At 70.8% G+C, this 44,088-nt stretch carries 35 protein-coding genes and 2 pseudogenes; 18 read left to right on the top strand and 19 right to left on the bottom strand.

The annotated features are described in order from the left end of the window. The first annotated feature begins 160 nt into the window (after window positions 1-160). Complete coding sequence (locus ACFWPS_RS44580) at window positions 161-1,195, top strand: FecCD family ABC transporter permease (RefSeq protein WP_383717360.1); 1,035 nt, start codon at window positions 161-163, stop codon at window positions 1,193-1,195. A gap of 1 nt (window position 1,196) precedes the next feature. Here the strand turns inward: ACFWPS_RS44580 and ACFWPS_RS44575 are convergent, their stop codons facing one another. Then, entirely contained in the window at window positions 1,197-2,240 is a 1,044-nt protein-coding gene (locus tag ACFWPS_RS44575) for an NAD(P)-dependent alcohol dehydrogenase (RefSeq protein WP_383717348.1), read from the bottom strand. 174 nt (window positions 2,241-2,414) lie between these two features. Between ACFWPS_RS44575 and ACFWPS_RS44570 the strand changes: the two genes are divergently transcribed. Continuing rightward, window positions 2,415-3,311 carry a helix-turn-helix domain-containing protein gene (locus tag ACFWPS_RS44570; protein ID WP_383717346.1) on the top strand — a complete coding sequence of 299 codons (897 nt, stop codon included), beginning with the start codon at window positions 2,415-2,417 and terminating at the stop codon, window positions 3,309-3,311. Between the two features lie 80 nt (window positions 3,312-3,391). Here the strand turns inward: ACFWPS_RS44570 and ACFWPS_RS44565 are convergent, their stop codons facing one another. The 4 genes from ACFWPS_RS44565 to ACFWPS_RS44550 all read right to left on the bottom strand — a co-directional run bounded on the left by ACFWPS_RS44565 (window position 3,392) and on the right by ACFWPS_RS44550 (window position 9,888). Beyond that, window positions 3,392-6,640, bottom strand: a complete 3,249-nt coding sequence (locus ACFWPS_RS44565; protein ID WP_383717357.1) for a S8 family serine peptidase — start codon at window positions 6,638-6,640, stop codon at window positions 3,392-3,394. 290 nt (window positions 6,641-6,930) lie between these two features. Beyond that, window positions 6,931-7,614: an ABC transporter ATP-binding protein gene (locus ACFWPS_RS44560; protein ID WP_383717344.1), complete on the bottom strand. Its 684-nt coding sequence runs from the start codon at window positions 7,612-7,614 to the stop codon at window positions 6,931-6,933. A gap of 255 nt (window positions 7,615-7,869) precedes the next feature. Next, window positions 7,870-8,862, bottom strand: coding sequence for a FecCD family ABC transporter permease (locus ACFWPS_RS44555; protein WP_383717341.1), 993 nt, complete (start codon window positions 8,860-8,862; stop codon window positions 7,870-7,872). Beyond that, on the bottom strand, window positions 8,863-9,888 hold the full coding sequence (locus ACFWPS_RS44550) for an ABC transporter substrate-binding protein (protein ID WP_383717338.1): 1,026 nt from the start codon (window positions 9,886-9,888) through the stop codon (window positions 8,863-8,865). Window positions 9,889-10,003: 115 nt separating this feature from the next. On the opposite strand from ACFWPS_RS44550, the gene ACFWPS_RS44545 reads away from it, so the two are divergent. After that, a complete protein-coding gene (locus ACFWPS_RS44545) occupies window positions 10,004-10,384 on the top strand; it encodes a VOC family protein (protein WP_383717337.1) in 381 nt (126 codons plus the stop codon). Here ACFWPS_RS44545 and ACFWPS_RS44540 read toward each other — a convergent pair. The 3 genes from ACFWPS_RS44540 to ACFWPS_RS44530 all read right to left on the bottom strand — a co-directional run bounded on the left by ACFWPS_RS44540 (window position 10,369) and on the right by ACFWPS_RS44530 (window position 13,120). Next, window positions 10,369-11,127, bottom strand: coding sequence for a hypothetical protein (locus ACFWPS_RS44540; RefSeq protein ID WP_383717334.1), 759 nt, complete (start codon window positions 11,125-11,127; stop codon window positions 10,369-10,371). The genes ACFWPS_RS44545 and ACFWPS_RS44540 overlap by 16 nt on opposite strands. 30 nt (window positions 11,128-11,157) lie before the next feature. Beyond that, window positions 11,158-12,273, bottom strand: coding sequence for a serine hydrolase domain-containing protein (locus ACFWPS_RS44535; protein ID WP_383717331.1), 1,116 nt, complete (start codon window positions 12,271-12,273; stop codon window positions 11,158-11,160). Window positions 12,274-12,361: 88 nt separating this feature from the next. Then, entirely contained in the window at window positions 12,362-13,120 is a 759-nt protein-coding gene (locus ACFWPS_RS44530) for a FadR/GntR family transcriptional regulator (protein WP_383717328.1), read from the bottom strand. A gap of 79 nt (window positions 13,121-13,199) precedes the next feature. On the opposite strand from ACFWPS_RS44530, the gene ACFWPS_RS44525 reads away from it, so the two are divergent. From ACFWPS_RS44525 to ACFWPS_RS44510, 4 genes are all read left to right on the top strand, one after another. Then, a complete protein-coding gene (locus ACFWPS_RS44525) occupies window positions 13,200-14,072 on the top strand; it encodes a carbon-nitrogen hydrolase family protein (RefSeq protein ID WP_383717325.1) in 873 nt (290 codons plus the stop codon). A 62-nt stretch (window positions 14,073-14,134) separates the two neighbouring features. Further along, entirely contained in the window at window positions 14,135-15,511 is a 1,377-nt protein-coding gene (locus tag ACFWPS_RS44520; protein WP_383717322.1) for an APC family permease, read from the top strand. A gap of 237 nt (window positions 15,512-15,748) precedes the next feature. Then, entirely contained in the window at window positions 15,749-16,261 is a 513-nt protein-coding gene (gene msrA / locus ACFWPS_RS44515; RefSeq protein WP_383717320.1) for a peptide-methionine (S)-S-oxide reductase MsrA, read from the top strand. A 190-nt stretch (window positions 16,262-16,451) separates the two neighbouring features. Next, complete coding sequence (locus ACFWPS_RS44510; protein ID WP_383717317.1) at window positions 16,452-16,949, top strand: hypothetical protein; 498 nt, start codon at window positions 16,452-16,454, stop codon at window positions 16,947-16,949. Between the two features lie 103 nt (window positions 16,950-17,052). Here the strand turns inward: ACFWPS_RS44510 and ACFWPS_RS44505 are convergent, their stop codons facing one another. The 5 genes from ACFWPS_RS44505 to ACFWPS_RS44485 form a co-directional block, all read right to left on the bottom strand. Then, entirely contained in the window at window positions 17,053-18,033 is a 981-nt protein-coding gene (locus ACFWPS_RS44505; protein WP_383717314.1) for a threonine/serine dehydratase, read from the bottom strand. A 138-nt stretch (window positions 18,034-18,171) separates the two neighbouring features. Beyond that, the gene (locus ACFWPS_RS44500) at window positions 18,172-18,765 is read right to left on the bottom strand and encodes a DUF4291 domain-containing protein (protein WP_383717311.1); all 594 of its coding nucleotides are present in this window, start codon (window positions 18,763-18,765) and stop codon (window positions 18,172-18,174) included. A 90-nt stretch (window positions 18,766-18,855) separates the two neighbouring features. Then, the gene (locus ACFWPS_RS44495; protein WP_383717308.1) at window positions 18,856-21,291 is read right to left on the bottom strand and encodes a SpoIIE family protein phosphatase; all 2,436 of its coding nucleotides are present in this window, start codon (window positions 21,289-21,291) and stop codon (window positions 18,856-18,858) included. A 156-nt stretch (window positions 21,292-21,447) separates the two neighbouring features. Beyond that, entirely contained in the window at window positions 21,448-23,082 is a 1,635-nt protein-coding gene (locus tag ACFWPS_RS44490; protein WP_383717305.1) for a M48 family metalloprotease, read from the bottom strand. 139 nt (window positions 23,083-23,221) lie between these two features. Next, on the bottom strand, window positions 23,222-24,340 hold the full coding sequence (locus ACFWPS_RS44485) for a hypothetical protein (RefSeq protein ID WP_383717302.1): 1,119 nt from the start codon (window positions 24,338-24,340) through the stop codon (window positions 23,222-23,224). A gap of 119 nt (window positions 24,341-24,459) precedes the next feature. On the opposite strand from ACFWPS_RS44485, the gene ACFWPS_RS44480 reads away from it, so the two are divergent. Next, window positions 24,460-25,617: a cystathionine gamma-synthase gene (locus ACFWPS_RS44480; RefSeq protein ID WP_383717298.1), complete on the top strand. Its 1,158-nt coding sequence runs from the start codon at window positions 24,460-24,462 to the stop codon at window positions 25,615-25,617. Window positions 25,618-25,639: 22 nt separating this feature from the next. On the opposite strand, the gene ACFWPS_RS44475 is transcribed toward ACFWPS_RS44480, so the two are convergent. From ACFWPS_RS44475 to ACFWPS_RS44465, 3 genes are all read right to left on the bottom strand, one after another. After that, a complete protein-coding gene (locus ACFWPS_RS44475) occupies window positions 25,640-25,888 on the bottom strand; it encodes a hypothetical protein (protein WP_383717295.1) in 249 nt (82 codons plus the stop codon). After that, window positions 25,885-26,391, bottom strand: coding sequence for a sigma factor-like helix-turn-helix DNA-binding protein (locus tag ACFWPS_RS44470; protein ID WP_383717292.1), 507 nt, complete (start codon window positions 26,389-26,391; stop codon window positions 25,885-25,887). The genes ACFWPS_RS44475 and ACFWPS_RS44470 overlap by 4 nt, the downstream gene beginning before the upstream one ends. 143 nt (window positions 26,392-26,534) lie before the next feature. Further along, complete coding sequence (locus tag ACFWPS_RS44465) at window positions 26,535-27,029, bottom strand: MarR family winged helix-turn-helix transcriptional regulator (protein WP_383717354.1); 495 nt, start codon at window positions 27,027-27,029, stop codon at window positions 26,535-26,537. Window positions 27,030-27,198: 169 nt separating this feature from the next. Here ACFWPS_RS44465 and ilvA point away from each other — a divergent pair, with 169 nt between their 5' ends. From ilvA to ACFWPS_RS44450, 3 genes are all read left to right on the top strand, one after another. Next, window positions 27,199-28,428, top strand: a complete 1,230-nt coding sequence (ilvA, locus tag ACFWPS_RS44460; RefSeq protein ID WP_383717289.1) for a threonine ammonia-lyase — start codon at window positions 27,199-27,201, stop codon at window positions 28,426-28,428. Window positions 28,429-28,701: 273 nt separating this feature from the next. Then, window positions 28,702-29,718 carry an ATP-binding cassette domain-containing protein gene (locus tag ACFWPS_RS44455; protein ID WP_383717286.1) on the top strand — a complete coding sequence of 339 codons (1,017 nt, stop codon included), beginning with the start codon at window positions 28,702-28,704 and terminating at the stop codon, window positions 29,716-29,718. A 17-nt stretch (window positions 29,719-29,735) separates the two neighbouring features. Then, complete coding sequence (locus ACFWPS_RS44450; RefSeq protein WP_383717351.1) at window positions 29,736-30,515, top strand: ABC transporter permease; 780 nt, start codon at window positions 29,736-29,738, stop codon at window positions 30,513-30,515. Between the two features lie 762 nt (window positions 30,516-31,277). On the opposite strand, the gene ACFWPS_RS44445 is transcribed toward ACFWPS_RS44450, so the two are convergent. Continuing rightward, entirely contained in the window at window positions 31,278-32,798 is a 1,521-nt protein-coding gene (locus tag ACFWPS_RS44445; RefSeq protein WP_383717283.1) for a lysyl oxidase family protein, read from the bottom strand. A gap of 1,543 nt (window positions 32,799-34,341) precedes the next feature. Here ACFWPS_RS44445 and ltrA point away from each other — a divergent pair. From ltrA to ACFWPS_RS44420, 5 genes and pseudogenes are all read left to right on the top strand, one after another. Then, entirely contained in the window at window positions 34,342-36,138 is a 1,797-nt protein-coding gene (ltrA, locus tag ACFWPS_RS44440) for a group II intron reverse transcriptase/maturase (protein ID WP_383717280.1), read from the top strand. A 54-nt stretch (window positions 36,139-36,192) separates the two neighbouring features. Next, a pseudogene (locus ACFWPS_RS44435) lies at window positions 36,193-36,611 on the top strand (transposase); the annotation flags it as partial. Window positions 36,612-36,616: 5 nt separating this feature from the next. Beyond that, window positions 36,617-36,772 (top strand): annotated as a pseudogene (locus ACFWPS_RS44430) (ABC transporter permease); the annotation flags it as partial. Window positions 36,773-37,106: 334 nt separating this feature from the next. Then, window positions 37,107-37,442 carry a CU044_2847 family protein gene (locus ACFWPS_RS44425; RefSeq protein ID WP_383717277.1) on the top strand — a complete coding sequence of 112 codons (336 nt, stop codon included), beginning with the start codon at window positions 37,107-37,109 and terminating at the stop codon, window positions 37,440-37,442. Between the two features lie 13 nt (window positions 37,443-37,455). Further along, window positions 37,456-41,616: a trypsin-like peptidase domain-containing protein gene (locus ACFWPS_RS44420; protein ID WP_383717274.1), complete on the top strand. Its 4,161-nt coding sequence runs from the start codon at window positions 37,456-37,458 to the stop codon at window positions 41,614-41,616. A gap of 73 nt (window positions 41,617-41,689) precedes the next feature. Here ACFWPS_RS44420 and greA read toward each other — a convergent pair whose 3' ends face one another. Both greA and ACFWPS_RS44410 read right to left on the bottom strand, forming a co-directional pair. After that, a complete protein-coding gene (greA, locus tag ACFWPS_RS44415; protein WP_383717271.1) occupies window positions 41,690-42,190 on the bottom strand; it encodes a transcription elongation factor GreA in 501 nt (166 codons plus the stop codon). 168 nt (window positions 42,191-42,358) lie between these two features. Beyond that, window positions 42,359-42,757, bottom strand: coding sequence for a DUF4307 domain-containing protein (locus ACFWPS_RS44410; RefSeq protein WP_383717268.1), 399 nt, complete (start codon window positions 42,755-42,757; stop codon window positions 42,359-42,361). Between the two features lie 105 nt (window positions 42,758-42,862). On the opposite strand from ACFWPS_RS44410, the gene mca reads away from it, so the two are divergent. Together mca and ACFWPS_RS44400 are read left to right on the top strand one after the other, a co-directional pair. Further along, a complete protein-coding gene (gene mca / locus ACFWPS_RS44405; RefSeq protein WP_383717265.1) occupies window positions 42,863-43,744 on the top strand; it encodes a mycothiol conjugate amidase Mca in 882 nt (293 codons plus the stop codon). Next, window positions 43,737-43,967, top strand: coding sequence for a hypothetical protein (locus ACFWPS_RS44400; protein WP_383717262.1), 231 nt, complete (start codon window positions 43,737-43,739; stop codon window positions 43,965-43,967). Before mca ends, ACFWPS_RS44400 begins: the two co-directional genes overlap by 8 nt. Window positions 43,968-44,088: the final 121 nt, after the last annotated feature.

Genomic DNA, 44,088 nt, shown 5'->3' with positions numbered 1-44,088 from the left:
CTTCGGCCGGGGGGACCCCCAGCGCCCACCCGTGCCGCCCTGCGGCACGCCTGCCCGCAGCTGGGTGGCTGAAGAGGGGGCGGCTGGACAGCACCCCGTGCCCGCGGCTGAAAAGACGCAGCGGGCGAAGCGCCCCTTCAGGGGCGCGGGGAACTGCGCGATCAGCCCCCACCGGCCCGCAGTCGTGGTACTACGGCCCCACCCCCGCTTCTCCCTCGTCCTCCACAAGCGTTCGATCCTCGTCGCCCTCGCGCTGCTCGCCCTCCTCGCCCTCGCCATGACCGCCTCCGCCTGCCTCGGCCAGACCTACATCTCCCCCGCCGACGTCTGGCATACCCTCCGCGGCGAGCAGACCCCTTACGACCTGGTCGTCAACGAGCTGCGCGTCCCCCGGATCGTCCTCGGCGCGCTGGTCGGCGTCTCGCTCGGGCTCGCCGGAGCGCTGGTGCAGACCGTCACCCGGAATCCGCTGGCCAGTCCTGACGTCATCGGCGTCGGGCACGGCGCCGCCGCCGCGACCGTGCTCGCGCTGGCCACCGGCGCCGTCGCCTCGCCCTCCGCGATGCCCGCCGTGTCCGTGGCCGGCGGCCTCGGCGCCGCCGCCCTCGTGTACCTGCTCGCCTGGCGGCACGGCATGCAGCCCAGCCGCTTCGTGCTCACCGGCGTCGGTATCGGCGTCGCCCTGTCCGCCGTCGTCCAGCTGTATCTCACCGACAGCGAGCTGGACGCGGCCGAGCAGGTCAAGCTGTGGCTGACCGGGAGTCTGAACGGGCGGGGGTGGGAGCAGGCCGGGCCGCTCGCCGTCGTCCTGGTGCTCGCCCTGCCGGGGCTGGTGTGGGCGGCCCGGGCGGCGCGGCCGCTCGGGCTCGATCCCGACACCGCCGCCGCCCTCGGCCTCCGGGTCGACCGGGCCCGGCTCGGTCTCACCGCCCTCGGCGTCGTGCTCGCCGCCGCCGCGACCGGTGCCGCCGGGCCGATCGGGTTCGTCGCGCTGACCGCGCCGCAGCTGGCCAGGCGGCTCACCCGCACCCCGCAGCTGCCGCTGGTCTGCTCGGCGCTGACGGGCGCACTCGTGCTGGTGACCGCCGACCTGGCGGCCCGCACCCTGGTCCCTCCGCTGGAGATCCCGGTCGGCGCGCTGACCTCCCTGGTCGGCGGCCCCTATCTGCTCTGTCTGCTCGGCAGACGGAAGTGACTCAGATCGTCGCCGTGTCGATCACGAAGCGGTAGCGGACGTCGCTGTTCACGACCCGCTCGTACGCCTCGTTGATCTGGTCGGCGCTGATGAGCTCGATCTCGGCGCCCAGCTGGTGCTCGGCGCAGAAGTCGAGCATCTCCTGGGTCTCCGGGATGCCGCCGATGCCGGAGCTGCTCAGGCTGCGACGGTTGCCGAAGACCGAGGAGAGCAGGATGTGGACCGGCTCCTCCGGGATGCCCACGTTGACCATGGCGCCGTCGGTCTTCAGGAGCGACAGGTAGGCGTCGAAGTCGAGCGGGGCGGACACCGTGTTGAGGATGATGTCGAAGGTGCCCTTGAGATCGGCGAAGGTCTGCGGGTCGCTGGTCGCGCGGTAGTGCGTGGCGCCCAGCTTCAGGCCGTCGTCCTTCTTGCGCAGGGACTGGGAGAGGACGGTGACCTCCGCGCCCAGGGCGGCGGCGATCTTCACGCCCATGTGGCCCAGGCCGCCGAGGCCGACGACCGCGACCTTCTTGCCGGGACCGGCGTTCCAGTGCTTGAGCGGGGAGTACGTGGTGATGCCGGCGCAGAGCAGGGGGGCCGCCACGTCGAGGGAGAGGCCGTCGGGGATGCGGACGACGTAGTTCTCGTCGACGACGACCTTCTGCGCGTAGCCGCCGTAGGTGGGCTGCCCGTCCTTGCCGACGGCGTTGTAGGTCCAGGTCGGGCCGCCGCCGGTGCAGTACTGCTGGAGTCCGGCCTTGCAGTTGTCGCACTCGCGGCAGGAGTCGACCATGCAGCCGACGCCCACCCGGTCCCCCACCGCGTACTTGGTGACACCCGTGCCGACCTCGGAGACGACGCCCGCGATCTCGTGACCGGGCACCATCGGGAAGATCGCCGTACCCCAGCCCTCGCGGGCCTGGTGGATGTCGGAGTGACAGATACCGGCGAACTCGATGTCGATGAGGACGTCGAACTCGCCGACCGCGCGCCGCTCGATCGTGGTCCGCTCCAGCGGGGCCTTCGCGGCAGGCGCGGCGTAAGCAGCAACAGTGGTCATGAGGGGGGTTCTCCTAGAGGTGTCTTCGCACCCGGTCGCCTTCTTCCGTCCCGGGCACGTTTCCAGGCTCCTCCACGCTACGTCCGCCACCCAGCCCCCGCCTCTGCGTACGTCTGCCGTGCCTACCACCGGCGGGGTCAGGTTCCTGTGCGTACGACCGTGAATACTGGATGTATGGAAGACCAGCCCCTGTCCCCCTCCTCCGCGTCCCTGGACCGGCGTGCCGAGCTCAGCGAGTTCCTGCGCACCCGGCGGGCCCGGCTGCGCCCCTTGGACGTGGGGCTGCCGGACTTCGGGCGGCACCGCAGGGTGCCGGGGCTCAGGCGCGAGGAGCTGGCGCAGCTGGCCGGGGTGTCGGTGGCGTACTACACGCGCCTGGAACAGGGCAACGGGCGGAACGTGTCGGCGGAGGTGCTGGACTCGATCGCCCGCGCGCTGCGGCTCAACGACGCCGAGCACGCGCATCTCACGCATCTCGCCAAGGGCAAGCAGCACAAGAAGAAGGCGTCGGCGCGGCCGCAGCAGGTGCGCCCGCCGCTGGGCCAGCTGCTGGCGGCGATGGAGGGCGTACCGGCGTACATCGGGGGGCGCCGCTCGGACATCCTGGCGTGGAACGGGATGGCGGCCGCGGTCTTCGGTGACTGGTCGGAGCTGCCGGTCACGGAGCGCAACTGGGCGCGGCTGGTGTTCCTGCGGCCCGAGTACCGCGATCTCTTCGTCGAGTGGGAGCAGAAGGCGATCGACATCGTCTGTCTGCTGCGCATGGACGCGGGCTGCTATCCCGACGACACCCGGCTGTCGGCGCTGGTGGGCGAGCTCTCGGTGAAGAGCGAGGAGTTCCGCCGGCTGTGGGCGACGCACGACGTCAAGGAGAAGAGCCACGGGGTGAAGCGGCTGCACCACCCGCTGGTGGGCGAGCTGTCCCTCAGCTACGAGTCGTTCCGGATGCCGGACGACCCGGACCAGTCCCTGGTCACGTACCACGCGGAACCGGGCTCGGCATCGGCCCAGGCGCTGCGCCTGCTGGCCAGCTGGGGCACGGACGCGACCCGGGTCGCCCCGGCCCCCTGATCGACGACATGGAGAACGGCCCGCCGGAAGCCGCGCTTCCGACGGGCCGCTCGCTGGGTTCTACTCGGCGGCCGACGCGCTCACTTGGCGTAGTACGCGTTGTAGATGGAGATCGTCGACTTGTTGCCCTTCTTGTCGGCGATCTTGGCGTGGAACGAGATGGCCTTGCCCTTGGCCGGGTTCTTGACGGTGATCTTGCCGTGGCTGACGGTCAGCTTCTTCCAGGTCTGGCCGTAGTCGTACGACACCCAGACCGCGAGGGACTTCAGGTTGCGGCCGGCGGCCGCGCCCTCGACGGTGACCGGGAAGGTGACCTTCTTGCCCGCCTCGACGCGGCTGTCCAGGCCGGTCTTGGCGCCGAAGTGGACGGTGGAGGCCGGGAGCTGGGCCAGCACGGTGTTGCTGCCCGGCTTCTTCGAGTGGAAGGTCCAGCTCGCGTCGATCCGGGTGGAGGCGGCGGCGACCTTGACCGAGCGGATGACCGAGGTGGTCAGCTTGTACTCGGCGTCACCGGACGGCACGTTGAAGACGCCGTCGCCGAACAGCGGGTCCTGGTTGGAGCCCACCTTGGTGCCGTTGCGGTAGAGGGTGGTGTTCACCGACAGGAAGTCGGAGGACCCGGCGTGCTTGGCGCCGTCGGAGAACAGCGGGACGATGCCGAAGATCTGGTTGCCGTCGCGGTACAGGCCGTACTCGGACGTCAGGTGCGGGCCGAAGACCGCCGTGTTGAAGGTGTTCCGGTAGGACTTGCCCGCCTTGTACGTCTTCGGGTCGCCCAGCGTGTAGAAGGCGTCGGCGATCGGCAGGCCCTGGGCGTCGTGGCCGGAGTACTGCGTGGCGTCGAAGGCCCACTGGGCGTTGTCCACGGTGGAGACGTGGAAGGTGCGGGTGCCGGGCAGCTTCTGCTCGACCGCGTCGCCCATGACGAGGTCCTCGCCGACCACGCCCCACGGCGCGACCGAGCCGGTCTTGTTCGGGGCGGAGGCGCCGACGGCGTTCTTGACCGTGGCGAGCTCACCGGTCTTGAAGTGCCGGACCTTGTCGCCCTGGAGCTTCTTGACCTGGGCGCTGGTGGCGACGTCGTACTCCTCGTCGGCGCCCTTGGTGAACTGGCCGCTCCAGGTCTGGGTCAGACCGCTCGCGACCTCGCCGCCCAGCGGTGCGATCCGGATGTTGGCGAAGGTGTCGAAGCCGACCCCGAACCCGATGCCGGCCGGGTCGTACATGTAGTCGACCGTCGCCGAGTGCGGGGTTGCCTGGGCGTCCGGCACGGTGATGTCGGCGGCCTTGGTGGTGCGGGCGTCGATGGTGAGCGTGAGGTCCTTGGTGACGCTCAGCTTCGGGTTGACCAGCCAGTCGAGACCGCCGTCGAAGGTGGTGAAGTCCTTGGCGATCCAGGCGTCGAGCAGGTACGTGCCCTTCGGCACCCGGAAGCTGGCGGTACCGGAGTCGGAGACCGGCACGACGTAGTCGCGGCCGTTGCCGAGGCCCGAGTAGCCCGCGAGGTCGGTGCTGTAGACACCGGTCGGGTTGCCGTCGCGCCCGATGTGCTTGACGGTGACGGTGTACGACTGCACCTCACGCGTGACCGCGGCCGCCGTGCGGATGCTCTGCCCGCCGCCGGTCGCCGTGACGTATGCCGAGTAGGCGCCGTCGAGGGTGCCGCCCAGCTTGGTGTTGACGGTGACGCCGACGGCGGCCGTGCCGCCCGCCGGGACGGTCACCTTGGTCGCGCCGAGCTTGAAGAAGCCGGCCGGGGCCGCCGCGCCCTTGGGGTCGGTGCCGGTCGCGGCGAGGCTGAGGGTGACGTCCTTGGTGCCGGTGTTGCGGTAGGTCAGCTGCTTGGTGACCGGGGTGTCGTCGGTGTGCGGCCACTGCTGCACACCGAAGTTCACCGACACCGGGTCGGCGAGCACGGTCTGCTTGATGGCCTTGTCGACGGCGATCCGGCCCGAGCCCTGCTCGAACGGCGTGTACTTGCCGCCCTTCGCGGAGCCGGTCAGGGCCGCCTTCAGCTCCTGGTAGCCCCAGTCGGGGTGCTCCTGCTTCAGGATCGCGGCGGCGCCCGCGACATGCGGGGTCGCCATCGACGTACCGGAGATGGTCAGGTAGCCGGGCGGGTTCTCGCCGACCTCCTGGTCGATGACGCTGCCCTTGGCCGCGGCCGCGGTGATGTCGACGCCGGGCGCGGTGACGTCCGGCTTGATGGAGCCGTCGGCGGCGGGGCCGGTGGAGGAGAAGTCGGCCAGCTTGTCGTTGCCGTCGACGGCGCCGACGGTGAGCGCGGCGGCCGCGCTGCCGGGCGAACCGATCGACTCGGGGCCCTCGTTGCCCGCGGCGATCGCGAACAGGATGCCCTTCTCGGTGGAGAGCTTGTTGACCTCGGCTTCGAGCGGGTCGATCTCCGGGGTGTCGTAGCCGCCGAGGCTGAGGTTGACGATGTCGGCGCCCTCGGCCGCCGCCCACTCCATGCCGGCGAGGATGCCGGAGTCGTCACCGGAGCCGGTGTCGTCCAGGACCTTGCCGTTGAGGATCTTCGCGCCGGGCGCGACACCCGTGTACTTGCCGTGCGACTTGGCGCCGGTGCCCGCCGCGATGGACGCGACGTGCGTGCCGTGGCCGAAGTGGTCGGTGGCGTCGGCGGCCGCGCTGAAGTTCTTGGACTCGATCACCTGGTCCTTGAGGTCCGGGTGGGTCGTGTCGACACCGGTGTCGAGAACGGCGATCTTGACGCCCTTGCCGGTGTAGCCGGCCTTCCAGGCCGTGGGCGCGCCGATCTGCGGCACGGACTTGTCCAGGCTGGCCTTGCGGACGCCGTCGAGCCAGACGTGCGCGATGCCGGAGGCGGCCTTGTTCCCGTTGGTGACCGCGTCCCAGAGCTCCGGCGTGTCCTTGACCGGGGTCTGCACGGCGTCGGCGTTGAGCGTCTTGAGGCTGTGCCGCAGGGTGCCCGCGTCCCGCACGTCGGCCTTGGTGGCCGAGGCGGCGCCGCTGTACCCGACGATGACCTTGAGGCCGTTCTTCTGCGCCTTGCGGGTCGCCGCCTTGTTCAACTCGGTGACGTCGAAGAGCCGTTGGTCCAGCTTGCCGGAGGCCACCAGCTGGACGGCGTCACCGGGGACGACGAGGGTGTGCCCGTCGACCTTGCTGATCCGGAAGGGTATGTGCTGGCGCCCCTTGGCCCGCTCCAGGCCGACGACGCGGCCCTTGGCGTCCAGGGCGACCCGGTCGCCGGTGATCAGGGTGACGTGGTGCTTGGCGGTGAGCGAAGAGGCAGCGGCGGCCGAGGCGGTGCGCTGTTCCGGCTTCGCGGACGCCGGGCTGGTCATGCCCGCGGCGAGCGCGACGGCTGCCGCTGTGGCCACGGTGGCCGCGGCAGCTCTTTTCACTTGTCTGCGCAAGACTCCCCCAGGAGACGGTGTGCCGGGCGAATTCCCCGTTCACCCGGCCGGGGGCAGTCCCGTACGCACATACGTCAACCCCCCGGAATACGGAGTATGCCGGGGGGTGATCAGCGGGCTCAATAGATGAGGGGCTGGTAAGAAGAGTGCGGGACAACTGTTACGCGCCGGGGTGAACACCGTTACACAACCGCGTGGTTCTACGCGGCGCGCCGGTGTTACGCGCCGGCGTTCTCCTTGACGGTGATCTTGCCCTTGCGGATGGTCGCGAGGCGCGGGGCCTTCTTCGCGATCGCGGAGTCGTGGGTGACCATGATGAAGGTCAGCCCGTGCTCCTTCCACATGCGCTCCAGTACGTCCATGATCTCGTCGCGCATGCCCTCGTCGAGGTTGCCGGTGGGCTCGTCGGCGAGCAGCACCTTGGGGTGCTTGACCAGGGCCCGGGCGATGGCGACGCGCTGCTGCTGGCCGCCGGACAGTTCGCCGGGGAGGTGGCCGAGGCGCTCGCCGAGACCGACCGACGACAGCGCCTCGGCGGCGCGTTCGCGCCGTTCCTTGGTCTTGACGCCGAGCGGGACGAGGGCGGTCTCGACGTTCTCCTGGGCGGTGAGCGTCGGGATCAGGTTGAAGGACTGGAAGACGAAACCGATGTTCTCGCTGCGGACCCGGGTCAGCTTGGCCTCGGAGAGCTTGGCCAGGTCGGTGCCGTCCAGGACGACTTCACCGGACGTCGGCCGGTCCAGGCCGCCCAGCATCTGCAGGAGGGTGGACTTGCCGCCGCCGGTGGGGCCCTGGATGACCAGGCGGTCGCCGTCGGCGATGGTGAGGTCGATGCCGTCGAGGGCGCGGACGGTGTCCTTGCCGCGTGTGTAGAGCTTGGTGACGTTTCTGAGTTCGTACATGGTGACTCCTGGAGGGTTTCGGGGTGGGGCGGCTTGATCGTCGGCTGCGGGTGGGTGGGGGCTGGTCGCGCAGTTCCCCGCGCCCCTTACGGGGCGCTCCGGCGCGGGTGCCTTGTCAGCTGACCCAGCTGCGGGCAGGCGTGCCGCAGGGCGGCACGGGTGGGCGCTGGGGGTCCCCCCGGCCGAAGGCTGGGGGAGGCACCCGGCCAGCGCCGGTAAGCGTCCCCACCCCCCGGCTCCAGCCCCGGGTACGGCTCACGTCACGGCACCTTTCCTCCGTACCAGGGCCACCAGCACCGGTACCCCCACCAACGCCGTCATCACCCCGGCCGGCACCTCCGCAGGAGCCCGCACCACCCGGCCCACCACATCGGCCCCGACCAGCAATCCCGCTCCCAGCAGCGCCGACAGCGGCAGCACCCGCCCGTACCCCCCGCCCCTGACCGACCGCCGCGCCAGATGCGGCACCACCAGCCCCACGAACGCGATCGGCCCGGCCGCCGCCACCGCGGACGCGGTCAGCAGGGTCGCCCCCAGTGCCGCGCACCCCCGTACGACATGCACCCGGTGCCCCAGCGCACGCGCCGTCTCGTCGCCGAGGGCCAGCGCGTCCAGCCCCCGGGCACAGGACAGCACCAGCACGGCGCCCACCGCCAGGAACGGCAGCATCCGTACGACCGTCCCCGCGTCCCGGCCGCTGAGCGCCCCCACCTGCCAGAACCGGAACTGGTCGAGGGTGGCGGAGCTGGAGGTGAGGACGACCGTCGTGGCGCCCGCGGTCATCGCGGACAGGGCGGTGCCGGCCAGCGCCAGCTTCACCGGGGACGCCCCGCCCCACCCCCGCGCCGCGATGCCGTACACCAGGCACGCGGCGACGACGGCGCCGGTGAAGGCGTACCAGACGTAGGCCCCGAAGCCGTACCCGGAGCCGCCGAGGACGATGGCGAGCACGACCCCGGCCGCCGCCCCCTGGCTCAGGCCGAGGATGCCGGGGTCGGCGAGCGGGTTGCGGGTGACCGCCTGGAGCGTGGCACCGGCGAGCCCGAGCGCGGCGCCCGCGGTGAGGCCGACCTCGGTGCGGGGCAGGCGGAGGGAGCGGACGACGAGCGCGTCGGGGGAGGACCCGCCGTGCAGCAGGGCATCCAGGACGGTCGTCGGCGGTACGGCACGGGTGCCGACCGCGAGGCTGAGCACGGCGACGACGGCCACCACGAGGGCGGCCGTCGGCCAGACGAGGGCGCGGCGCACTTACCGGAGGTGCTCGGCGAGCTGACGTACCACCAGACGCGCGGCCGTGGGACCGGCGTTGAGGTACCAGGGGTCGTCGTCGACCTGCACGGCGTGCCCGGCCCCGACCGCCTTCATGGACTTCCACAGCGGCCCGGCGAGCACGGTCGCCGCGTCCGTCTTCGCCGCGTCGCCCTGCACGGAGTAGAAGATCCAGTCACCGTCGGCGGTGTCGACCTTCTCCGCGCTGATGTCCTGCGAAATGGCGTTGAACTGCTGCGACTTGGGGCGGGAGAGGCCCATGTCGACGGCTATCGAGCCGGTGAAGGAGGACACGCCGAACATCCGGGTGCGGTCGGGCGTGAAGCGGACCATGGAGACGGTGGCAGAGCCGTTCAGGGCGGATCCGCCGGCCTTCGCGTTGTCGACGATGTCGGTGAGCAGGTTCTGCGCCTTCTGCCCTTCGCCGACCGCGTCCCCGACCAGCAGCAGGTCGCGCTTCCAGTTGATGCCCTGGCCGGCGGTGACCACGGTGGGCGCGATCTTCGACAGCTGGGGGTAGAGGTCGCCGAGCGAGTCGTTGACCAGGATCAGGTCGGGCTTCGCGGCGGCCAGCGACTCCAGGTTGGGGGACTGGCGGGTGCCCACGTCGGTCATCGCGGCGAGCTTCTTCTTGTCCCGCGGGAAGGCGTCGGCGAGGTAGTCGGGGACCAGTCCGGCGTTCTCGGCGCGGGTGCCGGCGGTCGGGACGATGCCGAGGGTGAGCAGGTCGTCGAGCTGCCCGGTGCTGAGCACCGCGATCCGCTTCGGCTCGGCTTTGATGGTGGTCTCGCCCTCGAAGTGGGTGACCGTGCGCGGGAAGACGCCGTCGGTGTCGGTGTCGGAGCCCATCCCGTCGGCGAGGGCGCTCGGCGCGGCGGAGGGGCCCTCGGAGGCGCCGGCGACCTTGTTCACGGTCCCGTCGCCGTGGGCGGTACCGGCATCGCCGTCACCGCCGGACGACGAGCAGCCGGCCAGCAGACCGCCGGCCACGGACACGGCGGACACGGCCAGGACGGTCCTCAACCTCAACGCACGCACGACTACCTCTCCCGATCAATGACTAAGGCGAGCCTTACCTTAGCTGGTACCGGGAGTACGTTGGACAGGAGGAGGTCCCACGATGACCGTGAACCTGAACCACACCATCGTCGCCGCACACGACAAGCACGCGTCGGCCCGGTTCCTCGCCGACATCCTCGGACTGCAAGTCAGCCCGGACTACGGCCCGTTCGTACCGGTCGCACTGCCGAACGGCGTCACCCTCGACTTCATGGACACCCCCGGGGACATCCCGCCGCAGCACTACGCCTTCCTGGTCTCCGAGGACGACTTCGACGAGATCTTCACCCGCGTCCGGGCGGCCGGCGTCAGCTACTGGGCCGACCCCTCCCACAGCCGTCCCGGCGAGATCAACACCAACGACGGCGGCCGCGGCACCTACTTCGACGACCCCGACGGCCACCGCCTGGAGATCCTCACCCGCCCCTACGGCGGCGGCTGACCCAGCCGGACGGACTCGCCGGGCGCGTACGACCGTACGACCGCACCCGCCGCGGCGCCCGAGGGCCGTACGACATGGACGCGCCCGCGCCCGCCGACCCGGCCCGTCGCTCCGGTCACCTCCAGCACGGTGTTCTCGTCGATCGCCACGCCGTACGGCACCGACCCCCGCGACACGGCCGCGACCAGCCGCCCCAGCGTGCCCCACTGGGCCGAGTGCACCTCCACCGCGAAGGGCACGAGACCGAGCCCCGGCCGTACCTCGACCTCTTCGAGATCCTCGGCGGTGTCCGGCGGGCAGACCGGAACACCGTCCGCCAGCCAGCCGCCGACCACGGCCCGCCGGGCGGCGAGCACGGCACCGGCGGAGAACCCGGCGTAGGGGATGCCGCGTTCGGCGAGCAGCCCGGCCAGCCGCCCGGCACACTCCGCGAACGCGTCCTGGTACGCGGGCGTGAGCCCACCGCACACCAGCAGCCCGCCCAGACCGTCCTTCAGCAGGCCGTCCTTCAGCAGGGAGTCCGGCTCGAACCGCTCCCCGAGCGGCACCAGCAGCGGCACCGCCGCCCCGGCCCCCGCGCCCGCGCTCCGCAACGCCTCCGCGTACCGCGCGAACTGCGCCTCGCCGTCCCCCTCGTCGACGATCACACACCCGATACGGCCGCCCCCCGAGGCCCGCAGCAACGGCCCGTACACCTCGGGCGCCTCCCAGCCGCCGCCGATCAGAGAAGTCCCGTCACCCACGAAGAGGTCCCTCCCGCGCTCCGGGCCCGTTCAGGCCCGCAGTCCCCTGATGCCGTCCTGGGCGGCCATGATCAGCTCGATGCCCCGGTTGTCGGCGGCGGGATCGCGCATCTGGTTCGTCACGTACGCGATCGCCAGCCGCTCGTCGGGGTCCGCCCAGACGAGCGCGCCGCCCCAGCCGCCCCAGCCGAGGGCGCTGCCGAAGAGGCCGTAGCCGAGGCCGTACCGGGTCGGCATGCCGAGCACGCGGTCCTCACCTTCGAACTGCGGCTGCCGCGCCCGCTCGCACCCCTCGGGGGACAGCACCCGCACCCCGCCGACGGTTCCGCCGCAGGCGAGCACCGACTGGACGAGGGCGACCGAGCGGGCGTTGCCGTAGCCGCTCGCCGCGGGGATCTGCGCGCGGCGCCAGGCGAGGCTGTTGCCGTCCCGGACGCGGACGGGGGTTGCGGCGGTGGGTGCGGCGGGGGCCGCGTCGCGGCCCGGTGCGCCGGCCGTGTAGTCCTCGTCCTCGCCCGGCGGCGGGACGGTCGGCGTCACCCGCGGGTCGTGCTCGGGGCCGAGGCCGATGTGGAAGTCCGCGCCCAGTGGCCCGGCCACCTCCGCCGCGAAGAACTCGCCCACGCTCCGCCCGGTGATCCGGCGCATCACCTCGCCCACCAGGAACCCCTGGGTGAGCGAGTGGTACCCGGCCGCGGTCCCCGGCTCCCACTGCGGGGCCTGCCCGGCGAGCCGGGCCGTGGCGGCCGTCCAGTCGTACAGCTCCTCGACCGGCCCCTCCCAGTCGGGCAGCCCGGCGGTGTGCGACAGCAGATGCCGCACCAGCACGTTCTCCTTGCCGGCCGCGGCGAACTCCGGCCAGTACCGGGCGACCGGCGCGTCCGGATCCAGCTCGCCCCGGTCGATCAGGACGAGCGCGCACAGCGCGGTCATCGTCTTGGTCACGGAGAACACGCTGACGATCGTGTCCCGCTCCCACGCCCGGGTCCGGCCGGCATCGGCGAAACCGGCCCACACGTCCACCACGGGCTCCCCGTCCACGAAGACGGCCACGGCACCTCCCGTGTCGCCGTCGTCGATCAGTCCGGCGAGTGTGGTGGGCACGGCGGTGAACAGCTCGTCGTACGAGCCTTGGATGTCGGCCATGTACGCCATTGAGCCCGCGGGAGCGCCGCCCGGCAACCGAATATCGGTGCCACGCCCCGCGACGCCGGCATGATCCAAACGACAGGCCCTAGCCCATCAGGCCGACGAACATCGTCCGGTGCAGGGTCTCCACGTGGCGGCGTGCGATGTCGGCCGCCCGGGCCGCGTCGCCCGCGCGGAGCGCCGCCACCAGGGCCCGGTGTTCGTCGTTGGACTCGCGCAGGGCGGCGAGGGGGTAGGGGAGGTAGTACGCGTAGAGCCGGCGCAGCACGGTCCCGTAGGTCTGCACGCTCGCGTCGAGGCCGGTGGCGTGGGCCACGGCGAGGTGGAACCGCTCGTCGCAGGAGTGGAACTCCGCCCAGCTCTCCGCCCGGTCCATGGCCGCGACCAGCAGGTCGAGCTCGTCGAGGGCCGCGGCGGACGCGGCGTGGGTCGCGAGATGGGCGATCCCGCACTCCAGGACGACCCGCTCGTCGATCAGGCGGTGCACCTCCGCGGTCTGCCCGTGGTACGCCTCGGCCGCGTCGACGACCCCCCGGGTCGGCTGCTCGGCGACGAGGGTGCCGCCGTTGCGGCCGCGCCTTCGCTCCAGCACGCCGTCCGTGCACAGAGTGCTCAGCGCACGGCGCACGGTGATCTCTCCGACGCCGAGCGCCTCGGCTATGGCGTCGGTCTGGGGCAGCCGCTCGCCGGGGGAGAGCAGCCCGAGGTCGACCGCCATGGCGATCCGGGCGCGCACCGTGTCCAGCGCGGTGAGCCGGCGGATCCCGTTCAGCTTGGGCGAGTTGAGGGCGAGGACGGGCCCCTCGGGGTGCGCGGGTGCGGTTCCGTTCGGGGTGCCGGTCATGCCCTCAATGTAGCGGCCAGTAAAACTGCTCATAATGAGACCATTGTATAAGGGCTCATATTGAGTTAATTTCCTGGCCATGTCCCGACCCCTCCCCGTCGCCCTGGTCCAGGCCCCTCCCCGCCTGGCCACGGACCCGCTGTCCGGCTTCGCCGAAGACGTCGGGGGAGTGCTGGCGCGCTTCCCGCAGACCCGCCTCGTCGCCTACCCGGAGCTGCATCTGTGCGGCACCGACGGCCCGCCCGCCGAGTCGGAGAGCCGGCTGCAGGACGCGGCGGAGCCCCTCGACGGCCCCCGCGTGCGACAGCTCGCCGAACTCGCGGGCGACCTGGGCGTATGGCTGTTCCCGGGCACCGTCTGCGAGCGCGGTCCGGCCGGCGAGCTCTTCAACACCGCCCTCGCCTTCTCCCCCGAGGGGCGGCTCGCCGCCCACTACCGCAAGGTCTTCCCGTGGCGGCCCTTCGAGCCGTACGTCCCCGGCGACCGCTTCGTCGTCCTGGACCTCCCGGACACCGGCCGCGTCGGCTTCGCCATCTGCTACGACGCGTGGTTCCCGGAGGTGGCCAGGCACCTGGCCTGGATGGGCGCCGAGGTCATCGTCAACCCGGTCATGACCACCTCCGCGGACCGCGCCCAGGAACTGGTCCTCGCCCGGGCCAACGCCATCGTCAACCAGGTCTACGTGGTCAGCGTGAACACCGCGGGCCCCGACGGCACCGGGCGCAGCCTGGTCGTCGACCCCGAGGGACGCGTCCGCGTCGAGGCCCCCGACTCCGCGCCCACCGTGCTGACCGACGTCCTCGACCTGGACGACGTGACCCGCGTACGGACCTTCGGCACCGCGGGCCTCAACCGCATGTGGAACCAGTTCACCGAGGCCGACGCCCCCGTCGACCTCCCGCTCTACGACGGCCGCCTGGACCCCCGCCGCTGGCGGATCGCCGACAACTGAACCGCCGCCTGCCCGTTCTCCCTCCCTCCCTCCCTCCCCGTCCCCTCGGCACAAGGAACGCCATGTCCGCTCCCGTCTCCCCGCCCACCCTCACCCGCAGCCTGACCCTCAGATCCGTCGTGCTCTTCGGGCTCGCCTACATGGCCCCGATCATCGTGCTGGGCACCTACGGCGTCGTCGCCGACAGCACCCACGGCTCCGTCCCGACGGCCTACCTGCTGGCCCTCGGCGCCATGCTCTTCACGGCGCACAGCTACGGGAAGATGGCCGCGGCCCACCCCGTCGCCGGGTCCGCCTACACCTACGTGCGGCGCTCCATAGACTCCCGGATCGGCTTCCTCGTCGGCTGGGCCACCCTGCTGGACTACTTCTTCCTGCCCATGGTCATCTGGCTCATCGGCGGGGCCTATCTCCAGGCCGAGTACCCCTCGGTGCCGTTCTGGGTGTGGATCATCGCGTTCATCGTCGTCACCACCGTGCTCAACATCCGGGGCATCAAGACCGCGGAGCGGGTGAACGACCTGCTGATGGTCTTCCAGGTGCTGGTCGTCGCGATCTTCGCGCTGCTCTGTCTGCGGCACGTCTTCCAGCACCAGGGAGCGGCGGGGCTCGTCAGCGGCACGCCGTTCGCGAACCACGCCACCAGCCTCGCGGGCATCTCCGCGGGCGCCGCCATCGCCGCCTACTCCTTCCTCGGGTTCGACGCCGTCACCACGCTGACCGAGGAGACCGTCGAGCCGCAGCGCACCATCCCCCGCGCCATCATGCTGACCGCGCTGCTCGGCGGCGGCATCTTCGTCGTCGTCGCCTACGCCACCCAGCTGGCACACCCCGGGTTCGCGTTCACCGACTCCAGCTCCGCCGCGTTCGAGATCGCCAAGGCGATCGGCGGCGACGTGTTCTCCTCCGTGTTCCTGGCCGGCCTGATCGTCGCCCAGTTCGCCTCCGGGATCGCGGCGCAGGCCAGCACGGCACGGCTGCTCTACGCGATGGGCCGCGACTCGGTACTGCCCAAGAAGGTCTTCGGCAGCATCCACCCCAAGTACCACACCCCCGCCCTGAACATCCTGCTCGCCGGAGCGGTCGGCCTGATCGCGCTGCGCCTGAACGTCGCCACGTCCACGTCCTTCATCAACTTCGGCGCCTTCACCGCCTTCACCTTCGTCAACCTCTCCGTCATCGCGACCTACGTCCGGGAACGCCGTGCGGGCCGCCGTCCCGCCGTGTGGTCGTACGTCCTGCTCCCGGCGATCGGGGCCGTCGTCGACGTGTGGCTGCTGTTCCACCTCGACAACAAGGCCCGCACCCTCGGTCTGATCTGGCTGGCCATCGGCGTCTGCTACCTCGCCTACCTCACCAGGGGCTTCCGCAAGGCCCCACCGGAGATGACCTTCGACGAGGAACCGGCCCCGGCGACCGATCCGCAGCCGGCCCACTGACCCCGGCCGCGAGCTCTGCGGCGACCGCGAGCCCTGCGCGGACGCACCGGGCGCTGCCGACCGGATTCCTCCCGGCCGGCGGCGCCTGCGTTCCTGGCGGTGCCCGAACGGGTACAGGGCACGGGGCACGGAATCGACGGGAACCCTCACGCGTTGAGGAGGGTGGGCATCGGACGCCGGTGGTGTGCGAGCCGGTAAGCCCGAGTGACCAGGCCGACGAGTATTGGAGGGGCCGCGATGACTGTGCAGACGCAGAGGGCCGTACTGGCGGGCGGATGTTTCTGGGGGATGCAGGACCTGATCCGCAAGCAGCCGGGCGTGACGGCGACCCGGGTCGGCTACACCGGGGGTGACGTGCCGAACGCGACGTACCGCAACCACGGCACGCACGCGGAGGCCATCGAGATCCTCTTCGACCCCACGAAGACCGACTACCGGGCGCTCCTGGAGTTCTTCTTCCAGGTCCACGACCCGAGCACCAGGAACCGCCAGGGCAACGACATCGGCCTCAGCTACCGCTCGGCGATCTACTACGTGGACGACGAGCAGAAGCGGATCGCCGAGGACACGATCGCCGACGTGGACGCCTCCGGCCTGTGGCCGGGCAAGGTGGTCACCGAGGTGGAGCCGGTCGGCCCGTTCTGGGAGGCCGAGCCCGAGCACCAGGACTACCTGGAGCGCTACCCGGACGGCTACACCTGCCACTTCCCCCGCCCCGGCTGGAAGTTGCCCGCCCGCGCACAGGGCTGACCGCGAGGCGGCCGGCGAAGGCGAAGTCCGGCGAAGGCGGAGCCCGGCAGGGCAGTCGAGGCTCCGCGACCGGGCCGCGCCGGCCGCGGCCCCGTTCGAACCCTCGTGGGGTCCTTGACCGGCGGCCGCCGTCCCGGCCGGCGGTCCACCCCGCGCGGGTACCGGCGGTACCCGCTGGGACACTGCCGTCATGGACACCGCACCCGAGCAGATAAGCGCCCGGACGGCGGCCGCGTGGACCGTCGCACTCTCGATCCTCGGAGGATTCACCGGCTACGCATGGGACGGACCGTTCCTCGCCGTCACCTGTGCCCTTTCCCTGGCGGGCGGCGGCGCTCTCGGCACGATCCTGTCCCGCCGCCGGATCATGGCCGCCATCGAGGAGGGCCGGCGCAAGGCCGCCGCGCTCGGATACGCCGACGGGATCGCGGACATGGTGGTGCTCGGGATATCGGCATACGGGGCAGCCGTCTTCCCGCTCTCCGGCCCCGACGCGGTGGACGCCGCCGAGCGCGTGGCGCGCCGTAGGGCTGCCTACCGTCTCACGGCCGCCGACGGGCTTCCCCACCAGATCCGTGAGGCCGCGGCCGCCGCTCTGGAGGCGATCGACGACGGAGGCGACCGCGCGACCCAGTCCGCCATGGAGGGCCTCATGAAGGCCGTCCGGGAGCAGCACCTCAGGGCGTGACGGCTGCCGGTCTGCCCCGAGGCGCGAGACGCCCCCGGTTCGTCCCGAACGGGTGTCAGGACTTCAGGACTTCAGGACTTCAGGACTTCAGGACTTCAGGACTTCAGGACTTGTGGACGGGAGCCGCACCCACCCAGCGGTGATAGGCGGCCACGTCGACGTTGCCGCCGCACACGACGGTGACCACGTGCCGGCCGGCGAAGCGGTCGCGGTCCTCGAGGACCGCCGCGATGCCCAGCGCGGCCGACGGCTCGACGACGAGGCCGGCGTGGTCGAGGAGCATCCGCATACCGGCGACGATCGACGCCTCCTGGACCAGGACGGCATCGTCGGCGACCAGGAGGAGGTCGTCCAGGACGGCCGGGATGGGATACCGGCCGGCGACGCCGTCGGCGATGGTGTCGGCCGAGTCGGTGGTGACGACGCGCCGCCGGCGCCACGAGTACGTCATCGCCGGTGCGCCCAGCGGCTGGACACAGATCACCTCGACCCCGGGTGCCAGCGCCTTGAGCACATGACCCACGCCGGTGGCCAGTGCCCCGCCGCCGAGAGCGATCAGGACGGTGTCGAACGACGGTGCGGCGGCGGCCAGTTCCAGGCCGATGGTCGCCGCGCCCTCGCAGGTCTCGACGTCCAGGCTGTCCTCGACCAACCGGATGCCGTCGTCCTGTGCGAGGGCCACCGCCCGCTCACGGGCCATCTCGTGGTCGCCGTCCACCAGCTCCAGCCTGGCGCCCAACGCGCGGATGCGATCGAGTTTGGCCGCAGTCGCGAAGCGGGAGGCCACGACGGTCACGTCGAGCCCCCGGCGGCGACCGGACCAGGCGAGGGCCTGTCCCAGGTTGCCCGAGCTGGCGCACACCACGGCCGGCGCCCCGTGCCCGGCGAGCAGGCTCGTGACCACCTCGGTGCCACGGGCCTTGAAGCTGCGCACCGGGTTGGCCGTTTCGAGCTTGATGCTCACCGCGCACCCGAGGCCGGGTTCCAGGGCCTCGCAGCGGTACAGCGGAGTGTCGAGGAAAACCGGGTCGATCACCCGGCGAGCCGCCCGGATCCGAGCAGTGTCGAGGCGCGTCTCCCGCATGGCACGGCAGCCTACCGCCGTCGCCACGGATTCCCTTGGGGCCCGACTTCACCTGCCGGACAGGAGACACCGATGCCGGCGAGCCCGTACAGCCATGTGAGCCATCGGCCGTCGTTCACCGTTCGGTGGTCCGGCCCGTCACCCCAGGAGGTGGGCAAGGGATTCGTCTTCAGCGGGATAAGGGCGTTCCGGTGGCAGCAGCCGGGTCGCGGAGACCAGGTCACCACCGCTGACGAGGGCGTGGATCTGGTGGGCGAGCGGGGTCACGTCGCGGATGGCGACCGTCCACTCGTCCGCGTAGCGTCGTACGGCCTCTCCGGAGAGACCCAGTTGCAAGGACCGGTACGGCAGCGGCTGGAGGCGCAGGTCCCGCTCGGGGTCCCACTGCACGCGAGCAGGCGCACTCTTCAACTGGCGCTGCCAGGCGGCTCGGTCGGGGTGCAGCCCGCGGACGTAACTCGACAGACAGGCGTGGCGCAGCGCCCACTCGAAGCCGGCACGGCTGATCTCGACGGCGAGGACGGTTTCCTGCCCCGCTTTCGCGCCCCAGCCGCAGCGGTACATCATCCACAGGAACGACGGCTTGATCCATGTCATCCTGTCGCGCTTCCACGCGCCGGGGAAGCGGCCCTCGCGGACGGCGGGCAGGCCGATCTCCGGCGAGTACGCCTGGTAGACGGTGATCGTGGACTCGGCGTAGGCCGCACGGATCCCGTGTAGCGGTTGTTCCATGGCGTACAGCGTGGGGTCGGCGTGGTCGGGCGGCCACTGATTTTCGGCAGACGTCCGACGTGGTGGAAGGCATCCGCCGTAGCACTCCGGTCATGCGGGCGACAGCGGCTGCTCCGTCCAGACGGTCTTGCCGTCGTGGGTGTAGCGCGTGCCCCACCGCTCCGTGAGCTGCGCGACCAGGAAGAGTCCGCGTCCGCCCTCGTCCGTGCTGAGGGCCCGCCGGAGGTGCGGGGAGGTGTGGCTGGTGTCGGACACCTCGCAGATCAGGCAGTGCGTACGGATGAGACGCAGGGTGGCGGGGCCGGTCGCGTACCGGTAGGCGTTGGTGACGAGCTCGCTGGCGACCAGCTCGGTGGTGAAGGCCAGTTCGGGCAGCCCCCATTCGGTCAGCTTCGCCGTGGTCAGCTCCCTGGCACGGGCAGCGGCGGTCGCCTCCAGGGGCAGCTGCCACGAGGCGACGCGCTGCGGCCGCAGCACCCGGGTACGGGCGATGAGCAGCGCGATGTCGTCGGTGGGGCGGTGGTCCTTGGGCAGCAGCGCTTCGACCACGCTGTGGCAGGTGTGGTCCAGCGGGTCGGTGGTGTAGGTGAGACACGAGTGCAGGTCCATCAGCGCGGCGTCGATGTCGCCGTTGCGCGCCTCCAGCAGGCCGTTGGTGTAGAGCGTGAGCAGGCTGCCCTCGGGGAGGACGAGATCGAACGTCTCGAACGGCAGCCCGCCCAGGCCCAGCGGCGGCCCCGCGGGCAGGTCGAGCACCGTCACCTCGCCGTCCGGGGTGGACACCAACGGCGCCGGATGGCCGGCGCGGGCCAGGGAGCAGTGCCGGGAGACCGGGTCGTAGACCGCGTAGAGGCAGGTGGCCCCGAGCACCTGCTCGATCGCCGAGTGGTTGCCTCCGGCGTTCGCCTCCAGCTCGGTGGCCAGCAGGCTGACCAGATCGTCCAGCCGCGCCACCACCTCGTCCGGTTCCAGGTCGAGGCTGGCCAGGGTGCGCGCGGAGGCCCGCAGACGGCCCATCGAGGCCGCCGCGTGGATCCCGTGCCCGACCACGTCTCCCACCACGAGGGCGACCCGCGCCCCTGACAACGGGATCACGTCGAACCAGTCGCCGCCGATGCCCGGTTCACCGCTGGCGGGAAGGTACCGGCAGGCCACCTCCACGGCCGGCAGGTCGGACGCCACGCTCGGCAGCAGACTGCGCCGAAGAGTCAGAGCGGCGCTCTGCTGCTGCGTGAAGCGGCGCGCGTTGTCGATGCAGACGGCCGCACGCGAGGAGAGCTCCTGGGCCACCGCGGCATCGTCGTCCTCGAAAGGCTCCGAATTGCGCGACCGCCACAGGCTCACCACGCCCAGCACCAGACCGCGCGCGACCAGGGGCACCGCGATCAGCGAATGAACGCCGAGACCCGAGGCGATCTCGATCCGCCGCCGGTCCATGGCGTACCACTCGGGGCGCAGGGACAGCAGCCCTTCGAGGATCGGACGGCGCTCGGCCAGGCACCGTGCCTGCGGGGATTCCGGAAGCAGCGGGACCACATCGCCCTCCTGGAACGGGACCCGGTGCTCCGGTGGCGCGAGGGCGGCCCGGAGCAGCGGACCTGCCGTACCGGAAACCGGCTCGTCACCGAGCGTCACCGGTTTGAGGAGGTCCACCGAGCAGTAGTCGGCGAGGCCCTGGACGGCCACCCCGGCCAGTTCCCGGGCGGTCTGCGTCACGTCCAGCGAGGTCCCGATCTGGGCGCTCGCCTCGTTCAGCAGGGCGAGCCTGCGTTGCGCCCGGTGCCGGTCGGTCACGTCCTCGATCGTCTCCGCCACGCCGAGAACCCGGCCCGAGGGGTCTTCCATCCGGAACGCCGAGACGGACACGATCCGTTCCCGGCCCGGATCGTGGCGTGCCCGGGCGGACTGCTCGGTGAAGATCAACGGCTCGCCGGTCTCCAGCACGTGCCGTACCCGCTCGTCGGCCGGACCGGCGTCCTCGTCGACCATGAACTCGCGGGGGCGGTGGCCCACCGGCGCCTCGGCCGGGACACCGCTCGCCTTCTCGACCGCACGGTTGACCCGGATCACCGTCCGGTCCGGGCCGTACGTGACCAGACCGATCGGGGAGCGGCGGTACAGGCCGTCCAGCAGCGCACGGTCCCGCTGCCAGGCGATGACCTCCGCGGCCGGGGCACCGACCAGGAGCCACTCCCGACCGCCTCCCTCCCGGGCGATCGCACGGGCCCGGAAACCCATCTCCACACGGCGTCCGTCACGGTGCCGGACAGGCAGGACACCGAACCAGCCCCCCGCCTTCACGGCGGCCACGACGACGGATCGGACGACAGGCAGGTCACCGGCGTCCACCAGGAGGTCCTGCCACGCCCGGCCGAGCACCTTCCCGGCCGGATAGCCCAGCAACTCCTGCGCACGTGCGCTCCAGCCGACCACGGTGCCGCGATCGTCCAGCACGGCCGAGGCCCCACGCCCGAGGGCGAACGGATCCTCGGGACTCTCGCTGAAATGCGTCGACGGCGTCCCCATAGCCACCACCTTGCCTCCGTGCCTTCCAGGTTCCTCCCCGCGCTCTCCGTCCGCGACTCTCCCGTTCCTCCGGGCTCTCCCGTTCCTCCGGCCTCTTCCGTTCCTCCCGGCTCTCCCGTTCCGCCGGCCCGGAGCCTCGGCGCGCCGGCGGCCGGGTCAGGCCGGCTGCGGGGCCGGCGGCAGCAGTGCCCGCAGCGGGCCGGTGTCGGGGCGGTCGGCCAGCGCGGCCGCCACCGCGGCGTGGAACGCGGCCTCCGTGCCCGCCTCGCCGTCGAGGTCGGAGGCGGAGCCGGGCAGCCGTACCGCCGCCGGCCGCGACCAGGAGAACTCCCAGTGCAGCAGGGACCGCGCGCTGAACTCGGCCAGCACCATGCTCTGCAGCGCGTCCCGCAGCACCGGCCGTACGGCCTCCCGGAACTCCCGGTCCCGCCCGGCCGTCTCCTGGTCCGACAGCGGCAGGTGCCGGGCCAGCTGCCACAGCCGGCCCTCGTCGATCACCGTGAGCAGCGCGGGCAGTGTCGGCCGGCCCTCCGTGTGGAGGGCGAGCGCCCGGTGCAGCGGGGTGTCGAGCGAGGCCAGCCCCACGGCCATCGACGAACCCAGCAACTGCCCCCACTCCCCGGCGCGCTCGAACTGCCGCACCTCGTCGGTCAGTACCGCGTCCTCCAGCGCGGCCAGCGTCCGAGCCGGGTCGGCGAGCAGCGCGAGGGCCGGGCCGCCGTCCTCCGCGCCGCGCCCGTCGGCGGGCAGCGCCTCGATCCGCCGCACCCGGTCGGCGATCGGCGGATGCGAGTCGTACGGCGATCTCGGCTCCGAAGGAAGTTCCTCCCGCAGTCCCGCCAACTCCGTCCCGCGCGCCGTGAGCATCCGGCCGAAGCCGCCGAAGAACTGCCCACGCGGCGGCAGTTGCCGGGCCCGCAGGCCGAGCGTCGCGTACGAGTCGAGGTAGAAGTCGTGGGCGGCGGACAGCACGGGGATCTCGCGGAGCGCCGACGCCGTCGCGTCCCGGCCGGCGATCCGCGCGGCGGCCAGGTCGGCGGCGTACTCCTGCGCGCGGGCCGTCGACAGCGTGGCCCGCATGTAGAGCCTCGCGTACGCCGTGTAGACCGCCGCCATCAGCCGGTACGTGATCCCGGCCCCGGCGGTGTCGATCGCCCTGGCCTGCCTGCCCTTCGCGGTCCGCCTGGCGGCGGCCTTCTCCTGCCGGGTCCGCTCGGCCGCCTCCTTGCCGTCGGCCCGTGCGTGGAAGTGCCCGACCGTCCGCCCGATCTGCACCCGGCCGCGCACGGCGAGCGCCGACAACCGGGTGTCACCGCCGGTGAAGTGGCCGTACTCATGGGCGAGTACGGCCTTCAGCCGGGCCTCGGTCAGTCCGGTCAGCAGCGGCACGCCCAGGTGGAGACGGCGGGGTCCGGGACGCAGGCCGAGCAGCCGGGGCTCCTCGCCGACCGCCGCGTTGACGTCACCGGTGAGCACGACGGCGTCCGGCGCGCGCGTGCCGGTGGCCGCCGCGAGCTCCCGCACCAGCGCCCACAGCCGGGGCTCGTCGGCCTCCGTGACCGGAAGGCCGGGCGGGTCCTCGCCCCTGGGCGTCCGGAGCATGGCCATGCCCCTCACGACCGGGATCGCCAGCAGCAGGGAGACGATCACGATCTTCCCGGCGAAGGCGTCGGGCGCCCACGTCACCGCCGCCACGTCGACGACGGCCGCCACCGCCAGCAGGACGAGGCTCAGCAGATAGAAACCACAGAGCAGAACAAGGGCGCGCAGCGCCCGCAGAGTTGCGCCCATCGGGCAGATCCCCCCACAGGACCCCAAGAATTGGGGAAAACGAACGGAACTCAGGTGCCCCGTAAGGGGCGCGGGGAACTGCGCGACCAGCCCCCACTCACCCGCAGCCGACACACGACGTGTCTTTTTGTCGGCCCCCTCAGCTGTGCAGCGTCGCCGGGCTCCCGCCGTTCGCCTCGTACCCCGCCACCGCCAGCGCACGGTAGAGGGCGAACTCGGCGGCCGGGTTCGCGGACAGCGTCCACGGCAGGGCCCCCACATGCCCGTCGACGCGTATCAGCTCGCCCATGGCCTCCGCCCAGCGCTCCGAACGCACCAGGAAGAAGACCAGCAGATGACGGACGTGCGCGAGCATCGGATCGTCCTGGCGCGCCGAGTGCACCGCGTGCAGGGCGCCGTGGACGGCCTTGGTGACGACCTCGCTCTGGTAGAAGCTCACCACCAGGTTCACCTCGGGCAGGTGCTCGAAGACCGCGAACAGCGGCATCGCGGCCAGCAGCGAGCCCTGCGGGGCGCGGGCGGCGGCGGCCTCGGCGAAGGAGTACGCCAGCTCGCGCGAGCCGTGCCACTTCTCGCACCAGTAGTGCAGCGCCGCCAGATGCGCCCCCATGTGCGCGGGCGCGCGGTCCAGGATCCTCAGCCACAGCTGCTCGAACTCGGACTGCGAGTAGTTCAGCCCCCGCGCCACCGACAGCTCGATCACGTACGGCACCGGGTCCCCGGGGGAGAGCAGCGCCGCCTGCCCGCAGGCGTCCCTGGCCTCCTCCATGATGATCCGGAAGTCGTCGGTGCCCGGCGTCGACGTCCGCCACGCCTGCTGGACCAGGAACTCCGCGTGTACGGCCGCGCCGCCGGCGTCCTTGGGCTGCTCGGCCCGCCAGACCCGCAGCCACTGCCCGCCCGGCGTCTCACTGACCCCGCCCGGCCGCTCCCTGAGCTCCAGCGCCGCCGCGCCGGCGAAGGCCTGCACGCGCTGCCAGCGCAGCTCGCCCGCGATCTCCGTGCCCGCGAGCAGCTGCGAGGCCGCCCGGTAGTCCTGGGTGTGCTGCACGACGTCGAGGACGTCCAGCAGGTCCTGGTCGGGGCCCGGCATGCGGATGTCCAGGTCCTCCTCGCGCACGAAGCCGTAGTCCGCCGGGTCGGCGGCGTCCGGGTGGCCCGGGTGCACCTGCTCGATCATGCCGCGCCGCCGCCGCAGGACGGGGAGCAGCGCGAAGCTCAGCAGGAGCGCCGCCATCAGGGCCCAGAGAATCGCCATGCGTCAAGCGAACCAGACTGCGCCGACAATTGGCCAACCGGTGCCCTGACCTGTGGACAACCGCTGCCCCGGCCTGTGGACGACGCACGGGGGCCATCGGAGCACTAGGCTCGTCAACCATGAGCGAAAGGCACCACATCAGTCAGCACTTCGAGACGCTCGCCATCCACGCGGGCAACACGGCGGACCCCCTCACCGGTGCGGTCGTACCGCCGATCTACCAGGTCTCGACCTACAAGCAGGACGGCGTCGGCGGCCTGCGCGGCGGCTACGAGTACAGCCGTAGCGCCAACCCCACCAGGACCGCCCTAGAGGAGAACCTCGCCGCCCTGGAAGGCGGCCGGCGCGGCCTCGCGTTCGCGTCCGGGCTGGCGGCCGAGGACGCCCTGCTGCGCACGCTGCTCAGCCCCGGTGACCACGTGGTCATCCCGAACGACGCCTACGGCGGCACGTTCCGGCTGTTCGCGAAGGTCGTCTCCCGGTGGGGCGTGGAGTGGTCCGTGGCCGACACCAGCGACCCGTCCGCCGTGCGTGCCGCGATCACCCCGAAGACCAAGGCGGTCTGGGTGGAGACCCCCTCCAACCCGCTGCTCGGCATCACCGACATCGCCGCCGTCGCCCAGGTCGCCCACGACGCGGGTGCCCGGCTGGTCGTCGACAACACCTTCGCCACGCCCTACCTCCAGCAGCCGCTCTCACTCGGCGCGGACGTCGTCGTGCACTCGCTGACGAAGTACATGGGCGGTCACTCGGACGTGGTCGGCGGCGCGCTGATCGTGTCGGACCAGACGCTCGGCGAGGAGCTGGCCTACCACCAGAACGCGATGGGCGCGGTCGCCGGACCGTTCGACTCGTGGCTGGTACTGCGCGGCACCAAGACGCTCGCGGTGCGCATGGACCGGCACAGCGAGAACGCCACGAAGATCGCCGACATGCTGAGCCGGCACGCGCGCGTGACGCGGGTCCTGTACCCGGGCCTGCCCGAGCACCCGGGGCACGAGACCGCCGCCAAGCAGATGAAGGCGTTCGGCGGCATGGTGTCCTTCCAGGTGACGGGCGGCGAGGAAGCGGCCGTCGAGGTCTGCAACCGCGCGAAGGTGTTCACTCTCGGCGAGTCCCTGGGCGGCGTCGAGTCCCTGATCGAGCACCCGGGGCGGATGACGCACGCCTCGGCGGCCGGTTCCGCCCTGGAGGTGCCCGCCGACCTGGTGCGCCTGTCCGTGGGCATCGAGAACGTCGACGACCTGCTGGAAGACCTCCAGCAGGCGCTCGGCTAGTCCGGTCGGTCTACCCGCCGGCTCACCAGCCGACGATGGGCGGAGTCGTCGTGGACGGCGGCTCCACCCACGGATGCACCGTCGCCGCCCAGACCGTGAACGCCACCGCAGCCGCGCACAGCAGCAGCCACAGCAGGCGGCGGGCCCTGCGCCGGCGCCGCAGCATCCGGCCGCCCCGGCGCAGGACCTCGCCGTAGAGGTCGGGCGGTACCCGGGGCGGCGCCTGCTCCATGAGCCGCCGGGCCGCGGCCTCGCGTTCGACGCGGTTCACGACGGTGCCACCTTCGCCCCCAGCACCGCTGGTGCCGCCTTGCGCGGCGGATGCAGCAGGGTGGCCGTCGCCCGGTCGCAGAGGGCGTGCACGCGTTCCGTCGGCAGACCGAGCAGCGCCGCCGTCTGCTCCTCGGCGACCCCCTCGTACAGCCGTAGCACCAGGACCAGGCGTTCACGGGGCGTGAGCACGGCGAGGGCGCTGCGGGGGTGCGGGCGGGTGCGGCTGAGCGGGCCGCCGTACTGGTGCCACGCGGAGTTCGCGAAGCGCATAGCGAGGTACTGACGGGCCCGGTCGTACGGATCCTCGCCGCGCAGCCGGTCCCAGCACGCGTACGTGTGCGCGAGCGCGAGGGTCAGCAGGCGTCGCGCGCGGGGGTTGGCGTCCGGCGCCTCGGCGGTCAGCAGGGTGGCGGCATGCAGCAGCCGTCCTGCCGCGCCCGCGACGAACGCCTCGAACTCCCGGGCCCGGCGGGCGTCCTGCAACACCTGCCGATCGCGCACCGTGCCTCCCCGACCCTGGGGCCCCGGACACGGGTACGACGGGGCCCGGTCTCATATGAGGCCAGGGGCGGGCCCACGGTCAAGAGCCGCGCGGCACACGCGCGTGGCGGATGCGGACGGTCAGGAGGCCGACATGCGGACGGTCAGGAGGCCGACGGGGCGTCCGTGCCCGGCGGCACGGCCATCCGCGCGGACAGCGCGGTGTTGAAGCGGGTGAGCAGCGCGCAGAACGTCTCGCGCTCCTCCGGCTCCCAGTCCTGCGTCAACTCCGCCATCAACTGGCGCCGGGACGAACGTACTTCCTCCAGCCGCGACAGCCCGCGCGGGGACAGCTGGAGCACCACGGCCCGGCCGTCCTCGGGGTGCGAGGTGCGCTTGACGAGCCCGGTGTCGACCAGCGGAGCCACCTGCCGGGTGACCGTGGACGAGTCGATCCCCATGCTCGCGGCGAGTGCCTTGACCCCCATGGGGCCTTCCTTGTCCAGGCGGTTGAGCAGCAGATACGCGGCGCGGTCCATGGAGTTGCGTACCTGCCCGACGCCGCCCAGCCGGGTCTGTTCGGCACGGCGGGCGAACACCGCCACCTCGTGCTGCAGCGTGTCGAGGAGACCGCTGTCACCGACGGTCGTCATGTCCATCGACATTTCAGGTGTTGTGGGCATGGCGGGGAGCTCACTTCATGAAAGGAGTGCTGATGTGGGGGACAGAGTACGCGGACAGGGGGCGAGCCGTACCGGCGCTGCGCAAACCGGTCTCGGAGCTTGGTCACACCCGCGCCTTCGGCCTGTGAACTGCGAGACTTGAGTCATGAGCTACAGCACGGCTGACTCCTTGCGCCCCGTCACCCTCGACGACGTACGCGGCGCCCAGAAGATGCTCACGGGCGTGGCGCGGGCGACCGCGATGGAGAGCAGCAGGCACCTGTCCCAGCTGGTCGGCTCGCCGGTGCACCTCAAGTGCGAGAACCTCCAGCGGACCGGTTCCTTCAAGCTGCGCGGCGCCTACGTCCGGATCGCCGGGCTGCTGCCCGAGGAACGCGCCGCCGGAGTCGTGGCCGCGAGCGCCGGGAATCACGCGCAGGGCGTGGCGCTGGCCTCGGCGCTGCTCGGTGTGCACGCGACGGTGTACATGCCCAAGGGCGCCCCGCTGCCCAAGATCAGCGCCACCCGGGACTACGGCGCGGAGGTGCGGCTGCACGGTCAGGTGGTCGACGAGACGCTGGCCGCCGCCCAGGAGTACGCGACCGAGACGGGTGCGGTGTTCATCCACCCCTTCGACCACCCGGACATCATCGCCGGTCAGGGCACGGTCGGGCTGGAGATCCTGGACCAGTGCCCCGAGGTGGGCACGATCGTCGTCGGTGTCGGCGGCGGCGGTCTCGCGGCCGGGATCGCGGTCGCCGTCAAGGCGGTCAGGCCGGACGTGCGGATCGTCGGCGTCCAGGCGGAGGGTGCGGCCGCGTATCCGCCCTCGCTGGCTGCCGGGCGCCCGGTCACGGTGGCGAACCCGGCGACGATGGCCGACGGCATCAAGGTCGGACGGCCGGGTGACGTGCCGTTCGCGATCATCGAGGAACTGGTCGACGAGGTCCGCACGGTCAGCGAGGACCAGCTGTCCGCCGCGCTGCTGCTGTGCCTGGAGCGGGCCAAGATGGTGGTGGAACCGGCCGGGGCCAGCCCGGTCGCGGCGCTGCTGGGCGAGCCCGGCGCCTTCCCCGGACCCGTCGTCGCCGTGCTGTCCGGCGGCAACGTCGACCCGGTGCTGCTGCAGCGGGTGCTGCGGCACGGCATGGCCGCGCAGGGCCGTTACCTGGCCGTACGGTTGCGGCTGACCGACCGTCCCGGTGCCCTCGCCACGCTCCTCGGGGTGTTGTCGGTGGCGGACGCCAACGTCCTCGACGTGGGCCATGTCAGGACCGACCCCCGGCTCGGACTCACCGAGGCGGAGGTGGAGCTGCTCCTGGAGACCAAGGGCCCGGAGCACTGCGTCGAGGTCCAGCAGGCTCTGCGCGAGGCCGGTTACACGGTCATCGACTGAGCGGCGGCGGGGGCAGCCGTACCGCCGACGGTGCTCTGGGCTCCGGCTCCAGCCCCCGGCTCCCGCTCGCGGCGGTGAACGTCCAGGTCAGCCACCGTTCATTCACTCGTTCGGGAAAATCCGTCGACGGACGCGATACATCGCGTTATGGTGTGTCGCGTGGTCACGGCTGCCCCTGCCCCGTCCGCCGTCGCACCGGCGGAAAACCATAGGCGCGCCGAGGGCCGCATATCTACTCTTTCTCGCAGAATCCTCGACGACGTGGAGACCCATATGCCAGGCGCCATCTATGCCGAAGGCCTGGTCAAGACCTTCGGTGACGTAAGGGCTTTGGACGGCGTCGACCTCGACGTCCCCGAAGGCACGGTCCTCGGACTGCTCGGTCCGAACGGCGCGGGCAAGACGACGGCCGTCCGCTGCCTGACGACCCTGCTCCGCCCCGACAGCGGCAGGGCCGTCGTCGCCGGGATAGACGTGCTCAAGCAGCCGGACGCCGTACGCCGCTCCATCGGCCTGTCCGGACAGTTCGCGGCGGTCGACGAGTACCTCACCGGCCGCGAGAACCTGCAGATGGTCGGCCAGCTCTACCAGATGCGGGCCAAGCAGGCGAAGGCCCGCGCGGTCGAACTGCTGGAGCAGTTCAACCTCACCGACGCCGCCGACCGCCCCACCAAGACCTACTCCGGCGGCATGCGCCGCCGCCTCGACCTCGCCGCCGCCCTCGTCGTCTCCCCGCCGGTCATGTTCATGGACGAGCCGACCACCGGCCTCGACCCCCGCAACCGCCAGCAGCTGTGGGAGGTCATCCAGCAACTGGTCTCCGGCGGCACGACCCTGCTGCTCACCACCCAGTACCTGGAAGAGGCGGACCACCTTGCCCACGACATCGCGGTCGTCGACCACGGCAAGGTCATCGCCCAGGGCACCTCCGACGAGCTAAAGGCCCGCACCGGCGGCGAGCGCGTCGAGGTCGTGGTGCACGAGCGCGAGCACATCCGGACCGCTGCCGAGGTGCTGCGCGGCTTCGGCAAGGGCGACACCACCGTCGAGGATCACACCCGCAGGCTCACCGTGCCCGTCACCGGCGGCGCCAAGCTGCTCGCCGAGGTCATCCGCGAGCTGGACTCCCGGGGCATCGAGATCGACGACATCGCCCTGCGCCGTCCCACCCTCGACGACGTCTTCCTGTCCCTGACCGGACACGTGGCCGAGGAGAAGCCCGAGGGCAACGGCGAAAAGGGCCGTAAGAAGGACACCCGCAAGGACGCCCGCAAGGAGGCCGTGAAGTGAGTGCCGTGAACGACTCCATGGTCGTGGCCCGCAGAAACTTGATTCGCATGGGCCGGATTCCCGAGATGCTGATCTTCGGGCTGATCCAGCCCATCATGTTCGTGGTGCTGTTCACCTATGTGTTCGGCGGCTCGATCCAGGTCGGCTCGTCCAGCTCCACCCAGTCCTACCGCGAGTTCCTGATGGCCGGCATCTTCGCCCAGACCGTCACGTTCGCCACGGCGGGCGCCGGCGCGGGCATCGCCGACGACATGCACAAGGGCCTGATCGACCGCTTCCGCTCCCTACCTATGGCCCGCGGTGCGGTCCTGACCGGACGCACCCTCGCCGACCTGGTCCAGACGGCACTCACCCTCGTCGTCCTGGCCGTCGTCGCGGTGATAGTCGGCTGGCGCACGCACGAGAACTTCGGCAAGGTACTCGCCGGCTTCGCCCTGCTCCTGCTGCTCGGCTACGCGTTCTCCTGGATCGGCGCACTCATCGGCCTGACCGTACGCACTCCCGAGGCGGCGACCTCAGGCGGTCTGATCTGGCTGTTCCCGCTGACCTTCATCTCCAACGCATTCGTGGACGCGAACCACCTGCCGACCTTCCTGCGCCACATCGCGGAGTGGAACCCGTTCAGCGCCACCGTGCAGGCGTGCCGCGAACTGTTCGGCAACCTCCCGCCGGGCTTCAACGCATCCAACGCCTGGCCCATGCAGCATCCGGTCTGGGCCTCGCTGATCTGGTCGATCGTGATCATCCTGGCCTTCCGGACGCTGGCGGTCCGTAAGTACCGTCGGGCGGCTGGCTGAGCAGGGCTCTCTCAACTGCGGGGGGTGCGTCCGGCGATGGATACGACCATACAAATCGGCCCGACCGGTAAGAAGTTGCTGCCTCTTACGGTCAAGGACACCGCTCCGTCGCCGGCTTCGAGCGGTCACACCCACTGAGGTGAGCGAGGCACTCGATCGGGTGGTTGAGGCGCTGGCAGGGGGAAACGAGGAGAAGGCGGCTGCGGTGAGCCTTCCGCCTTCTTGCCCACCGTTGCCGTCGGTTGCCTTCCGGACGCCGCAGCCGGGTCCTGCACAGGCCTCGCAGACTGCCTCAGAGGTGGCCTCCGAAGTGCCCGTCTGCGGCCGCTCACATTGCTGGTAGCCACGGGCTGCCGTATCGGTCGAGCGCCATCTACCGGGCCGAGCGTTACCACCAGCAGTACCTTTCGAGCAGCAAAAACCCGGGTGGGTGCTGCGGGTTGGGCGGGACGGAGGTCAAGCCCAGGTACCCCGTACGACTTCGTGGCCAATTCGGGCTAAACGTGGCGGCAACTGCCGCCGTTCTTCGGCCCTGCATGGCTCAGCGTCTCCCGTCGCTTCGCCCAATGGAGCCGGGGGCGCCTGGGCCCGACTGCATCGCGTCCTCCTCGACGAGCTCGGTGCGCCAGGCGAATTCCCGTGAGAGGCAAAGTGCATCGCGAAATCATGGGTCCGTTGCGGAGCGGCGGACACGCGTCGTGCCGTACGACCGGCGTCCTGCCGGTGAGCGGGCGGAGGCGTCTGCCTCCGCCCGCCGGGTGATCAGGGAGCGTCGATGAGGCCGTACTTCGGCACGGTCACCGTGCGGGCGCCCGGTGTGCCGCCGAGGACGACCTTGCGGTACGTGACGTTGTTGGCCGTGCTCTGCTCCTTGAGCCGGTTGTCCGGGTTGGCGATGACCTGGATGTAGTAGGTGCCGTTCGGCAGGTCCGTGACGTCGAAGGACTGACCGGGCCGGTACTGGCTGTAGGTGTCGCCGTTGCCGACGTCGAGCACCTCGCGCACCGAGACGGCGGTTTCCTCACCGCAGGCGGTGGCGAGGTCGGTGTTGTACGGGTGCCAGTTGGCGTTCTTCACCGTGTAGTCGATGGCGTCGGTGTTGGCCAGGCAGAACGCCTCCTTGCCGCTGCGGACGATCTCCCTCTTGTCCGCGCCGAGCAGCCGGTAGCTGGCGAAGTCGCTGAAGTGCCAGTGCTGGTGGCCCTCCCGCGGGTCCCACTCCATGGTGCCGGTGGGTGTGTACCCGACCTGCTTGCCCTTGGCGTCGTAGAAGTACTGGTACGCGTCCATCTTCTCCGCGCCGGGCTTGCGGAACCCGTCCACGACCAGCGGCGAGGGGCCACCGTTCCAGACGGTGGCGCTGAAGGCGAGGTAGTCCTTGCCGGCGACGGCACCCGCTCCGCCCTCGGCCCCGTCGGTGATCGCGATGCCGTACGCGGGGAGGGCACGCAGGTCGGGCTTGGGCATGTCGGCGGCGACGGCCGCCTTGCCGACCGGGCGTTTGGCGGCCGGCTTCGGGCTCTTCGACGCGCTCTTCTGCCCGCGTTCGGCGCCGGCCAGACCCTGGCCTCCGCCGGAGTCCTGCTGGCGGACCGTCACCTTGATGGTCTGCGTCTTGTCCGGTATTCCGAACAGGTCGCGATACTTCTTCGCCACCGAAACCTTCGCGGTGTAGACGCCGGCCGGCAGGTCGATCGTGTCGTCCCCACGGAAGCCCTGGGACGTGGCGGCCGCCCAGCCCTTCTCGACACCCCACACCCCGCCGAGCGCGAACGCGTTGTCGGAGCAACCGTCGGGGTACTTCGAGGTGGCCGGGGCGTCCGGCCGGATCCGGCCCGCCCGGTTGTTCGGGCAGAACGACTGCGTGGTGTCGACCTTCTTCGCGCCCGATTCGTCGCTGATGCTGACCTTGAGGAAGCCCGGCAGCCCCGAGAAGTCCTTCACCAGGCCCTTCGGCAGCGTCTTGGTCACCGTCCGGCCGCCGGAGCGGATCACCTGCGACGCGACGACGGGGTCGTTGTAGGACTTGCGCGTCACCCGCAGCTCGAACGGTCCCCCGTCGACCGTGATGTAGGTGCCGAGGTCCAGGTAGAGCCCCGGCTCGCCTTCCCATCGGTCGACGGTCACCGCGGGGGTAGCGGCGATCAGTTGGAGCTTCGGCGTGCCCGCCGGTGTCGCCGCTCCCGCGCCGGGTGCGGCGAGGGTTCCGGCGGCGCCGACGGTGAGGGCGGCAGCGGCGATGACCGCCGAACGCCGTAAGGCATTGGGGTGGTGTCTGGTCATGGGTGCTCTTTCTGCGTCTGGTCGGGACGAGTCGTGCACGTCTTGCAGGCACGGAAGGAGGTGCTTGTGTGCCATCTGTGAAAAGGGTAAGAAGTCGACGCAGGTTGCCTGGCGACCGGAAGTCGCCCTGAATGTCGGCTCGTTGCCGCCGTCGACTCGGTGATCGACGACCGCCTGCCGCTCGGCCGGACCGAAGAAAACACGCAGACCGATGCGCGGGTTCTGCGCCGACGGATCGCTCACCGGGCAGTGAGCACCCGCCGGCACGTGCACAGGACGCGCTCTCGGGCTCAGGGCGCTGCACGAGAGGCGCCGACAGCGCCGTCTGCGAGGGCTGGGGTCGTTCAACGGCTCATGACGGACTCTGTCGTCCATCGGACGCCCTGATGGGTCACGAGCGGATCCCGCTCGCCGCACCCGTCCCGCGCTTCTTGTGGACGGTCCCCGCGGCGCGGATTGTTCTTCCTGGCGCTCGCCGACGGCCAGGGCCGGTTGCTGTGGCTGTCCGCGCCCCGTTCGGGGCTGCGACGTGACCCCGCTCGCCCATGAGATCCACTCCCTCGCCAGCAGTGGCGACCTGACCTCCGCGGCCCGGCTGCCGCCACAGGAACGCCCGTATCCCGCTGGAGACGGGTCACTTGCCCACCTCCTGGGGTGACGGACCAGCCCGGCAAACGGCAGCCGATGAGGCACACGGCAGCACAGGCTCGCCGGCACGGGCGTGTCCTGCCCCATCGGCGTGGCCAAGGCGGAAGGCTGGCCCTCTCCCAAGCCATTGACCGCGCCATGGTCCGGCAGGTGATCGAGAAAGCAGAAAGTGCCCCTGAGCTGCAACGATAGGGCTTGCTGAGGGTCCTGTACGTGGTAGCGGAAGAGGCACTTCCCAGGTGAAGGTGCGACACGAGGTCGCGTGTGTTGAGTGGGCTCTCTCGGAGAGGAGGTCGGCGATGGCGTCGGCGACAGAGTAGCCCCGGGTCAGTGTCCGATGACCTGTCCCCACCCGGACATGCGTCGCTGGTAACGGCGGGGTGTGAAGCTCCGGGCACAAGCCCAAGTGCCCTCGTTCCACCCGAGGGCAACAGGCAAGGGGAAGACCGGACGGGTGAACAACCGTGAACCCTCGATGACGTCTCGTGAGAGAAAGCCCCGCCGGTGGGAAGCGACAGCGGGGTACAGGGCAGGCCGCTGGAACGCGGCAGGCGCCGGGCGGATGCTTCACGCCACCCGGGAGGACACCGCCGCCCCGGGATATAGAGGGCACCCAACCCGGTCGCAGCTCAGACACGCGGAACGTGGAAACCCCGACGGAAGCCGCCCGTCCAGACCGGACGGGCGGTGGGCCGACCGCGAGGAAGGCTGACGTTTCCGGCGGGAAAGGACGGCTCAAGAAGCGAAGGCCGGCACGCCGAAAGGCCGGAGGAAACCAAGGCAGTTACGGGCGGTGGACTCTCCGCCGCCGCTTTGGCCAACTCGCCGGATACGGACCGATGTCCGAGTCCGAAAGGACGCTGACGTGAGCCGGGTGAGCCTGTGAGGAGGGACGATGACAGCAGCGACAGCACCGAAGGACAAGTTGGACGCCCCGGCCGGGGTGAACGGACCGGAGGGCGGCTTCGTGGACTGGCCCGGCATCGACTGGGACCAGGCGGAGAAAGACGTACGCCGTCTGCGCCAACGCATCTTCACGGCATCGAAGGAAGGGGACCTGGCGAAGGTCAGGAACCTGCAGAAGTTGATGCTCCGGAGCCTGAGCAACACGCTGGTCAGCGTGCGGCGGGTGACGGAGGTCAACGCCGGACGCAAGACGGCGGGGATCGACGATCAGGTCGTACTCACCGCCTCGGGCAAGTCGGAACTGGTGCGCTTCATCCAGCAGCGCGGCAGTAACTGGCAGGCCCGCGCGGTCCGGCGGGTGTTCATCCCGAAGGCGGGAGGACGCAAGCGGCGCCCGCTCGGCATCCCCGTCATCGTCGACCGGGCTCATCAGGCCCGTGTGTCGGCGGCGCTGGAACCTGAGTGGGAGGCCCGGTTCGAGGCGAGGTCGTACGGCTTCCGTCCGGGCCGGGGCTGCCATGACGCGATCGGGGTCATCTTCAATACGCTCAGCGGCAAGAACCCGCAGCGCGTGTGGATCCTGGACGCGGACCTGGCGGCGGCATTCGACCGCATCGATCACGACCAGCTTCTGGCCGGGCTCGGCACTTTCCCTGCCCGGGGACTGGTCCGGCAATGGCTGAAGGCCGGGGTCGTGGAACGCGGGAGGTTCACACCGACCGAGGAGGGAACTCCCCAGGGCGGTGTGATCAGCCCCGTGCTGCTGAATATCGCTCTGCATGGGATGGAGATGGCTGCGGGCGTGCGGTATCACCCTCCGGGCCGACGGGCCGGAGAGATCATGCCGAACGCTCCTGTGCTGGTCAGATACGCTGACGACCTCGTGGCGATGTGCCACAGCCGCGCTGCGGCTGAGCAGGTCAAGGCACGGCTTGCCGAGTGGCTCGCGCCCCGGGGGCTGGTCTTCAACGAGGACAAGACACACATCGTCCACGCGGAAACCGGCTTCGACTTCCTCGGGTTCAACGTGCGCCGCTACCAAAGCGGAAAGCTGCTGATCAAGCCCAGCAAAGCGGCCGTCAAGCGGATCCGGGGCAGACTGCGGGAGGAAATCCGGGCCCTTCGCGGTGCGGAGCCTGCGGCAGTACTGCGGACGCTCAATCCGATCGTTCGCGGATGGGCGGCCTACTACCGGACGGTGGTGTCCAAAGAGGTCTTCGCCTCGCTGGACGCCTACCTGTGGCAGCTCACCTACCGGTGGGCGCTGCCCAGGCACCCGAAGAAGCCGAGGCGCTGGATCATGAGGCGGTACTTCGGCCGCTTCAACCCTGCACGTCAGGACAATTGGGTGTTCGGTGACCGCGACAGCGGCGCCTACCTGGTCCGGTTCGCCTGGACGAAAATCATCCGGCATCAGCTGGTCAAGGGCGGGGCGTCCCCGGACGACCCTGCTCTGGCCGACTACTGGGCCGACCGCCGTCGCAAGGGCGCCCCACTGCCGCTGGACCGGGCCACCATGCGTCTACTGAAGACGCAAACGGGCCGCTGCCATCGGTGCGGGCAACTGCTCCTGCACGCAGATCGGTCCCCGCAGTCCCCAAGGGAGTGGGAGCAGTGGCTCCGCACCACCCGGAAAGCGATCAAGACCCAACACATCGCTTACCAAGGGACGAAGACGCCGGATGGGGTTCAGCTCCGCCTCACCCACGCCTCATGCCGTCAACGCCCATACACGGACGGCCGCGAGGAAACCCTGCACACCGGAGAGCCTTTGGGGCTTGCTTGAGCCGTATGCGCGGATGACGTGCACGTACGGTTCTGAGGGGGCCGGGGTCCAGCAATGGACTCCGGCTACCCGACAAGATGTAGAGGGTCCTGCCCGCGTGTCCGTGTCGAGGGCGGCGGTCGCGGGGTGGTTGCCCAGGCCGGCTCGGTGCTGCTGGTCGAGACGGTCCGCAAGCCCGGTCTGGACACCGCGATATCGGCGGCTCTCACGCCGTGGCGCAGGCCTCGGGCCGTGCACGGTCCGGGCAAGATCCTGCTGGATGTGGCCCTGGCCGTCGCACTCGGCGGGGACTGTCTGGCCGACGTCGGCATGCTGCGGGCCAGCCGGTTGTGTTCGGCCCGGTGGCCTCCGATCCGACGGTTCCCCGTCTCGTCGACGCTCTCGCCGCGTCCGGCCCGAAGGCTCGCGCTGCGATCCGGGCCGCACGTTCCGAAGTGCGGACGCGGGTCTGGAAGCTGGCCGGGGCCTACGCAACCAGCAGGCCTGCCGGGTGCTCTTCGGCAACCCCGGCCGGTCCCTGTCGGGTGCCTGGCCGATGCAGCACCCGGTGTGGGCGTCGCTGATCCACTCGGTCCTGATCATCGCCATGTTCCGGACGCTGGCGGTCCGCAAGTACCGCCGGGCCGCGGGCTGATCGCTGTAGGACCTGGCAGCCTGGCTTCGGTTCTGCCGGCGGCGAGGAGGTGTCCCGCCAAGTTCCGGACCGCATCCTGAATCTGGCGGGGAGTCGGATCGGTGTCGTGGCGACGCTGGTCGAGTCTCTTGGCCGCCTCTCTTCCCGGGTGCTGTCGCACGGCACCGGGCCGGCGCCCGGAATTCAGCGAAATGTTTCAGTGTCAACTTTTCTGTGCCGATGGAGAGTTCCCCTCCGCCGCCGTTTGCCACCGAAGCGAGAAGGGGAGAAACTGGTGGAAAGCGGAGAAAACCTCCCCAGCTGATTTACCTGACTCCCCGAAGTAGGAGGACCCTTGGTACAGCTGGCACGCATTGCCTTGGAGGACGGCTGCTCCATCCTGGTCGAAGCCCCTGTCATGGGAGACGGACCGGTGAAGGCAGGCCGGATCGGCGATGTGGTGCGCGATCTGCCGGAGAGCCTGCAGGAGGCCCTGAGTTCGGTCAGCCGGGCAGCGCGTACCGCGCTCGACGAACTGCGCAAGGCGGCCCCCGACGAGATCACGGTCGAATTCGGTGTCGACCTCGCGGTGGAGGCCGGAGCCGTGATCACCAAGAGCAGCGCCAACAGTCATCTGAAGGTCGCCATGACCTGGAAGAGCGCTCCCGGTCATTCCGACGGGAGTGATTGAGTGGGTTGATCCCATGAGTGTCGACGACACGGGCGAGAACCACGTCCCCTTGTCGGGACTGTGGAACGCGGTGGCGCAGATCCTGGGTTCCGCCGACGAGCAGATCACCGGAGCCGGTTTTCTGGTCGCCGAGGACCTCCTGGTCACCTGCGCACACGTGGCGGAGGCTGCCGGAGTCGGGCCTGGGCAGCAGGTCGCACTGAGCTTCCCCCATGCGGACGGCGCCCGCCGGGTCGAGGGCCTGGTCCTGGAGGGACCCTGGCGGCCTCCCGAGGACGAAGACGTGGCCATGATCCGGCTGAGCCGCATGCCGGCCGGTGTGCACCCGCTGCCACTGGGCCCCGCGGACGGCTGCAGCGGCCACCGGGTGCGCTCGTTCGGGTTCCCCGCTCAGGCTCCGCCCGGCGGCCACTTCGGTTACGGCACCGCCGGCGATCTGCTGCCGACCACGGTGAGCAGCCCCGGTCATCTGCAGTTGACGGCCGCGAACGACCTGACCACCGGATTCAGCGGCGGTCCGGTCATGGACGAGGTCACCGGCCTGGTGGTCGGCATGCTGACCGAGATCACCGTCCCGGACGCCTACGAGCGCGGCCAGGACATCGCCTACGTCACCCCGACGCAGACCCTGCGCCGGATCTGCCCGGAACTGACCCTTCAGGACGTGTGCCCCTACCGAGGACTGGAGCCGTTCACCGCGGAACACGCCCGGTGGTACGAGGGCCGCTCGGACGCGGTGCGCCAGGTGTTGACGAACCTGCAGCGGCACCATGTGACATTGCTTCTCGGGCCGTCCGGCTCGGGCAAGTCCTCGCTCGTGCAGGCCGGCGTCCTCCCCAAGCTGGCCGCGGGCGCGCTCCCGGGAAGCGACAGGTGGCTGCCGGTGGTCACTCGTCCGGGGCTGGATCTGCTGGCAGAACTGGAACGTGCGGGGCTGCCGGGTGCCGCCGATGACGGGATCGCGGAGGCCGTCACGCGCAAACTGGCGGCCGAGCCCGCGGTGGAACGCATCGTGCTGGTCATCGACCAGTTCGAGGAACTCCTCACGCTGCCCTCCACCGATGGGCGCATGGAACGCCGTCTGGCCGCGACAGACCAGATCACCACGGCAGTGAGATCGCGCGCCAAGCTGAGCGTGATCCTGGCCATGCGCGACGACTTCTACCCGCAACAGGCGGCCCTGGCACCCAAGCTGCTGGAAGCCGCGGTACCCGGCCTCCTCAACATCCCCCACACCCTCAGCGAGCAGGATCTGTGCGACATCATCACCCGGCCGGCGGAGGCGGCGGGCGGACGCCTGGAGCACGGACTGCCCGAGCAGATCATCGCCGACGTGCTGGCCATCACCCCGGAGGCGGCCGCCACCAAGCGGGCACCGGTCACCGTACTGCCGCTGCTGGAACTGGCGCTGAGCCAGCTGTGGCAGCGTCGCGACGAGGGATACCTCACCCACGACGCCTACCGGCGCATCGGCGGAGTCACCGGCAGCCTGACCACCTGGTGCGACACCGCCCTGGAACAACTTCCCGCCGGGCAACGCCCCGTGGCACAGCGCATGCTCACCTCGCTGGTGCGCCCCGCCGACCCCGAACACAACATCCCCGCCATCCGGGAACAGGTCCCGCTGCAGGAACTGCGCGAGTTGGCGGCCGACCCCCACGACGCGTCACAGGGCGGCGAGACCGTCGACGAGGTCCTGGCCGCCCTCGTCCGGCATCGCATCATCACCAGCTACACGCCGCAGATCTCCGACCCCGCCGAGACGGGCTCGGCACAGCCCGTGGCCGAACTGATCCACGACGCACTGATCCGCGACTGGCCCGCTCTGCGCGACTGGGTGGCCCAGGACCACCGGTTCCGCGAATGGTTCGAACGCACCCGTCACCAGCGCACCCGCTGGGCCCAGAGCAACGATCCCGCAGATCTGCTCAGAGGAACGGCCCTCGCGGAAGGCCTCGAATGGGCACAGCAACGTCCTGTGCCGGAAGACATGGCCGCCTTCCTCACGGCCGGCAAGCACCAGCAGCAGGCGACCATCCGGCGCAGCAGACGGCTCAACGCCATCCTCGCGTCCCTGCTCGTCCTGGTCCTCGTCGCGGCCGGAGGAGCCATCTGGCAGCGGCAGACGGCGATCGCCGAACGGCAGCAGGCACTGTCCCGGGAACTGGCCATGGAGTCCGGCGAACTCATCGACACCCAGCCCGACCGTGCCGCGCTCCTGGCCGTCGGCGCCTACCGCACAGACGCCACTCGCGAAGCGATCGGAAGCCTCGCCAAAGCCGCGGAACTTCCGCTCAAGCGATCCCTCCTCGACCGCACCGGCCGGGTGTACGGCGTGGCGTTCAGCCCGGACGGCCGCACCCTGGCCACGGGCGGCACCGGCCAGTCGGTGCGGCTGTGGGATGCGGCCACCGGTACGAACCGCTCCACGCTGAAGGGCAGCACCGACTGGGTGGACGCGGTGGCGTTCAGCCCCGACAGCCGTACTGTGGCAGGCAGTGCCGGCGACGGAACCGTGCGGCTGTGGGATGCGGCCACCGGCAGGATGAGCACGACCCTCAAGGGCCACACCGACGCGGTGGGGTCGGTGGTGTTCAGTCCGGACGGCCGCACTGTCGCCACCGGCAGCGACGACCACACTGTGCGGTTGTGGGACACGGCTACCGGCGCCCCGCGCGCCGTCCTCAAGGGCCACACCAACCTGGTGGAGTCGGTGGCGTTCAGTCCGGACGGCCGCACCCTCGCCTCCGGCAGCGACGACCACACCGTGCGGTTGTGGGACACGGCTACGGGCGCTCCACGCGCCGTCCTCAAGGGCCATACAGACGTGGTGGAGTCGGTGGCGTTCAGTCCGGACGGCCGAAGCCTCGCCTCCGGCAGCGACGACGACTCCGTGCTGGTGTGGGACGCGGCCACGGGAACGAGCCGTACCACGCTGACTGGATTTGACGACCGGGTGGACTCCGTCACGTTCAGTCCGGACGGCCGCCTTCTCGCTGCCGGCAGCGCCGACAGCACGGTGCGGTTGTGGAACGCGGACACAGGCAAGGTCCGCTCCGTCTTCAGAGGCCACACCGACGCGGTGGAGTCGGTGGCGTTCAGTCCGGACGGCCACACCCTCGCCTCCGGCAGCGACGACCGCACAGCACGGCTGTGGAACATCGTTCCGGCAGAGAGCCGAGCCACGTTGACCGGTCATACGGACGCCGTGCAGTCGGTGGCGTTCAGCCCGGACGGCCGCTTGCTCGCCACCGGCGGTGCCGACGGCACAGTGCGGTTGTGGGACGTCGCCACTCGCAGGACGAGAGCCACGCTGACCGGGCATGCGGACATTGTGGAGTCGCTGGCGTTCAGTCCGGACGGCCACACCCTCGCCTCCGGCAGTTTCGACAGAACCGTGCGGCTGTGGGACGTGGCCACGGGAGGAACGCGGGCGACTCTGACCGGCCATACGGACAAGGTGTATGCGGTGGCGTTCTCTCCGGACGGTCGCACCCTGGCCTCGGTCGGCTTGGACAGCACCATGCGGCTGTGGGACGTGGCGGCCAAGAAGGACATGGGTGCCGTCTTCTCCTCGGACAACGCGCTCGGGGCGGTGGCGTTCAGCCCGGACGGCCGCACCCTTGCCGTCGGCGGCCTCAATGACAACGTGTGGTTGTGGGACGTGGCCACAAGGAAGCTTCGCTCCACCCTCGCCGGGCATACCGGCCCGGTGTATGCCGTGGCGTTCAGCCCGGACGGCCAAACTCTCGCCTCCGGCAGCGCCGACCGCACCGTGCGGCTGTGGGACGCGGCCACAGGGACGCTTCGCTCCACCCTCGCCGGGCATACCGGCCCGGTGGATGCGGTGGCGTTCTCTCCGAATGGCCGCGCCCTGGTCTCCGGCAGCTACGATCACTCCGTGCGGCTGTGGGACGTGTCCACCGGCACGGTCCGGTCCGTCCTCAACGGGCATACCGGGCCGGTGCGTGCGGTGGCGTCGAGCCCGGACGGCCACGCTCTCGCCTCCGGCGGCGACGACCGCACCGTCCGGCTGTGGGATGTCACCGTGCCCCCGCCCGACCTTCTGATACAGAAGATCTGCCGCGCCGTCGACCGTGACCTGACCGCACAGGAGCGCTCGCAGTACCTCCCGGACCACTCGTCCGGCCGCATATGTCCCGTCAGGCACTAGGAGTGCTTTGTGACGCACGGCACGACAAGGCCCCCGGCGTCCCGCGGACGCCGGGGGCAGGTGTCTGTGCGCGTCAGCCCGAGTAGGGCTCGGCCTTCAGGATCTTCACCGAGGCCTTCTTGCCGTTGGGCAGCTCGTACTCCGCGTTCTCGCCCACCTTGTGGCCGATCACCCCGGTGCCCAGGGGCGACTGCGGGGAGTAGGTCTCGACGTCGGCGCTGGCGTACTCGCGGGAGGCGAGGAGGAAGGTCATGGTGTCGTCCTCGTCACCGTCGAAGGCGATCGTCACCACCATGCCGGGCGCGACCGCGCCGTCCGCCGACGCCGGGGCCTCGCCGACCTTGGCGGTCTCCAGGAGCTGGGTCAGCTGGCGCACCCGGAGCTCCTGCTTGCCCTGCTCCTCCTTGGCCGCGTGGTACCCGCCGTTCTCGCGCAGGTCGCCCTCCTCGCGCGCGGCCGCGATCTTGGCGACGACCTCGGCGCGCGCGGGACCAGACAGGTACTCCAGCTCGGCCTTGAGCTGGTTGTACGCCTCCTGGGTCAGCCAGGTGACGTTCTCGCTGGTCTGGGTCACAGGTGCTCCTCGTAGGTACTGGGAATACAAAGCATCGCCCTACCCAGAAGCATGTTCCTTCACGGAAGGGCGAAACCACGAGCCTAACAATTCAACGGCGGAAGGGGGAGGACATAAGCCATCAGAATTACGTCAACGCAGGTCAGAGCCTACGTATTGTGGCTGACGTCAGTCGGCGTGGCAGCCGAGCAGCTCCGCCGTGGTGCCCCGGGCCGTCGTACGGAGCGTGACCACCCTGTCGATCTCGGTCGCGGAACCCGTGAAGTGGAAGTCCGCCCGGCCCACCTCGGAGCCGTCCGCCGCCTGGGAGCGCAGTGTGCAGTAACCGGAGGCGCCGGAGTCCTTGTGGACCTCCAGATGCACCTTGACCGCGTCGGCCGAGGCGTCGAAGGTGACGACCTGGGCGCTGATCTTGTTCTGCACCACATAGTGGTAGGCCCAGTAGCCGACCAGGACGAGCAGCAGCGCGCCCAGCAGGGCGCCGGCGACCTTGAGCTTGCGGTCGGCGCGCTCGTCCGAGGCGCTGCCGTAGCGGCCCTCGGGCAGCCGCGTGCTCGCGGTACTCATGATCGTCCTCCGGACCCCGGAATTATTCGCCCCCCGATTCGGTCACTATAGAAGCCGCCGATTGCCCCCGAGCTACCGGGGCGCCGACTTACCAAGGATTGAGTCTTGACTGACCAGCTGCGACTGATGGCCGTCCACGCCCACCCCGACGACGAGTCGAGCAAGGGCGCGGCCACCATGGCGAAGTACGTGTCCGAGGGGGTGGACGTGCTGGTCGTGACCTGCACGGGCGGGGAGCGCGGCTCCATCCTCAATCCCAAGCTGCAGGGCGACAAGTACATCGAGGAGCACATCCACGAGGTACGCAAGAAGGAGATGGACGAGGCCCGCGAGATCCTCGGCGTCAAGCAGGAGTGGCTCGGCTTCGTCGACTCCGGCCTGCCCGAGGGCGACCCGCTGCCGCCGCTGCCCGAGGGCTGCTTCGCCCTGGAGGACGTCGACAAGGCGGCCGGCGAGCTGGTGCGCAAGATCCGCGCGTTCCGCCCGCAGGTGATCACCACCTACGACGAGAACGGCGGCTACCCGCACCCCGACCACATCATGACCCACAAGATCTCGATGGTGGCCTTCGAGGGCGCGGCGGACGCCGAGAAGTACCCCGAGGCCGAGTTCGGGCCGGTCTTCCAGTCGCAGAAGCTGTACTACAACCAGGGCTTCAACCGCCCGCGCACCGAGGCGCTGCACAACGCCATGCTGGAGCGCGGCCTGGAGTCGCCGTACGGGGACTGGCTGAAGCGGTGGAGCGAGTTCGAGCGCACCGAGCGCACCCTGACCACGCACATCCCGTGCGCGGACTTCTTCGAGATCCGTGACAAGGCCCTGATCGCGCACGCCACGCAGATCGACCCGGACGGCGGCTGGTTCAAGGTGCCGATGGACCTCCAGAAGGAGGTCTGGCCGACCGAGGAGTACGAGCTGGCGAAGTCCCTCGTCGATACCTCCCTCCCCGAGGACGACCTCTTTGCGGGCATCCGCGACAATGCCTGACATGAGCGCAAGCCTGGCACTGACGCACCTCGTCCCCCTGGCCAAGGAGGTCGACGAGAACAAGGTCACCCCCGGAGTCCTCGGCTTCATCGTCTTCGCGGTGATGGCCGTCGCGGTCTGGGGCCTGATGAAGTCCATGAACAAGCACATGCAGAAGGTCGACTTCAAGGAGTCCGCCCAGAGCGGGGCGGACTCCGCGGCACCGGCCGACCGCAAGGGCTGACCGGCGTCACGCCCCGGCCGGTACCGGCACGCCCATCACCTCGCGGGCGTGGGGGGGGGGGGGGCGGCGGCCGCGCCCCCCCCCCGCCCCCCCCCCCACTACTCGGTCAGCCGGTCGCGGC

It is taken from the genome of Streptomyces sp. NPDC058457, from assembly GCF_042720695.1.
In the GTDB taxonomy this organism is placed as follows: Bacteria; Actinomycetota; Actinomycetes; order Streptomycetales; family Streptomycetaceae; genus Streptomyces.
The sequence above is the reverse complement of the archived record's forward strand: the minus strand, read 5'-3'. Positions and strand labels throughout refer to the sequence as shown.

What these genes read in the sequence shown, in the direction of transcription:
- ACFWPS_RS44565 (WP_383717357.1), bottom strand. Translation starts at nt 6,640, where the DNA reads ATGACCAGCCCGGCGTCCGCGAAGCCGGAACAGCGCACCGCCTCGGCC.
- ACFWPS_RS44400 (WP_383717262.1), top strand. Translation starts at nt 43,737, where the DNA reads ATGCCTGACATGAGCGCAAGCCTGGCACTGACGCACCTCGTCCCCCTG.
- ACFWPS_RS44575 (WP_383717348.1), bottom strand. Translation starts at nt 2,240, where the DNA reads ATGACCACTGTTGCTGCTTACGCCGCGCCTGCCGCGAAGGCCCCGCTG.
- ACFWPS_RS44450 (WP_383717351.1), top strand. Translation starts at nt 29,736, where the DNA reads ATGGTCGTGGCCCGCAGAAACTTGATTCGCATGGGCCGGATTCCCGAG.
- ACFWPS_RS44570 (WP_383717346.1), top strand. Translation starts at nt 2,415, where the DNA reads ATGGAAGACCAGCCCCTGTCCCCCTCCTCCGCGTCCCTGGACCGGCGT.
- ltrA (WP_383717280.1), top strand. Translation starts at nt 34,342, where the DNA reads ATGACAGCAGCGACAGCACCGAAGGACAAGTTGGACGCCCCGGCCGGG.
- ACFWPS_RS44525 (WP_383717325.1), top strand. Translation starts at nt 13,200, where the DNA reads ATGTCCCGACCCCTCCCCGTCGCCCTGGTCCAGGCCCCTCCCCGCCTG.
- ACFWPS_RS44445 (WP_383717283.1), bottom strand. Translation starts at nt 32,798, where the DNA reads ATGACCAGACACCACCCCAATGCCTTACGGCGTTCGGCGGTCATCGCC.
- ACFWPS_RS44535 (WP_383717331.1), bottom strand. Translation starts at nt 12,273, where the DNA reads ATGGCCGACATCCAAGGCTCGTACGACGAGCTGTTCACCGCCGTGCCC.
- ACFWPS_RS44465 (WP_383717354.1), bottom strand. Translation starts at nt 27,029, where the DNA reads ATGGACATGACGACCGTCGGTGACAGCGGTCTCCTCGACACGCTGCAG.
- ACFWPS_RS44410 (WP_383717268.1), bottom strand. Translation starts at nt 42,757, where the DNA reads ATGAGTACCGCGAGCACGCGGCTGCCCGAGGGCCGCTACGGCAGCGCC.
- ACFWPS_RS44500 (WP_383717311.1), bottom strand. Translation starts at nt 18,765, where the DNA reads ATGGAACAACCGCTACACGGGATCCGTGCGGCCTACGCCGAGTCCACG.
- ACFWPS_RS44505 (WP_383717314.1), bottom strand. Translation starts at nt 18,033, where the DNA reads ATGCGGGAGACGCGCCTCGACACTGCTCGGATCCGGGCGGCTCGCCGG.
- ACFWPS_RS44495 (WP_383717308.1), bottom strand. Translation starts at nt 21,291, where the DNA reads ATGGGGACGCCGTCGACGCATTTCAGCGAGAGTCCCGAGGATCCGTTC.
- ACFWPS_RS44480 (WP_383717298.1), top strand. Translation starts at nt 24,460, where the DNA reads ATGAGCGAAAGGCACCACATCAGTCAGCACTTCGAGACGCTCGCCATC.
- ACFWPS_RS44560 (WP_383717344.1), bottom strand. Translation starts at nt 7,614, where the DNA reads ATGTACGAACTCAGAAACGTCACCAAGCTCTACACACGCGGCAAGGAC.
- ACFWPS_RS44455 (WP_383717286.1), top strand. Translation starts at nt 28,702, where the DNA reads ATGCCAGGCGCCATCTATGCCGAAGGCCTGGTCAAGACCTTCGGTGAC.
- ilvA (WP_383717289.1), top strand. Translation starts at nt 27,199, where the DNA reads ATGAGCTACAGCACGGCTGACTCCTTGCGCCCCGTCACCCTCGACGAC.
- ACFWPS_RS44510 (WP_383717317.1), top strand. Translation starts at nt 16,452, where the DNA reads ATGGACACCGCACCCGAGCAGATAAGCGCCCGGACGGCGGCCGCGTGG.
- ACFWPS_RS44420 (WP_383717274.1), top strand. Translation starts at nt 37,456, where the DNA reads ATGAGTGTCGACGACACGGGCGAGAACCACGTCCCCTTGTCGGGACTG.
- ACFWPS_RS44490 (WP_383717305.1), bottom strand. Translation starts at nt 23,082, where the DNA reads ATGGGCGCAACTCTGCGGGCGCTGCGCGCCCTTGTTCTGCTCTGTGGT.
- ACFWPS_RS44485 (WP_383717302.1), bottom strand. Translation starts at nt 24,340, where the DNA reads ATGGCGATTCTCTGGGCCCTGATGGCGGCGCTCCTGCTGAGCTTCGCG.
- ACFWPS_RS44520 (WP_383717322.1), top strand. Translation starts at nt 14,135, where the DNA reads ATGTCCGCTCCCGTCTCCCCGCCCACCCTCACCCGCAGCCTGACCCTC.
- ACFWPS_RS44530 (WP_383717328.1), bottom strand. Translation starts at nt 13,120, where the DNA reads ATGACCGGCACCCCGAACGGAACCGCACCCGCGCACCCCGAGGGGCCC.
- msrA (WP_383717320.1), top strand. Translation starts at nt 15,749, where the DNA reads ATGACTGTGCAGACGCAGAGGGCCGTACTGGCGGGCGGATGTTTCTGG.
- ACFWPS_RS44545 (WP_383717337.1), top strand. Translation starts at nt 10,004, where the DNA reads ATGACCGTGAACCTGAACCACACCATCGTCGCCGCACACGACAAGCAC.